Below are 57,671 nucleotides of genomic sequence, written 5' to 3' on the forward strand. Positions count from 1 at the left end.
ACTTCCACCAGCCAGGGGCGCAAGGCCCGCAGCGGTTCCAGATCGAATTCGGATTCAGAGTAGTAGCTGCCCGCCCGGACAGCCGATTCCGGCGTCAGCAAACGATAGGTACCCACGACCTGCTGCGTGCCGGCATCCTGCACCATGAAATGCACGCACCAGGGATCGAAGCGATCCACATCCCGGTCGCCTTTCGCCTGGGGAAAACGCGCCCCCAGGTCCTGAGTGAAAATCCGGAAACGCAGGCGCTGCAGGGCCTCGAGGTCCTCCTGCGTGCGGGCGATACTCAGCGTCAGACCGCCCGCTTCGACCCCGGGCCACTCTATCTGTTCCATGGGCATTGTGTGCGGCAAGGAATGGCGGACCAGCATGAACGTCTCCTGTGATTCATCAGACGGAGACGATTGTGCCCGAGCAATATGTCACCCATAAGACAGGAGGGGATCAGGTCAATTTGACCGCCACCAGCTGACGCACGCCTTCGTCGGCGAGCGCCGCATCGTCGGCTTCGACCATCAGCCGCAGCTTGGGCTCGGTGCCCGAGGCGCGGATCAACACCCGCCCGCGATCACCCAGCGCGTCGCGCACCGCCTGCGTCGCAGCCTGCAGGCCGGCATGAGACTGCCAGTCCAGGCCCGGCGCCAGCGGCACATTGACCATTTTCTGCGCATACATCCGCAAATCGGCCACCAGTGCGGCCAACGGCACCTGCGCATGGCGCACCGCCGCCAGCACCTGCAGCGCCGCCACAATGCCGTCGCCCGTGGTGTGCCTGTCCAGGCACAGCAGATGGCCGGAACTTTCGCCGCCGTACAGCCAGCCGTGCTTGCGCAAGACTTCCAGCACATAGCGGTCGCCGACCTGGGCGCGCTCGAATGGAATGCGCAATTCCTTCAGGCGGCGTTCCAGGCCGAAATTGCTCATCAAGGTGCCGACCACCCCATCGACGGGATGTGTTTTGGCCCGATCCCGGACAATGGCATACAACAGCTCATCACCGTTATACAGACGCCCGTCGGCATCCACCATCTGCAGGCGGTCCGCGTCGCCGTCCAGCGCAATGCCGAAATCCGCCCCCTGGGCTGCCACCGCCGCCGCCAGGGTCTCAGGATGGGTGGCGCCGACGTTTTCATTGATATTGAAGCCATCCGGCTCGCAGCCGATGACGCTGACCTCGGCGCCCAGTTCCCGGAAGACGGGGGGAGCGATGTGATAGGCCGCCCCATGGGCGGCATCGACCACGATTTTCAGGCCCTGCAGGTCCAATTCGTTGGGAAAGGTGCTCTTGCAGAACTCGATGTACCGGCCCGCCGCATCGTCGATCCGCCGCGCCCGGCCCAGCCCCGCCGAATCCGCGCAGCCCACGGGCTGTTCCAGCATGGCTTCGATGGCGGCTTCGGTGGCGTCCGGCAGCTTGGCGCCGGCCGAGGAAAAGAATTTGATGCCGTTATCGTAGTGCGGGTTGTGCGAGGCGCTGATGACGATGCCAGCCGCCAGACGCCAGGCCCGGGTCAGGTAGGCGACTGCCGGCGTGGGAATCGGCCCCGCCAGCAGGACGTCGACACCCGCCGCCGACAGTCCGGCTTCCAGGGCGGATTCCAGCATATAGCCGGAAATCCGCGTGTCCTTGCCGATCACCACGGTCGGACGGCCTGCCGTCACGGCTCCCTGGGCCAGCACGCAGCCGGCCGCATATCCCAGACGCAAGGCGAATTCCGCATTGATGCGTTCGCCCCCGACAATCCCACGGACCCCGTCAGTCCCGAAATATTTGCGTGCACTCATGCACGAGCTCCTTGTTCAACACGCGGCTGTTCGACCGCTGACCAGATCTTCAGGGCATCGACCGTATCGGCCACATCATGGACCCGCAGAATATGCGCCCCCCGTGCCGCCCCCGCCAACGCCGCCGCAATACTGCCGCCCAGGCGCTGCGAAGCGGGCCGCCCGGTGATGGCGCCGATCATGGACTTGCGCGACACACCCAGCAAGCTGGGGTAATCATCACCCATGATTTGCGGCAGATGACGCAGCAAGGCGTAATTGTGCGCCACCGTCTTGCCAAAGCCAAACCCCGGGTCCAGCACGATCCGATCGGCGGCCACCCCGGCGTCACGCAAGCGCTGCGCCCCCGCCGCCAGATAGTCGCGCACCTCCGCCACCACGTCGGCATAGACCGGATCCTGCTGCATGGTGCGAGGTTCCCCGCGCATATGCATCAGGCACAAGGCGCAATCGGCATCCCACACGGCATCCAGGGCGCCAGGCGCGGTAAACCCGCCGATGTCGTTGATCATGTCCGCCCCGGCCTGCAATGCGCGGCGCATCACATCCGGCTTGCAGGTATCGACCGACAGCGGCACGCCGCCGTCGCGCAGGCCCTGGATCACAGGCAGGATGCGTCGCAGTTCTTCGTCTGCGGAAACCGCCTGTGCGCCTGGGCGCGTGGATTCCCCTCCGATGTCCAACAGATCCGCACCCTCCTGGATCAGCCGCAGCCCATGGGCGATCGCCTGATCCGCCTGAAAGTGTGCGTTGCCGTCGGAAAAGGAGTCCGGGGTGACGTTGACGATCCCCATGACCAGCGGGCGTTCCAGAGACAGCTGGAAACGCCCGCATTGAAGAGTGGCAAACATATAGGGTCAGGAAATGGTCTGATCAGACGGGTGTCGTCGCAGGATCATTATCCGGATTGGCGGGCGCCTGCCCAGCCGATGGCGGCGTATGCGGCGTATCGCCGCCATTGCCCGACGAGGAGGTGTGCGGCGGGCGCGGCGGACGTCCTTCCATGATGTCGTTGATCTGCTCGGCATCGATGGTTTCCCATTCGAGCAAAGCCTTGGCCATGGCGTGCATCTTGTCCTGATTGGATTCGATCAGGTTTCGGGCGATGTGATACTGCTCGTCGATGATGCTGCGGATTTCCGCATCGACCTTTTGCATGGTGGCTTCGGACACGTGCGTGGTTTTCGTCACGCTGCGGCCCAGGAAGACTTCACCCTCGTTTTCGGCATAGACGACAGGCCCCAGAGAATCGGTCATGCCATAGCGCGTGACGATGTCGCGGGCGATCGCGGTGGCGCGCTCGAAGTCGTTGGACGCCCCCGTGGTCATCTGATTCATGAAGACTTCTTCGGCGATCCGCCCCCCGAACAGCACGGCGATGGTGTTCAGCAGGCGTTCCTTGTCCATGCTGTAGCGGTCGCCTTCCGGCAGCTGCATGGTCACGCCCAACGCGCGGCCACGGGGAATGATGGTGACCTTATGGACCGGATCGGTCTTGGGCAGCATGCGCGCCACCAGAGCGTGCCCCGATTCGTGATAGGCGGTGTTGCGGCGCTCTTCTTCGGGCATGATCATGGAACGGCGCTCGGCGCCCATGATGATCTTGTCCTTGGCCTTTTCCAGGTCGTTCATGTCGACTGTGCGACCGTTGCGGCGGGCGGCGAACAAGGCGCCTTCGTTGATCAGGTTGGCCAGATCGGCGCCGGAAAATCCGGGGGTGCCGCGCGCCAGCACGTTCGCATCGACGTCCTGGGCGATGGGGACCTTGCGCATGTGGACTTTCAGGATCTGTTCACGCCCGCGGATGTCGGGCAGCGACACCACCACCTGGCGGTCGAAGCGGCCCGGGCGCAGCAGCGCCGGATCCAGCACGTCGGGACGGTTGGTGGCGGCGATGACCAGTACGCCCTGACCGGTTTCGAAGCCGTCCATTTCCACCAGCAGCTGATTCAGCGTCTGTTCGCGCTCGTCGTTGCCGCCCCCAAGGCCGGCGCCACGCTGACGTCCCACGGCATCGATTTCATCGATGAAAATGATGCAGGGAGACTGCTTTTTGGCGTTTTCGAACATGTCGCGCACACGGGCCGCGCCCACGCCCACGAACATTTCGACGAAATCGGAACCCGAAATGCTGAAGAAGGGGACCTTGGCCTCGCCCGCAATGGCCTTGGCCAGCAGGGTTTTACCGGTGCCCGGAGGCCCGACCATCAGCACGCCACGCGGGATACGACCGCCCAGGCGCTGAAATTTGGTGGGATCGCGCAGGAAATCGACCAGTTCCTGCACGTCTTCCTTGGCCTCGTCGCAGCCGGCCACATCCGCGAAGGTGATGTTGTTGTTGTTCTCATCCATCATGCGGGCGCGGGATTTGCCGAAGCTGAACGCCCCGCCCTTGCCGCCGCCCTGCATCTGGCGCATGAAGAAAATCCACACCCCGATCAAGAGCAGCATCGGGAACCAGGAAATGAACAGGCTGGTCAGAAAAGAAGGTTCTTCGCGGGCTTTGCCCGACACCTGCACGCCGTCTTTCACCAGTTCAGGCACCATCCACAGGTCGCCCGGCGAAGTCAGGCTATAGGCGCGACCGGATTCCGGCGTCACGTAGATCGTGTCGCCTTGGATATCGACCTTGTTGATCCGGCCGGCGCGCGCGTCATTCATGAACTGCGTGTAGGTCACGGCGTCGCTGCCGGATACCGGGCGTCCGTCGAACTGCTTGAACACCGTAAAGAGCACGAGCGCGATCACCAGCCAGACCGCGATCTTGGAAAACGAGTTGTTCAAAGCGAATCTCCTGGGTTTGCTGCTGCCCGCCTGCCACCCGCCCGAATGCGCGGTTACAACAAGCTGACAAATTCGTCAATGTCTCATTCTACCTGAATCCACCACCCAGCCTCAGCCAGCCAGCCGGCCTTCCGGGTCTTGGATCAAAGCGGGGTTTTCAGCCCCCGGGCGACCAGGAAGGTTTCCGATGACGCATCCCGGGAAGCCTTGGGTTTACGTTCCACGACCCGCACGAAATGCTGCTTGAAGACCTGCACGATCTGGGAAAATCCGCTGCCGTGGAAAGCCTTGACGATCAGGGCGCCATCCGGTTTCAGGTGACTGCAGGCGAATTCCATCGCCAGTTCGCACACATGTGCAATTCTGGCGGAATCGGCTGATGCCACCCCAGATAGATTGGGGGCCATATCGGAAATCACAAGGTCCACCGCCTGCCCCTGCAAACTATCGTGCAATTGCTGCAGGACGGCATCATCGCGAAAGTCGCCCAGCATGAATTCCACGCCCGCGATCGGTTCCATCGGCAGCAGATCCAAGGCCACGATGCGCCCGTCGATCACTCCGCCGGCCCCCAGCAGCCGTTCCCGCACCAACTGCGACCAGCTGCCCGGCGTGGCGCCCAGATCAACGACGACGTCGCCCCGGCGCAACAGTTTTTCTGCATCCAGAATTTCCGCCAGCTTGAAGGCGGCACGGGCGCGATAGCCCTTTTGTTGCGCCATTTTCACGTACGGGTCGTTAATATGACGCTGTACCCAGGCTTTGGAGAATTTTTTCTTGGCCATTCCCGTACAATTCCAGTATGCCGAAACTTGAACTAAATCCACAGCAGCGCCGCGACTTGCGGGCCGCCGCCCACCCCTTGCACCCGATCGTCCTGATTGGCGACAAGGGCCTGACCGACGCCGTGCTGGGTGAAATCGACCGCAGCCTGGCGGCCCACGAACTGATCAAAGTCCGAGTGGCCGGAGCAGAACGCCCGGACCGCGAAGCCATGCTGGAAGCCATCTGCGACGCCCTGTCATGCGCCGCAGTACACCATCTGGGCAAGACGCTGATTATCTACCGGCCGGATGTGCTTGCGCAACAGGCCGCTGCCGCAGCTGAAAACCTCACCCGCGCCGTCCGCAAGAAATCCGACCCCTATGTGCCGAAAAAACAGGCGGCGCATCCTGGGGCCGGTAAGCCCGTCAGTCACAAAACGCCGCGCAAGGCGGCAGACGGACAAAGCGGATTCGGGGCGGCGGATGCCCGCCATCGGGGTCAGGCGGAAGACGCCGGCCGTCCGACCAGCCGCCGCTCCCGCTCGTCTGACAGCAGCCGTGCATCGGCCCCTGTCCATGGCATTCCGCGCCGTAGCAGCGGCAGCGGCAGCGCCCTGACACTGCGCGCCGGCGCCCGGCGCAGCCGCAACCCGCGCTGATCGCGCGGGGCGGCAGCGGATTACTGATAGCTGACGGAACAGACCTCGTATTCACGCACGCCAGCGGGGGCGCGGACTTCGACCACGTCGCCCTCGCTCTTGCCGATCAAGGCGCGTGCGACAGGACTGGACACGGAAATCATGTTGGCGCGAATGTCGGCTTCCAGGTCGCCCACGATCTGATAGGTCAGGCGTTCGCCCGATTCCAGGTCTTCGATTTCCACCGTGGCGCCGAACACCGCCTGTCCTTCGACATCCAGATCGGCCGGATTGATGATCTGGGCATTGGACAGAGAGCCTTCCAATTCCTGGATACGGCCTTCGATGAAGCCCTGGCGTTCGCGAGCGGCATCGTATTCAGCGTTTTCAGACAAATCGCCTTGCGCGCGCGCCTCGGCGATAGCGTTGATGACATCGGGGCGTTCCACCGTCTTCAGACGATGCAATTCGGCTTGTAAACGCTCTGCCCCGCGAGCAGTCAAAGGGATCGCAGCCATAGTTTCCTGACTCAAAGTAAAAAGACGCCCCATGCGCAGGGGCGCCTGACAACACGAAAAAGTAAAGACGGGGGTGAAACCCGTCGCCGTATCCCGAGATGTGCGAAATGTGCTTTCGACCCGGGATGCTGAATGCGAGCGGCCTAAACGGTGGGCTGACTACAGCCACTGGCGGCGGGATTGGAATCCCTGCACTGAACCAGAAGCGTCTATCTGCACGCTCGTAAAAAACCCCGGCCGGAACCGGGGTGTTGGGAGTATTGTGGGCAATCCCGCTGGAAAATGCAAGCCCCGGCCTGCACGAGCCAAAGCCAGACCAAAATATCCGGATCCAGAAGCTGACCAGGGCAGGCGCTGCACGCTGTCCACCCGTGCAGCACCGCCGGCATCCTGTCAGCGCATAGCGGCTACCGCACTGGCAGTGACGTCGCTCGGCTGTCCTCCGAACTGGACCCGCATATAGTTGACCAGATCCGCGAGCCCGGCATCATCCAGCGCCCCGGCAAAGCCAGGCATCGCCTGCCGCCCCTGATTGTCCGGAAAGTCTTTCTGATCCAGACCGTGCAGCACGACTTGAAGGAGATTGTGGGGGTCCGGATTGCGCACCGTCGAGTTACCCGCCAGCGCCACGGTCACATTTGGCTTGCCCTGCCCGCTGGCGGAATGACACCCCGCGCATAAGGCCTGATAGTGATGGCGGCCTGCCTGGACGATTTGGGCGTCAGCAGGAGCGGCTGGCGTGAGCAACGCCGCAGCAACCGGCATATCGCCAGTCAGGTACCTGACGACAGCCTTGTTATCGCCATCTGCGAGATGGCGTGTGCTGTGATGAAAAGCATCGTACATCCCCCCATAGGCGGATCCTTGGGGTGCAATTCCTTTTGCCAGGAATCGTTGCAGGCCTTCTACGGTCCAGCCTCTGGCCGCCAACGCTGACGGCGTAATGTCGGGCGCGTGAATCGCTTCGGCAGCCCCGCCGCCCAGGCTCTCCCCGAGCTTCATCTGCCCCACCAGCCCGCGTGGCGTATGACATTCAGTGCAATGCCCAAGCACATTGGCCAGATAACGACCCCGCACCCACTCATCAGAATCGCCGGTCGACACAGCAGGCAATTCGTCGGTCAGGAAAAGCAGGTTCCAGCCGCGCATCAGCGCTCTGATATTGAAGGGAAAAGGGACACCGTTCTTTTGGTTTGGCACAGCGGCGGGTTCGACGCTCTGCAGATAGGCGAAAATGGCATCGCTGTCCTTGCGCGTCAGCCCCCGGTACGAGGTATAGGGCATGGCAGGATACAGCGGGTGGTCGGGCGCGATGCCATCGTGCAATACCTTGTAGAAATCAGCCGAGCTCCAATCCCCAATGCCATAGTCTTTATCAGGCGTGATGTTGGTGCCGTATATGGTGCCAAACGGCGTGGGAATCGGTACGCCGCCCGCAAACGGAGCCCCATCAGCACTGGTGTGGCAGGCCGCGCAATCGCCTGCCTGTGCCAGGTATTTGCCGCGCGCCAGCAACTGCACATCCAGCGCCCGGTCTTGCTCGTCGACCGCCGACAAATCGTAAGCGGGCTCCAGTACACCCGATAACACCGCACCGCCGACGACCAGCGCGAGGACGGCAAGCGTTCCGGCCATAGTCGCGGCTCTCATGGCAGATCGCTCTTGATGAGGCCTGGCGTGTTCAAGATGACATCCTTGACCGCCTGGTGATAGCGTACATAACCCGTACACCGGCATATGTGGTCATTCAGCGAGTCGGTGACATAGGTTTCGATCTGATCCTGCGCGATGGGCTCACGCTGCAAGCGCTCGATCAGAACAGTGGCGGCGTTGACAAAGCCAGGCGTGCAATAGCCGCACTGAAAACTATAAAAATCGAGAAATTTTTGCTGTATGGGCGATAGCGCCGTGACCGCGCCATGCTCATCGCGCCGGGCGTGGCCCTCGATAGTCCGCAGCGTACGGCCGTTGAAATAACCCACGCCGGTAATACAGGTGCGTATTTCCTCGCTATGCCCATTGTCCCGATCCAGGATGATGACGCAGGCGCGGCAGACTCCCTGTCCGCAGCCCAAGCGCGTGCCGGTCAAGTGGGCGTATTCGTGCAGGAAATCGATCATCATCAGGGTCTCGGGAACCTGCACCGGCCCGATGGGTTTGCCGTTGATCATCATGGAAACCGTGATCGTCGCGATGCTCATGCCAGCGCCTCCTGGATTTTCTCGGGTGTGACGGGCAAGGAATAGAACCGTTGCCCGGTGGCGTGGGCGATACCGTTCACGAGGGCCGCCACAATCGGTATCATCACCACCTCGGCCATGCCCTTGGGGGGATCGGTATCCGACAGCGGGGGCAGGACCTCAGCGGTCTGCTGCCAAAGCGCGACTTCCTTGGCAAGGGGAAGATGATAGCGATTGAAGTTCCAGGTGCCATTGCCAGGGCCGTCTTCGTACAGCGGCAGGTGTTCGTATAGCGCATGCCCGATGCCCATCGCCAGCCCGCCCTGGATCTGGCCGGACACCAATTGGGGCGACAGCAGCGTGCCGCACTCGATGATGGAATGATGGTTCAATAGTTCGACCTTGCCGCTGGCGCGATGCACCGCCACCTCGGCCAGCGTGCCCATCGCAGAGTAATAGGTCACTGCAGCATTATTGCGCTGGACGGGCGTGTACTGAATGGCATCCCGGCTGATCACCTGATAGTGGCCGTTGGTCGTGCTTTTGGTACCCAGGGCATCATCCTGGCCCGCATCGATACTGACCACACGCTTGTCCGCCACCCTACCATCCTGACCCGGCAGTTTCTGACCGGCAGGGGGCGCATCGGCCAGAGGCTGGCCGCCAAAGCACAAGGCCAAGCCGTCCAACGGCAAGCGCTCTACCTGATTGCCGATTCTGAAATCCGCTTCGGCCCACTGCCAGCGATTGAAGCCATGCACCACGGCCCCCACCACCAGCCCCAGCTGGTGCGCTTTAGCAGCCAACTGCGCCAGGCTGAGCGGCTGCATGCCGGCAGAGGTCAGCATGCCCTTCACCCAACGGGCGTCTTCAAGGCGAACCACATAGGGCGCGGCTTGCCCGCCGCCGATGCCGCTCGTCCAGATCGCCTGCGCCGCCGGCCACAAACCATGCATGAAAACGAGCCGTGCCGCCTCCCGCGTGGTATGCGTGTAATAAAAAGCGGAATTGGACGCGCTGGCGGGAGAAGCCAAAGCCGGTGTCCAGGCCGGATCAGCCGATAATCTGTCCTGCTCCGCCTGGGTCATCAGATAGGGATCGCCAGAGGACACCATCGGCAGATCGGGCCAATCGACAATCGCGACGCCGATATCATTTGCCGGCTGGCCCAGCCAGCGCACACACGCCAGTGCCTGCGATGTGCTCATTCCCGTGCCAATCTCTGCACCCGTATGGCGCAGCAGAATACGGCCATCCGGCAAGACCTCGATTTTTGCAAAGGAAGATTCAGCGCCCGTGCCAAAGTCCTTTTGCACACAGGCAAACCCCACGCCATATAGTTTGCCGGGATGTTTGGCTTCATAAGCGCTTTTACGTTGGGCGCGCTCCGTCCAGAGCGGATGCAATTGCGCTCTTTTCAGGACTTCCTCGGCGCGAACCTCGCCGGCGGGGATGGCCCCCTGGGTATTCTTCATCCCGGTTTTCAGCACGTTCTTCAGCCGAAATTCAATCGGGTCCAGATCAAGCGCCTGCGCCAGTTCATCCACCAGCATCTCGGTCGCCGCCATGGTCTGCAAGGTCCCGTAGCCTCGCGCCGAGCCCGCATCCACCGCCCGCGAGGCGTCCGCCCTGGACATCATGTCGGACTTGGGCAGGTAATAGATAGATTGCGCCGCCGTGGCCCCTACCATGACGACCGACGCGGAGAGATTGCTGCGCCCGCCCCCGTCCGCGACCATATCCACGACGCAGGACTGGATCATGCCGCTCGCGCGGTCTACGCCGATCTGATAATCCATGTCAAAAGCATGACGCTTCAGCGCGGTCTGGAAGTGCTCGTAGCGATCATTGGCGATGCGCACCGGCCTGCCGTCCGAATACAACGCACAGGCCAGCCCGTAGAACGGCATATTGCAGTGATCCTTGGATCCATACCCCACGGTATAACAAGGATGCATCACCAGCGTCTTAGCCCCGAAGCGGCTCTTGGCCAGCATGCCTGCTGCCGTCGCCGCGACTTCGCTGGGCGACTGCGTGGGAACCACCATATGCAAAGTCTGCGTGGCCTCGTCGTACCAACAATTGGCGTTATCGGGCTCGAGCGCGGAGGTATCAACGGACTGCGTCTGGTATTGACGCTTGAGCACCAGCCAATCCTGGGGCGGATGCGCTAATTCGTCGCGGATCTGCTGCGCGTGGTACATCCCTTCTTCGCCGACTGCGCCATGGTTTTTACCATCGGGCCACACCGGCAACCGTTTACGCATCTGGCTGGGGAATACAGGCGCGTCCTTGAGGCTGGAGAACACATCATCTGCATAACCGTCTCGGCCACCCACCCGCACATACCTAAAGGTACCCCAGGGGTCACGCTGCAGCGGCCCCGTGTGCTCGCCGTACTGGACGACATCATCCTGGAATTTGAGCGCATCTTTTGCCAGGCGAAAGCGTGCAAAATCATGAAAAATCAGGATAGCAACCGCATGGCCAAGATAAGCCGGCGTCTTGCCCGACGGCAACAGCATGTCTTCGCCATAAAACTCGGAAAACGCCACACCATCGCGCTGCAAGTCTTCAGACGTCACGATGCGATCCGGCTTCAGATCTGCGCCCAGCCGCGACACATCAAAACCGGTGTAAATCGCATCGGCGCGCGTCGCACGCAATATCAGCGCATGGCTTTGCCGGTCTGGCCAATTAGGCAGATCGCGCGCCCGGATATCGCGCGCAAAGATCTTGCTGCCCGTGACTTTTGCGATGCCATCGACCCGAAACCTGGCTCTCCCGGTAGCGGGATCCCAATGCATAGGCGTCAGCAGCTTCTGCTCGAAGAGCGCCGCATACGCGGGCGACCCGAAGGGTGCAATATAAGTGGTGATGCCTGCAAGCGATGCCACTTTCAGGAAATGACGCCTCGTCACTTTGATACTGGACATGCCTTCTCTTGGGCTCCTGAATGGTCATGATGGGATACCAACCTTATACAGCGTGTCAGTTCAAGGGGCCACCCAGGACAAACGCCAAGTCGGGCCGGCACCGCAACCATGCCGGCCATGCTGAAGCACCGTCGTATCATGTAGACCGACAGTCAAGCCATCCCCCACGAGATCCCCATGACACAACGGCCCATCAAACCAGCGCCCACCGTGATCGTCCTGGCCGCAGGCCAGGGCCGGCGCTTTCGGCAGTCCGGCGGCGGCATGCACAAGCTGGGCGCTCCGCTACACGGCATCCCGGTATTAGAGCGCGTGCTGCAGACGGTGACCGCATCAGGACTGCCCTGTCATGTCGTACGCTCCGAACAGGATGCCAGGGGCAATCCTTCCGGCATGGGCGACTCCATTGCACGCGGCGTGCGCGCCACCGCACAGGCCGAAGGCTGGCTCATCCTGCCTGGCGACTTGCCTTTGATCATGGTCGACAGCCTGCTCCAGGTGGCGCTGAATCTGGCGTCATATCCCGTGGTAGCGCCCATCTGGAACGAACAGCAAGGTCACCCGGTCGGATTCGGCGCAGAATGCTTTGCGGCGCTGGCCGCGCTACACGGCGATACAGGGGCGGCATCCATCGTTCGTGCGCACCGGCACGCCGGCTCCTTGATGACGCTGCCCCTGAACGATCCTGGTATCGCGACAGACATTGATACGCTGGACGATCTGGCACGAGCCGAAGCGCTGCTCGCTGCCTGCCCTTCTTGATCAAGCAACAGTATGGAAAGCACTGATATCCGCGTTCTACGCACCTTACGGGACTGGCGCGCCAAAGGCCATCGGGCATTGTTGGCAACGGTGATCAAGACCTGGGGATCTGCGCCCCGACCAGCAGGCGCCCTCATGGCGCTGCGCGAGGATGGTTGCGTCGTCGGCTCGGTCTCCGGCGGGTGCATCGAGGATGATCTGATCTTTCGTTATACGCGCGCTCACGGCGCACAAGACATCCCCCATGGCCCACCCCAAGTCGTGCGCTATGGCGTGAACGCAGACGAGGCGCATCAGTTTGGATTGCCATGCGGCGGCACGTTGGAACTCCTGCTGGAATTCGATCCTCAGCAGGCCTTGCTGGAAGAGCTGGTCGCCCGGCTAAAACAAGGCGAACTCGTGCGCCGCACAGTCTGCTGTCACGATGGCCGCGTCACGCTTGAGCAAGCCGACAGGCCCCAAGCGCTGCAGTTTGATGGCCAGTCCCTCACGAGCATCTTCGGCCCTGAATACCGCATGCTACTGATCGGCGCCGGAATACTCGCTGAATACCTGTCCACGATGGCGCTATTCAACGAATTTTCCGTGACGATATGCGATCCACGCAGGGAATACATGAACGCCTGGTCATTGGCGGATGTGCAGAAAACAAACGAGATGCCCGACGATGCGGTGGCAGCATTCCAGCCTGATCAACGCAGCTGCATCATCGCGCTCAGCCACGATCCCAAGCTTGATGATTTGGCGCTGCTGGAAGCGATCCACAGCCCCGCGTTCTACGTGGGCGCCATCGGGTCCCGACGCAACAACGAGCGCCGGCGCGCCCGGATGATCGAGTACTTCAACGAGACCGAAGCATCGCTGGAAAAACTACGCGGCCCTGCGGGCATCCACATCCACAGCAAGACCCCCGCCGAAATCGCCGTCAGCATCATGGCGGAAGTGCTTGCTGTCAAAAACGGGGTATGCCTGCCCCGTGAGCCATCCGTCGCTCAATCCAAGCAGCAGCAAGAAACCGCCACAACGCTTATCACGAAACCCTTATGCACATGATCCATCCAATGCACAAAGCCGAGGCTGGCTGAATTCAGGCGCCGGATCAGGCAGCCGTCGCCGGTTTGCGCCCCCGCAGCAGCGCATACAGGATGATGGCGCCAAACGTGGCCGTGCCGATGCCGTCCAGTTTGAACCCGCCCAGTTCGATCGAAAAATTACCGGCCCCCAGAATCAGGGTCACGGCCGCCACGATCAGGTTGCGGTTATCGCTGAAATCCACTTGGTTCACCACCCAGATGCGGGCGCCGGCAATGGTGATCAGGCCGAACACCACCACCGCCATGCCGCCCAGCACCGGCGCGGGAATCGCCTGGATCACAGCGCCGAACTTGGGTGAAAAGCCCAGCAGCAGCGCCACCAATGCCGCCACCACGAACACCAGGGTGGAATAGATCTTGGTGACGGTCATGACGCCGATGTTTTCAGCGTAGGTCGTCACGCCCGTGCCGCCCATGGAACCCGAGATCATGGTCGCCACGCCGTCGCCCAGAAAGGCGCGGCCCAGATAGCGGTCCAGATTCTGCCCCGTCATGGCGCTGACGGCCTTGATGTGACCCAGATTTTCCGCCACCAGGATGATGGCGACCGGCGCGATGACGCTGATGGCGTGGGCTTCGAACACCGGCGCTGTCATTTTCGGCAAGCCCAGCCAGGAAGCGGCCGCGATGGCGGAGAAGTCGATCGGCGTGCCCAGTCCCAGGCCGTTGCTCAGCACCGCGTACAGGACGCAAGCCAGGAACAGGCCCACCAGGATCAGCAGGCGCTGCACCAGGCCGCGCGTATAGACGGCGACGCCGCCCACGCACAGGATCGTCATCAACGCCATAAGCGAATCGAACACCGAACCGCCCATGGCGCCCTTGGCGGCGATCGGCGCCAGATTCAGGCCGATGACGGCGACCACAGCCCCCGTCACCACCGGCGGCATCCAACGATCGATCCAGTCCGCCGCCCCGCCCTGGCGGGCATTGATGAACATGGTCAGCAGACCGATGCCTGCGTAGATCAGGCCGCAGATGATGATCGCCCCCAAGGCGACCCCGATATTCGGGTTCGGCCCGCTGCCGGCATAGCCGGTGACGGCAACCACGCCGCCGATGAAGGCAAAACTGGACCCCAGATAACTGGGCACCCGGCCGCCGACAAACAAGAAGAACACCAGCGTGCCCACGCCGGACATCAATATGGCCATATTCGGGTCGAAACCCATGATGAGCGGCGCCAGAATGGTCGAGCCGAACATGGCGACGACGTGCTGGGCGCCCATCGCCACGGTCTGCAGCAAGGGCATGGTTTCGTCGGGCTGCACCACGGCGCCGTCAGCCGTGCCGGACACGCGGCGCCAACGGGGAAAATAAGAAGTTGTCATGGGTTTGCGGCCCGAAGCCGTCCGGAAGAGGAAGATGGAAGGTTGAAATTTCGTCGCAAGTGTACGGCGCGATCAACTGACCCCGCAAGACTGCGCGACCGATCTGTTCAACTGCCCCCTAAGCAGGACGCACGGCATCCTGCGCCCAGGGTTCTTCCTGCAGGGCAGCTGCCACATAATCGATGAAGGCCTGGACACGGGCAGGCCGATTGCGCCCAGGCGGCGTCACCGCATGCAGTGCCAGGGGTTCGACAGCCCAGGGCGCCAAGACAGCTTCCAGGGCGCCGGACTGCAGATCCGGCCAGACGAGGAATTCCGGCTGCAGCGCCAGGCCCAGCCCCGCACGCAGGGCGGGCATCAGGGCATCGGCGTTGTTCACCTGCAGGCGGGTCGGCATGAACTGGGAAAATCCCCCCAGCCGGGGGTGCCGGAAATGCCAGGTCACCCCATGGCGCGCATAGGAATAATGCAAAGCCTGATGCGCCTGCAGGTCTCGCGGATGGCAGGGCCGTCCATGCGCATCCAGGTATGCGGACGCGCCGACCAGCACGATGCGCACCCCACACAAGCGGCGGGCCAGCAGACTGGAATCCGCCAGCCTGGCGATCCGCAGGGCCAGATCGAAATGCTCGGCCAGCAGGTCCACCTGAGCGTCGTTGAACTGCACATCCAGCTGCACTTCCGGGTGCAGCGCCATGAACCCCGGCAGCAGCGGCGCCAGTCGTGCCAGACCGAAGGACATGGGCGCGGACACCCGGACCCGGCCCCGCAAGGCCTGGGAGTGTTCCGTGACTTCCGCCTCGATCGCCTCGCCTTCTTCCAGAATACGCGTGGCGCGATCCAGGGCGCCGCGACCGCTGTCTGTCAGTGTCAGGCGACGCGACGTGCGATGGATCAGCGTCGTCTTCATGCGGGCTTCCAGCCGGCTGATGGCCTTGGAGACGGTCGCCTGGGACACCTGACAGGCAGCCGCCGCCCGGGCGAAGGACCCGGTTTCAGCGACTTTGGCGAACAAGGCCCAGGCTTGGAGATCAGGTAATCCCTTCACGGCGTTTCCTTTCCACGGGCTCGGATGGATGGTCAACCATTATATCAAAATTGGAAACGATGAAATTCTATTGTTTATCTTCTCAACATGATCCGCCACCCGTAGACTATCAGCATTGTTCAAGCCTCAAGGAGCCCATCATGATTGAACGCCGTCCCTACGCCTCGCTGGGCGCAGCCGACCACGGCTGGCTCAATGCCAGGCATCACTTTTCCTTTGCTGAATACCATGACCCCCAGCGGGTTCACTGGGGCGCGCTGCGCGTCTGGAACGACGACACGATCCAGCCCAACAGCGGCTTTCCCCCGCACCCGCACGCGGACATGGAAATCATCACCTATGTGCGCGAAGGCGCCATCACACACCAGGACAACCTGGGCAACCAGGGCCGCACGCTGGCGGGCGACGTCCAGATCATGAGCGCAGGCACCGGCATCGTCCATTCAGAATACAACCTGGAACCCGGCGCCACCCGGATCTTCCAGATATGGATCTTCCCGGACCAGAAAGGCGGCCAGCCCTGCTGGGGCACGCAGCCCTTCCCCAAGACAGATCGCTCGGGACGTTTCGTCACCTTGGCCAGCGGCCTGGAAGGCGATGACGAAGCGCTGCCCATCCGGGCGCAGGCCCGGGTCTGCGGCGCCACGCTGAAGGCCGGCGACACCGTGGAATACGCATTCAAGGATGCGAGCCGCGTCGGCTACCTGGTCCCGGCCGTCGGCCGGGTCGAGGTCAACGGCGTTGCGCTGGAAACACGCGACGGCGCCGCCATCCGGGACGAGGCCGTCCTGCACATCACCGCCATCGAAGATGCCGAACTGATCCTCGTGGACAGCGCTGCGATGTAAACGCCCGCCTGATTGATTCAAACGCGCATCCCGTTCTTCGGGCGGGATGCTTTTTACCCTGGCTGTTACCTACTTCATACGGAACCACATCATGAACTCTCGCACCATCGACACAACATCCCTGATCGGCCGCATCCTGATCGCCATCCTGTTCTGGGTCGGCGTCTCTGGCAAAATCGCCAACCCCGCAGGCACCATCGGCTATATCGCATCCGCTGGCCTGCCGCTACCGAGCCTGGCCTATGCCGCCACGGTCTTTATCGAACTGATCCTGCCGATCCTGCTGGTGCTGGGATACCGGACGCGCCTGAGCGCGCTGGTCCTGGCGATCTTCTCGGTGGCGGCCGCCTTGTTCTTCCACGCGCAGTTCGGCGACATGAACCAGTCGACCCACTTCTTCAAGAACCTGGCCATTGCCGGCGGCCTGCTGCAACTGACGGCGTTCGGCGCCGGCGCCCTGAGCCTGGATGCGCGCTCGTCCAAGCTGGGCCTTGCCTGAATTATTCCCGACGCTCGCCCATCCTGGGCTTGCGTTTGCGCCGCGCCGCCACGGCGTCATACACAGCATCGGGCACCACGCGCAGCAAACGCCCCACCCAGGCCATGGGCCAGGGGATGACGCGATAACGGTCACGCGCCTCGATGGCGCGCACTGCCTGATCCGCGAAACGGTCCACCGGCATCAGAAAGGGCATACGGTAGGGGTTATGCGCCGTCATGGGGGTGGCGATGAAGCCCGGCGCCAGGGTCACTACCTGCACACCTGAACCGTACAGTTCCACCCGCAGACTTTCGCAGTAAGCCCGCACAGCGGCCTTGGATGCGCTATAGGCGCCGGCCCCCGGCAAGCCGCGCACGCCGGCCACGCTGCCGATGCCGACCAGAACGCCTTGGCGCCGCGCCCGCATGGCTGCGATGAACGGCTCGAACGTCGCCACCATCGCCAGCACATTGGTATCGAAAATAGCCTGAAAAACGGCAAAGTCCTCGGGGGCATCCGTCAGGGTGCCTGCGCTGATGCCGGCGCAGGCAATGACCCGATCCACGGGCCCGCCTGCCATGAAATCCCGCGCAGCGGCCTGCAAGGCGCTGCGGTCCCGGACATCCAGGGCGTACACCTGATGGCCCTGCCCCGGCAAGGCATCCGCCAGCGCCTGCAGGGCATCCTGGCGGCGGCCTACCAGCCCCAGCACAGCGCCCCAGGCGGCATAACGACGCGCCAGCGCTGCACCGATGCCACTGCTGGCGCCGGTAATGAACACCCGTGCAGGCGATGTCGCGCGGACGGGTGTTGAAGAGTCCCCCGACTCAAGGGGGGACCCGAGGTCTGCGGACGTCACGATTTCGTCCGCCATGCCGTATCAGCCGCGAATGGCTGCATGCATGGCTTGCAGGCCGTAGACCTTCAGGCCGCCGCCATGACGCAGGTACTGCAGGCCTTCGACGGCTGCACGCGCCCCAGCGATAGTGGTGAAGAACGTGACGCGGTTGGCCAGCGATTGCGTACGGATGATGCGCGAATCGGCGATGGCGTTACGACGTTCTTCCACCGTATTGATGACCATGGCGATTTCACCGTTCTTGAGCATGTCCACGATGTTGGGACGGCCTTCGGTGACCTTGTTGACGACCTCTACCGCCAAACCCGCGGCCTCGATCACGGCCGCGGTGCCGCGCGTGGCGATCAGCTGGAAGCCCATGCCCGCCAGGCCCCGGGCGACTTCGACGGCGCGGGGCTTGTCCTGGGCCCGCACGCTGATGAAGACCTTGCCGGATTCCGGCAGCCAGGCGCCTGCAGCGATCTGGGATTTGACGAAAGCTTCGCCAAAGGTCTCGCCCACGCCCATGACTTCGCCGGTGGACTTCATTTCCGGCCCCAGGATGGTATCCACCCCCGGGAACTTGATGAAGGGGAAGACGGCTTCCTTGACGCAGTAATACACCGGCGACGGGATGGACGACACGCCTTGCGCCGCCAGTGACCGGCCCGCCATGACGCGGGCGGCGATCTTGGCCAGCTGCGAGCCGGTGGCCTTGGACACATAAGGCACCGTGCGCGAGGCGCGCGGATTGACTTCCAGCACGTAGACATCGCCGTCCTGAATGGCGAACTGCACATTCATCAGGCCCTTGACGTTCAAGGCGCGCGCCATGAGCGCCGTCTGACGCTTGATTTCGTCCACGACGTCCGCCGACAGGGAATACGGCGGCAGGCTGCAGGCCGAATCACCCGAGTGCACGCCCGCCTGCTCGATGTGTTCCATGACGCCGCCGACCACAACCTGTTCGCCATCGGCCAGGCAGTCCACATCGACTTCGGTGGCATTGTTCAGGAAGTGGTCCAGCAGCACCGGAGAATCATTGCTGACCTTGACCGCTTCGCGCATATAGCGTTCCAGATCCTGCGGCTCGTGCACGATTTCCATGGCGCGGCCGCCCAGCACATAGCTGGGTCGCACCACCAGGGGATAGCCGATTTCCCCGGCCAGGGCCAGGGCTTCGCTTTCCGTGCGGGCCGTGCGGTTGGCCGGCTGGCGCAGGCCAAGCTTGGTCAGCAGTTTCTGGAAACGCTCGCGGTCTTCGGCGACGTCGATGGAATCCGGGCTGGTGCCGATGATGGGCACGCCGTTGGCTTCCAGGGCGCGGGCCAGCTTCAGCGGCGTCTGGCCGCCGTACTGCACGATGACGCCCGCCGGATTTTCCTTGTGGACGATTTCCAGCACGTCTTCCAGGGTCAGCGGTTCGAAATACAGGCGATCGGATGTGTCGTAGTCGGTCGACACGGTTTCAGGGTTGCAGTTGACCATGATGGTCTCGAAACCGTCTTCGCGCAGCGCCAGCGCGGCATGCACGCAGCAGTAGTCGAATTCGATGCCCTGGCCGATGCGGTTCGGTCCGCCGCCCAGCACGATGATCTTCTTGCGGTCGGTGGGCGCGGCCTCGTCTTCTTCCTCGTAGGTCGAATACATATAGGCCGTGGTCGTGGCGAATTCCGCCGCGCAGGTATCCACGCGCTTGTAGACCGGACGCACATTCATCTGATGGCGCAGCTTGCGCACTTCGGCTTCGGTCGTATCCAGCAGGAACGCCAGACGGCGGTCGGAAAAGCCGTAGCGCTTCAGCCGCCGCATGGTCTCGTCGTCCAGCTCGGACAGCGTGCGCTGTTCCAGCGCCAGTTCGACATCGACGATTTCCTTGATCTGCGCCAGGAACCAGGGATCGATCTTGGTCAGCTGATGGACTTCATCCAGGCTGAAGCCCTGGGCGAAGGCATCGCCCACATACCAGATGCGTTCCGGTCCCGGTTCGCCCAATTCGATCTGCAGGCGTTCGCGGTCAGTGGTTTTCTGGTTCAAGCCGTCCACACCGACTTCCAGGCCGCGCAACGCCTTCTGGAAGGCTTCCTGGAAAGTGCGGCCGATGGCCATGACCTCGCCCACCGCCTTCATCTGGGTGGTCAGACGGGAATCGGCCTGCGGGAATTTCTCGAAGGCGAAACGCGGGACCTTGACGACCACATAGTCCAGGGTGGGCTCGAAGGATGCAGGCGTCGCGCCGCCGGTGATTTCGTTGCGCAATTCATCCAGCGTGTAGCCCACGGCCAGGCGAGCAGCGATTTTCGCGATGGGAAAACCGGTGGCCTTGGACGCCAGCGCCGACGACCGCGACACGCGCGGGTTCATTTCGATGACGATCATGCGGCCATTGGCCGGATTGACGGCGAACTGCACGTTCGAACCGCCCGTATCCACGCCGATCTCGCGCAATACCGCGATCGAGGCGTTGCGCATGATCTGGTATTCCTTGTCGGTCAGCGTCTGCGCCGGGGCGACCGTGATCGAATCCCCCGTATGCACGCCCATGGGGTCCAGGTTTTCGATGGCGCACACAATGATGCAGTTGTCGGCGCTGTCGCGCACGACTTCCATCTCGAATTCCTTCCAGCCCAGCAAGGATTCCTCGATGAGCAATTCGTGCGTGGGGGATGCTTCCAGGCCGCGCCGGCAGATGGTTTCGAATTCCTCGGCGTTGTAGGCGATGCCCCCGCCCGTGCCGCCCAGCGTGAAGCTGGGACGAATGACGGCGGGAAAGCCCGAGCCGCCCAGTTCGGCGGCAATACGCTTTTGCACGACCCAGGCTTCATCCATGCTGTGGGCGACGCCGGATTTGGCGGATTCCAGACCGATGGAGGTCATGGCATCCTTGAATTTCAGGCGGTCTTCGGCTTTGTCGATGGCGGCCGCATTGGCGCCGATCAATTCGACCCCGTGCTTGGCCAGCACGCCATGGCGGTCGAGATCCAGGGCGCAGTTCAGCGCCGTCTGGCCGCCCATGGTGGGCAGAACGGCATCGGGCTTTTCGATCTCGATGATCTTTTCCAGCGCCTGCCAGGTGATGGGTTCGATGTAGGTGACGTCGGCCGTTTCCGGGTCCGTCATGATGGTGGCGGGGTTGCTGTTGACCAGAATGGTGCGAAAGCCATCGGCCTTCAGGGCCTTGCAGGCCTGTGCGCCGGAATAGTCGAATTCGCAGGCCTGACCGATGATGATCGGACCTGCCCCGATGATGAGAATGCTTTTAATGTCTGAACGCTTGGGCATGAGAGAACGGTATCGGTTATTTGGACGACTGGGCTTTGTGCTGGGCCATCAGATCGATGAACTTGTCGAACAGCACCAGGATGTCGTGGGGGCCGGGGCTGGCTTCCGGGTGACCCTGGAAGCAGAACACCGGCTTGTCGGTGAGCTCGAACCCCTGCAGCGTGCCATCGAACAGCGACACGTGCGTCACACGGGCATTGGCCGGCAGGCTGTCGCCGTCCACGGTGAAGCCATGATTTTGGCTGGTGATGAACACGCGCCCGCTGTCCAGGTCCTGCACCGGATGGTTGGCGCCATGGTGGCCGGTCTTCATCTTGATGGTGCGCCCGCCCAGGGTCAGGCCCAATACCTGCTGGCCCAGACAGATGCCAAACAGCGGAATGCCGCGTTCCAGCACTGCCTGACAGGTATCGACCGCATACTGGCAGGCGGCGGGGTCGCCCGGGCCATTGGACAGAAAGACGCCATCCGGGTTTTGCGCCAGGATGTCGGCGACCGGCGTGGTGGCAGGCACCAGCGTGATGCGGCAGCCCCGGTCCGCCAGCAGGCGCAGGATATTGGTCTTGATGCCGTAGTCATAGGCGATCACATGGTAGTCGGCCTTTTCCTGGCGGCTGAAGCCGCGCCCCAGCTGCCAGGTGCCCTGCACCCAGGCGCCGGACTGCGGCGTCGTGACCTTCAGGGCCAGGTCCTGGCCTTCCATGCCGCCAAAACCGCGAGCCAATTCGACTGCGCGTTCGACATCGTCACCCACCAGGATGCAGGCGCCCTGAGCGCCGCGTTCGCGCAGGATGCGGGTCAGCTTGCGGGTATCGATGCCTGAAATGGCGACGATGCCCTGGGATTTCAGGTATTCGGGCAGGGACTGCGTCGCCCGGAAATTCGAGACGCGGGCCGGGCAGTCGCGCACGACCAGGCCGGCGGCATGCACCCGGCTGGATTCGACGTCTTCGGCATTGACGCCGGTATTGCCGATATGAGGATAGGTCAGGGTGACGATCTGGCCGCTGTAGCTGGGGTCGGTCAGGATTTCCTGATAACCGGTCATGGCCGTGTTGAAGACGATCTCGGCGACTGAGGACCCATCGGCGCCTATAGAAACGCCTCGAAATACGGTACCGTCAGCCAAGGCGAGAATTGCTGGGACGAGTCCTGTGGACCCCTCGGGAAAGATTGACGGCAGCAAAATAATACCCCAGTTGTAAAGTCTACATATAAACCTTCCTATTATACAGTCTCATGCGGTTCGCTCGGCGCCCCCTCCAGGCCGCCGTGTGATGGAAATGGTCTACAGTAAGAGTTTTTCACCATTCCTATCAGAGAGTACCGCCTTCATGAGCCATCAACTCGATGCCCTGCGTGCGCTGACGACCGTCGTGGCCGACACGGGGGACTTTGAAACCATGCGGGCCTACCAGCCCACGGACGCCACCACCAATCCATCGCTGATCCTCAAGGCGGTGCAGCAGGACGCCTATCGGCCGCTGCTGGACCAGGTGCTGCATGACCACCCCGCTGCATCCCTGACAGAACAGGCCGACCGCCTGCTGGTGGCGTTCGGGCGGGAAATCCTGGCCATCGTGCCGGGCCGGGTCTCCACCGAGGTCGACGCCCGCCTGTCCTTCGATACGCAAGCCAGCATCGAGCGCGCACGGCAGATCATCGCCCTGTACGAAGCCGCCGGCATCGCCCGCGAACGCATCCTGATCAAGCTGGCGTCCACCTGGGAAGGCATCCAGGCCGCTCGGGTGCTGGAAACCGAAGGCATCCACTGCAACCTGACGCTGCTGTTTTCTCTGCCACAGGCCATCGCCTGCGCCCAGGCGCAAGTGACGCTGATCTCGCCCTTCGTAGGCCGCATCTACGACTGGTACAAAAAGGCGGCGGGCGTGGATTGGGACGAAGCGCAGAACGCGGGCGCCCAGGATCCCGGCGTGCAGTCGGTGGCCCGCATCTATCGCTATTTCAAGGCCTATGACATCCCGACGCAGATCATGGGGGCCAGCTTCCGCAATATCGGCCAGATCCGGGCCTTGGCGGGATGCGATCTGCTGACGATCAGCCCGGCATTGCTGGGTGAACTGAGCACATCCCACGCCCCCCTGCCTGCCGGCCTGACGGTAGCGGACGCCAAGGCGAATGCGCCGGAATGGCTGGCCAGCAACGAGGTCACGTTCCGCACGCAACTGAACCAGGACGCCATGGCCACCGAAAAACTGGCGGAAGGCATCCGGATATTCACAGTGGATGCGGCCAAGCTGGATGCTTTGCTGGGCCGGGCCGCCTGACACAGCGCCCCACCGCCACAACCTGACTCATGACTGAAAATCGGGGAATTTCCCCGATGTATTTTGACGTATAGCCCGGTATCCTAGAACCAGCTCGCGCTGCCCAATGTCTGGGCCACCCTTGATCGCGCGTCACTCCAGGAGACACGGATGACTTTTATACGCAAATTCTGCACGGCCATCGCCACGACGGCACTGCCGCTGTCCATGGCCATGGCCGCCCCGGCCGTCGTGATGGCGCCAGGCGGCGCCGGCGGCGGCTATGACGCCGCTGCGCGCGTGCCGCTGCAGGTCATGCAAGAAACCGGCATTTTCACCGATGGTTCGCAGGTCACCAACAAGGGCGGCGCGGGCGGCACCATCGGTCTGGCCGAATTCGTGCGCACGACCAAAGGCAACGACAACGGCATCATGTCCCTGGGTTCGATCATCGTCGGCGCCATCATCCTCAACAAATCCCCGGTCACGCTGGACGACGTCACGCCGCTGGTGCGCCTGACCGATGACGCAGGCGCCATCGCCGTGCCGGTGGACTCGCCCCTCAAGACCATCCAGGACGTCACCAAGGCGCTGGCTGCCAATCCGGGCGCGATGCCGATCGGCGGCGGCTCCATCGGCGGGGTCGACCACGTCACCGCAGCGTTGCTGGCCCAGACCATTCCCCTGGACCCGAAGAAACTCAATTACGTGGCCTATGACGGCGGCGCCGAAATGATCACGGCGCTGGCCGGCGGCCAGCTCAAAGTCGCCATCTCCGGCCTGTCCGAACTCGGCCCCTACGCCGAACAAGGCCGCCTGCGCCTGATCGCCGTCACCTCTGAAAAACGCCTGCCCAATCTCGACGTCCCCACCCTGAAAGAACAAGGCGTGGACGTGGTCATCGGCAACTGGCGCGGCATCGTGGGCGCGCCGGGCATGTCCGACAAGGGCAAGCAAATGTGGCTGGACCGCTTCGCCAAGATGCACGCCACGGATGCATGGAAAAAAGCCCTGGCCGACCACAACTGGACCGATGCCTACCTGGCTGGCAATGACTTCTCCGCGTTCCTGGACCAGGAAAAAGTCCGCCAGAAAAAGGTGCTTGAATCCGTCGGCCTGATCAAATAAGCATCATGGCACCCAAGACTTCGCGTCCCTGGTGGCTGGGGCTGGTCATCGTCGCCATCGGCCTGTTGTGGTTTTTCCAGGGGCGCAGTCTGCCGCAGCTGGGCGGCTATGCCGCGATTGGCCCCGGTTTCTTCGTCATCGTGATCGGGGGCTTGCTGGTGCTTCTGGGGGTCATCTTGCTCATCCAGATTGCACGCGGCGAGTCCTTCGAACCTCAGGATTCCGAAGACGCCGAGGCCAACGCCAAAGTGTCCTGGCCCGCGCTGCTCTGGGCCGCCAGCGGCGCCGCCGCCCCCCTGCTCACCATGCAACCGCTGGGCTTCCCCCTGACGGCCATGATCAGCTTCGCCTTGGTCACACGCGCCTTCGGCTCACGCCGCATCCTGATGGACGCGTGTATCGGCCTGGTGCTGGGCCTGCTCTGCTGGTACGGATTTTCTTCGCTAGGCGTCAGCCTCGGCCCTGTATTTCCCTTTCTGGGCGAGTGATTCATGGATTCATTTTCCGCATTGATGTCGGGCTTCAGCGTCGCGCTGGAGCCCATCAATCTGTTCTGGGCCTTTCTGGGTTCGATGCTGGGGACCGCCATGGGCGTGCTGCCCGGTATCGGCCCTGCCCTGACGATCGCCCTGCTGCTGCCGGTCACCGTGCAAATCGCCCCCACGGCTGCCTTCATCATGTTTGCCGGGGTGCTGTACGGCGCCATGTACGGTGGTTCCACTACCTCGATTCTGCTCAATACCCCCGGCGAAAGCGGTTCCATGATGACCGCGCTCGAGGGCAACAAAATGGCCAAGGCCGGGCGTGGCGCGGCGGCGCTAGCCACCGCCGCCATCGGCTCCTTCGTCGCCGGCACGCTGGCGACGCTGGGTATTACTTTTTTCGCGCCTCTGGTGGCTGAACTGGCCTTTGTCTTCACTGCCGCCGACTATTTCGCGCTGATGGTACTGTCCCTGATGTCGGTCTCGGTGGTGCTCGGCAGCTCTCGCGTGCGCGGCCTGATCGCCCTGCTGCTTGGTCTGGCGCTAGGTGTGGTCGGCATCGACGCGCAGACAGGTCAGGCGCGCCTGACCTTCGGTTCGTTCGAGCTGCTGGACGGCATCGAATTGACCGTCGTGCTGGTATCGCTGTTCGCGGTAGGCGAAGTCATGTACGTCGCCAGCCGCTACCGCAGCATGCCGCCGCAGATCAATCCCTTGTCGGGCAAGGCCTGGATGACCAAGGAAGACTGGCAGCGATCCTGGAAGCCCTGGCTGCGCGGTACGCTGTTTGGTTTTCCCATCGGCGCCTTGCCGACCGGTGGCACGGAAGTCCCGACGTTTCTGTCCTACATGACGGAACGCAAATTGTGCAAGAAACCCGATGAATTCGGCCACGGCGCCATCGAAGGCGTGGCCGGCCCCGAAGCCGCCAATAATGCGGCGGCAGCCGGCATTCTGGTGCCGCTGCTGACCCTGGGTCTGCCGACTTCCGCCACAGCTGCCGTGCTGCTGGCAGCCTTCCAAAGCTACGGGCTGCAGCCGGGGCCGTTCCTCTTCACCAACAGTCACGATCTGGTCTGGGCGATCATCGCGTCGCTGTATATCGGCAACGTCATGCTGCTGGTGCTGAACCTGCCGCTGGTGGGCATCTGGGTGCGTCTGCTGCTGATCCCCCGCCCCTATCTGTACGCCGGCATCCTGGTCTTTACCATGGTCGGCGTCTGGGGGCTGTCGACTTCCTGGATGGATCTGCTCATCATGTTCGTGATCGGGGTCACAGGCTATGTGATGCGGGTCTACGATTTTCCGATCGCTCCGCTGCTGATCGGCCTGATTCTGGGCCCGATGGCGGAAACACAGTTGCGGCGCTCTTTAGCCATCAATAACGGGGATCCGTCCGTGTTCATCACGAACCCCCTGTCGCTGACCTTCCTGGTTCTGGCGGTGCTGGTGCTGCTGGCGCCGATCCTGCTGCGCAAGATCAAGGCAGCGGCGGGATGAGGCCAGACGTAGAATAAAACAAGCACCCCGGCTCCACGGGGCGCCCGGTATTCATAGTGAGAAGCTGACATCTTGCGTTTGACACCCAGAAGTTGGCTTTGAGCTACGCGCAGACCCAGCGACTACGCCGTTAAAATCGCAGCTGAGTCTTCCTTAAACTGCACTACCGATCATGGAACTTCGACACCTGCGCTACTTTGTTGTCGTCGCTGAATACGGAAACGTGCGAGTTGCATCGAACCATCTGCATATCTCACAGCCTGCAGTCTCCCGCCAGATTCACGACTTGGAAACGGAGCTTGGCGTGCAGTTGTTTGATCGCACGACGAAAGGACTTCGCCTGACCAGGGCCGGCGAACAATACCTGTCCGAGACACGCCGCGCGCTGGCGATGATCGAGGCGGCGGGCAGATCAGCGCGGATGGTCATGGAGGGGCGATCAGGGCAGCTTAGCATTGGGCTGGTCGAGATTGCGGGGTGGGAAGGACTCGTGCCTTCTACCCTGGGCGAGTTTCGTAAATACTACGGTGACGTCGACCTGCACCTGCACCCCTTCACCACGCCAGAACAATTGCGAGCCATCGAAAACGGAACACTGGATGGCGGCTTCGTTTATGTATTCGACCCTCTGCCCGATGGCTTCGAATCAATACCCCTGCCCCCGCACGGCGTCGTGCTGGCGACGCCGAGGGATTGGCGTGGAGGAAAATCCACTAAGATCTCAATTCACAGTCTGACCACAGAGCCTTTCGTGGCCTTTCATCGGACGGTCTACCCCACCTATTACGACCGGCTGATCAACGCCTGTTCCCAAGCAGGGCTGACAATCCATATTGTCCAAGAGGTCGGCAGCGAAGCGGCAATACTATCCCTGGTATCCGCTGGCATTGGGGTCGCCATCGTCAATTCCTGCAACCGCTGGCGCGCTCCTTCACGTGTGAATTTCGTGGAACTCGAAGGTCTGTCGGTTCCCTTGCCTTTATCTTTTGCGTACTTCCGTTCGAATTCCAATCCCGCTCTCAGCCGCTTCGTGGAAACTCTGAAAAATGGGTTGGATCGAGGCGATTGATCATAAACAGCCTTTACCTCGGCTGACGGCACGGAACCTGGTAGCGTGCCATTTCCGATGCATGCAAGAACGCATATGAGGGCCAGGTACCCGAGGGGGGGGTGGCCGCTCACTGAGCGAGCTTACACAAAGCGCCAGGTGTAGCTGCCGGGATTGCCGGCAACTCGCTCTATGCGTCCGGCCGAACTGCTTGCAAAATGCGCGCTGAAGTACAGCGCCTGGTGTTCCGCGCTCCATTGAAGCACTTTGTGCCGGGAACCAACCGCACCTAGCTTATGTTCACAGAAAGTCGAGTTCCAGTGCGGATGGCTCACCTGGATGGGGTGGTGCATGGTATCGCCCCCAAACAGTGCATACATTCCATCCGACTCTAGAGCGATCACCGAATGGTCGGGACTATGTCCCGGCATGGATACGCAACGCAAACCATCTCCGAGGTCCATCGATCCGGCCTGATCGACAGTGCAGGCAAGCCCTGCATCAAGCACGGGTTGGACGCTGTCGCCATAGATCGTTTGACGCTTTGGATCATGTCGCCAGTGCTCAAGACCCTGCTCGGAAAAGACATAGCGCGCGTTAGGAAACATTGGCTTCCATTCGATGCCGTCGTGATAGGTGTTCCAACCGACATGGTCAATGTGCAGATGCGTCATCAACACCATGTCCACCTTCAGTCTATCTACTCCCGTCGAAGCAAGGTGTTCTGCAAAGTCCGTATGCAGATGGTCGAAGAATGGACTGCCATCGCGGTCCCTGTCATTACCAATCCCCGTGTCAACGACGATCAGTCTATTTGGCATGCGTACGATCCAACTATGAATGGAGAGCGTCAGTTTGTCGGGAAGGTCAACGGTTGAGAGCTCTTCCTGGTGATCCGGAAACAGCTTGGAGGGTGGAAGGTCGATGAGTTGTTCAGTGACTCGAAAAATTTCGGCATTACCGACGAAATAATGTTGCGAGGTAATCATTTGTCTTGATAGGCCATGTGGAGAAGCATGGCCAGTATCCTGCGGGCCCACATGCATTACAAATACTTTTGCATGGGGGACGTGATGCCATACAGGCATCAATCACACGCGCGCACTCCATCACCCCTGACTGCAATACTGCTCAAGCCATTGCACATGATTGAACAGCATCGCCAGTGCCAAGTTAGTCGCAGATCAGGTCTTGTCCGTCGCGCCTGGCCCCGGCTGCCAGACCAGCAGGCGGCGTTCCGCCAGTGACACGGCGCCATCCAGCAGCAGGGCGAAAATCGTCAGGACCACAATGCCGGCAAAGACCGTATTGACATCCAACGTGCCTTCGGCCTGCAGGATCAGATAGCCGACGCCGGCGGCGGACCCCAAATACTCACCCACCACGGCGCCGACAAACGCCAGGCCCACGGAGGTGTGCAGACTGGAAAACACCCAGCTGGTCGCCGAGGGAATGTACACGTGGCGCAGCAATTGACGCTGGGAGGCGCCCAGCATGCGGGCATTGTCCAATAGCGTGGGCGAGACTTCGCGCACGCCCCGATAAACGTTGAAAAAGACGATAAAGAACACCAACGTGACCGCCAGAGCGACCTTGGACCAGATCCCCAGGCCGAACCACATGCCGAAGATCGGCGCCAGAATGACGCGCGGCATGGAATTGGCGGCGGTGACGTAAGGTTCCAGCAAGGCGCTGGCCGTGCGCGACAACCCCAGCCACAGACCAAAGCCCAGGCCGCCGATCGTGCCGATGAAAAATGCCAGCACGGTCTCGGACAAGGTGATCCACAGATGGCGGTAGATGCTGGCGTCGGTGACGAACCAGACCCAGATGGCCTGGGCGACCTCGATGGGCCGGCCAAAGAAAAAAGCGACGTTGCGATTCTGCGAAGCCCAATGCCAGATAAGCAGGATGAGCACCAGCAAGGTGATCTGCAGCAATCGCAGGACAGGTCTGGGCAGTTCGGAATTCATGATGAGAGCAAGCTCCTGTTCAAGCCCTGGGCGGATGCGCCTGCAGGGCCGAGGAAATCGATGGGGTCAGGCCTTTTTCTGCCGTTCGTAGCCCTTCAGGACTTCATCGCGCAGCACCGCCCAGATACCCTGATGCAGCTCGATGAAGCGAGGGTCCATGCGGACTTCAGCGACATCACGGGGGCGAGGAATGTCGATGATGAATTCCCCGATCGGGTGCGTATCAGGCCCTGCGGACAGCACCACGACCCGATCACTCATGGCGATGGCTTCATCCAGATCATGGGTGATGAACAGCACCGCTTTGCGACGCGCCATCCACAGATCCAGGACCTCGTTTTCCATCAACTGGCGCGTCTGGATATCCAGCGCCGAAAAGGGCTCATCCATCAAGATGATGTCCGGGTCACGGATCAGGGTCTGGGCCAGCATGGTGCGTTTGCGCATGCCCCCGGACATCTGGTGAGGATAGCGGTTCTCGAAACCGCCCAGCCCCACGCGGCGCATCCAGTCACGGCCCTGCGCAGTGGCGTCTGCGCCGGACACGCCGGCGAATTCCAGCCCCGCCGTGACGTTGGCCAGCGCACTGCGCCAAGGCATCAGTGCATCGCCCTGGAACATGTAGCCGGCACGGTGATTGATGCCCTGCAGCGGTTCGCCAAAGACGCTGACTGAACCGGACGTCGGATGCAACAGGCCGGCCGCCATGTTCAAGAGAGTGGATTTGCCGCAACCCGTGGGTCCGACGACCGAGACGAACTCGCCAGGCGCCACTGCCAAGGTGGCATCCCGCATGGCCGTATAGGCCGAACCGTCAGGAGACGTGAAAGTACAGGTCACCCGGTCGAGCAGCAAAGCGGGCGGCTGCCCGGCCGGCACGGTCTTGTTCTGCGAATCAGCCATGCGGATATTTCTGGTCGGCCTTGATGGCGAACTGGTTGGTCCAGATGCGGGAGATATCGATCTTGGTGCGATCGAAATTCGGCACGAATTCAGCCAAGGCATTCAAAGCCGTCTGCGGGCCGTCTTCGGGCACCAGACCATCGGGTGACAAGGCTTCCCGGTTGCCTTTCAGGGCCAGCTTGTAGAGTTCAGGATCCCCCAGCAGGTAGGATTCCGGCACCAGCTTGGCAATGTCATCAGGCGTGGCTGCCTGAATCCATTTGTCGGCCCGCACCATGGCATTGGCCAAAGCCTGAGTGGTGTTGGGATTGGCATCGATGAAGGCCTGCGAGGTGTACAGGCAGCCGGACGGCATGTTGCCGCCGAAAATCTGCCGGGCGTCTTTCAGCGTGCGCGTATCGGCTACGACCTGGAGCGCGTCTTCTTTCACCAGGGTGCTGATGACGGGATCCAGGTTGGCGATGGCATCGATCTGCCCGGTGCGCAGCGCCGTCACCGCCCCTGCGCCGGCGCCCACACCGATATAGGCGACGTCGGTCGGCTTGAGCCCATGCTGCGCCAGAAAGAAGCTGGCCATCATATTGGTCGAGGACCCCGGCGCCGTCACGCCGATTTTCTTGCCTTTCAGATCGGCGGGCGATTTGTAATCGGGCATGGTCTTTTTGGAGACCCCCAGCACGATCATCGGCGCTCTGCCCTGCAGAACGAAGCAACGGTAGAACTGACCCTTGGACTGCAGATTGATGGTGTGCTCAAAGGCGCCGGACACGACGTCCGCGCTGCCGCCGACCACCGCCTGCAGCGCCTTGGACCCGCCGGCGAAATCGGCGATCGTGGCGTCCAGGCCTTCTTCCTTGAAGTAGCCCTTCAGGTGCGCGACTGACAGCGGCAGGTAATAGATCAGGGGCTGGCCGCCCACCGCGATGGTCAATGATGATTTTTCCAAGGCGGCCGCCTGCGCACGCGCCAGGCCGGGTATGGCACCCAGCAAACCTGCCGCACCAGCGGTTTTCAGCAATTCACGACGAGAAATCGACATGGTCCTGTCTCCGTTATTTGTATTGACGCTGAGTCAGCATGATAACGCGGATAAGACCGGATACAGAGACGGCGGCACACCGCAATGCAATCTGCAGCCTGAGGCAGGCCGCCGCTTAGCGGCGCTCCATCAAGGCCCAGGCAATCGTGCCGGCATCGACGTATTCCAATTCGCCGCCGCTGGGCACGCCTCGGGCCAGCCGTGTCACCGTCAAGCCTCGGTCGCGCAGCATATCCGACAGGTAATACGCCGTGGTTTCCCCTTCGGCGGTGAAATTGGTCGCCAGGATGACTTCGCGCACCTGTCCGTCGGTGGCGCGCGCCAGCAGGCGGGCGAACTGCACCTGGTCCGGGCCGACGCCTTCCAGCGGCGCCAGCCGCCCCATCAGGACGTAATACAGGCCCTGGTAGCCATGGCTGGCCTCGATCATGTTCTGATCGGCAGGCGTTTCGACCACGCACAGCAGCGAGGCGTCACGATCTGCATTCTGGCAGGTGACGCACAAGGGGGTCTGCGTAAAGGAATTGCAACGTTCGCAATGACACAGGCCGTTCACTGCATCACATAAGGCCCCGCCCAGCTTCAGTGCCCCGTCGGGGTCATTCTGCAGCAGGTGGTAGGCCATGCGCCGCGCCGTACGCACACCCACGCCCGGCAAGCCGCGCAGCGCATCGATCAATGCCTGCAGGGGTTCGGGCTCGGGCAGACCCGCTGCCATCTCAGAACGGCAGTTTCATGCCGGCCGGCAGGGACATGCCCGCCGTGACCGCCGACATCTTTTCCTGGGCGGTGGCTTCGGCCCTGCGCTGGGCATCATTGAAGGCGGCCGCCACCAGATCTTCGATCATGTCGCGATCATCGTCGAACAGCGAGGGATCAATGACCACGCGCTTGACGTCGTACTTGCAGCTCATGGTGACTTTCACCAGGCCGCCGCCCGCCGCGCCTTCCACGATCAATTCGGCCAGAGCGTCCTGGGCCTTTTTCATGTTTTCCTGCATTTGCTGGGCCTGACGCATCAAACCGGCAATCTGACCTTTCATCATGGCGATGTCCTGATTGGGTAAAGAGGGGAAAAGAAAACAGGGACTATACCGCAGGCGGACGAACCGACCCGGGGACGACCCGGGCGGCAAACTGCCCGACCAGCGTCTGCACCAGATCATCGCTGTCCGCCGCCTGTTCGGCAGCCTGCTGACGTTGGGCGCGGGTGGCCTGATCCACTGCAGCGGCCGTATCGTCACCCGTATCGCCGTACTCGATATCCAGACGCAGCACCCGGCCGAAGTATTCCGACAACACCGTACGCAAGCGATCATGGGCGCCGCCTTCGATCAGAGTATGGATCGCCACCCGCAGGCGCACCCGATGCTCGTCGCCGCTCAGCCATTCACTATTCAGGGCCAAGGCCCGAGCCGCGCCTGTGACAGGCAGATCCGCCGCCAATGCGGGCCAATCCGACGCCGCCAGACGGTCGGGATCGGGGATGGAGACGGCGTCAGGCGCGACAGCAGCGCCTGGCAGATCCGCCAGCCGCACGGGCAGGTCTTCGTCCTCTAGCACCAGAGCATCATCTGCCGGCGCCCCGTCGAAATCATCGGGTACATCCGCCGTCCAGTCCTGGCTGGCAGACGCTGCGTCGTCCGCATCCAAAGGGATGTCCGTATCGGCGGCATGCGTGTCGGGCGCTGCCGGTGGCGGGACCGGTGCACCAGCCTGTACCGCCACTGGCGCAGACGGTTCCACTGGCGCGGCATCCGGCGGCGGCGCTGGAGAGTCCGGTGTGATGGCCTCCCAGGCCGGCGGTTCATCGGCCGGGGGCGCAACGACGACGGCCTGCGCGCGGGGAGCCGCCTGGGCATCGGTGCGGACCGGTTCAATCACCGGTTCAGGTGCTGAGACAGGCGGATCCAGGCGCACCGGAGGGACGCGATCCGGCGGCAGCAGCGCCAGCATGCGCAAGCAGGCCATGACAAACCCGGCGTACTCGTCCGGCGCCAGCGCCAGTTCCTGGCGGCTATGGACGGCGACGGCATAGAACAATTGCAGATCGTCCGGCCCCAAGCTGGCCGCCAAGGCCTGGACATCATCGGCCAGGGGGTCGTCCGCCTGGGCATGCCCCAGGCGCTGGGCGATGGCCACCCGCGACAGCAGCACGGCCAGATCCGCCAGCGCGGCCTGGAACGACAGGCCGCGAGAGGCCAATTCATCCGCCACGGCCAGCACGCCCGCTGCATCGACCGCCGCCAAAGCCCGCAGCAACGCCACCAGGTGATGCTGATCCAGCGTCCCCAGCATCTCGCCGACAGCCGCAGCCGTCAGATTGCCCGCCGCATAGGAAATGGCCTGATCCGTCAGGGACAGGGCATCGCGCATGGAACCCGCCGCCGCCTGGGCGATCAGGCGCAGGCCCTGGGCTTCAGCCGGGATGGATTCCTGGACCAGGATATGCTGCAGATGTTCGACGATGGCCGGCACGGTCATCTGCTTGAGATTGAACTGCAGGCAGCGCGACAGCACCGTGACCGGGATCTTTTGCGGATCGGTGGTCGCCAGGATGAACTTGACGTGTTCCGGGGGTTCTTCCAGGGTCTTCAGCATGGCGTTGAAGGCATGCCCCGTCAGCATGTGGACTTCGTCGATCATGTAGACCTTGTAGCGGCCGGACGACGGGGCATACACCGCCTGTTCCAGCAGCTGGGTCATTTCGTCCACGCCCCGGTTCGAGGCCGCATCGAGTTCAATGTAATCGACGTAACGCCCGGCATCGATTTCCGTGCAGGCCTGGCAATGGCCGCAAGGGGTGGCCGTAATGCCATCGGCGCAATTCAGGGATTTCGCCAGGATGCGCGACAAGGTGGTCTTGCCCACCCCCCGGGTACCGGTGAACAGCCAGGCATGATGCAGGCGGCCGGATGACAGGGCATTGCTGAGCGCCCGGACCACGTGGTCCTGACCGATCAAGGTGTCGAAGGAACGGGGGCGCCATTTGCGCGCCAGAACGAGATAGCTCATGAGTCGGCCGCCGCCCGGAAGAGACAAAAGGAAAGGCGAGCCTGACTTCGGCACTGGTTCTGCACGGCTGTGGCTGCTTCGTTCCCGACCTGACCAGGTTCACCGCCGAACCATGCGAAGGGGCCCGCCTTGTGAATTCTAACAGACCTCAGGCGCTTCGCGCCTGCAAGGCTGCCACGGCAGGCAGCGTCTTGCCTTCCAGGAATTCCAGGAAGGCTCCGCCACCGGTGGAAATGTAGCCGATGCGGTCCGCAATGCCATATTTGGCGATGGCCGCCAGCGTATCGCCGCCGCCTGCAATAGAAAAGCCATCCGATTCGGCGATCGCCTGGGACACGACCTGCGTGCCGTGGGCAAAGGCATCGAATTCGAACACGCCGACCGGGCCATTCCAGACGATCGTGCCGGCCTGACGCAGTTGCTGCGCCAGCTGCGCCGCCGTCTGCGGGCCGATATCCAGGATCAGATCGTCGGGCGCCACGTCGGCAGCGGCCTTGACGGTGGCGGGCGCATCCGCAGCGAACGTCTTTGCCACCACCACGTCCACCGGAATCGGCACCTGCACGCCCCGCGCCTGCATGGATTTCATGACGGCAGCGGCCTGATCCGCCTGATCGGGTTCAGCCAGGGACTTGCCGATGGGCAGGCCGGCGGCCAACATGAAGGTATTGGCGATACCGCCGCCCACGATCAGTTGATCGACTTTGTCGGCCAAGGCCTGCAGGATGGACAGTTTGGTAGAGACTTTCGATCCGCCCACAATCGCCACCATCGGGCGGCGCGGCGCTTCCAGGGCACGGCCCAGGGCGTCCAGCTCGGCGGCCAGCAAGGGGCCGGCGCACGCCACCGGGGCGAAACGCGCCATGCCTTCGGTCGTAGCCTCGGCGCGGTGCGCCGTGCCAAAGGCGTCGTTGACGTATACGTCGCACAAGGCCGCCATGCGGCGGGCCAGATCCGGGTCGTTTTTCTTTTCGCCGGGATTGCAGCGACAGTTTTCCAGCAGCACGACTTCGCCCGCCGCCAGATCGACGCCGTCCACCCAGTCGCGCACCAGCCGCACCGGGCGGCCCAGCAATTCAGCCAGACGGTCCGCCACCGGCTGCAAGGTATCGTCTGGGCCGACGACGCCTTCTTTGGGACGCCCCAGGTGAGACGTCACCATGACGGACGCCCCGGCATCCAGCGCCAGGCGGATGGCCGGCGCCGAAGCCCGCACGCGGGTGTCTTCGGTGATTTTCCCCTGATCCAGGGGCACATTCAGATCGGAACGGATGAACACGCGCTTGCCCGCCAGGGCGCCAGCCTGCGCCAGGCCGGAAAGAGTCTGTATCGACATGGAGATGCCTTGTGCAATGCGGGACCCCTTTGCGCGGCCTTCAAGCCCGGTGCAGCAGAAACCCCTGAAACGAATGAAAAGGGCGGGTCGCCCCGCCCTGCCGTTCCATCCGGGTCAGCCTGAACACGCTGTCGGACGGAACACACCTGGAACCACCGGGTTTACTTGGCCGCCATCAGCGCCACGGTGGTATCGAGCATGCGGTTCGAGAACCCCCACTCGTTGTCATACCAGGACGAGACCTTAACCAGCGAGCCGGAGACCTTGGTCAATGCCGCATCCACAGTGCTGGACAGCGGGCTGTGATTGAAGTCGACCGACACCAGCGGTTCGGTGGTGTAGGCCAGAATGCCCTTCAGGGGGCCTTCGGCAGCGGCCTTGAGGATGCCGTTGACTTCGTCCACCGTGGTGGCACGGGCGGACACGAAGGACAGATCGACGATGGACACATTGATCGTCGGGACGCGGATCGAATAGCCATCGAGCTTGCCGTTCAGTTCGGGCAGCACCAGGCCGACCGCAGACGCCGCACCGGTCTTGGTGGGAATCATGCTGTGCGTGGCCGAACGCGCGCGGCGCAGATCGGAGTGATAGACGTCGGTCAGGACCTGGTCATTGGTATAGGCATGCACCGTGGTCATCAGACCGTTGAGCACACCCAGTTGCTGATGCAGGGGGTACACCAGCGGCGCCAGGCAGTTGGTGGTGCACGAGGCGTTGGAGATCACCGTGTCAGATGCCTTCAGCACCTGGTGATTGACGCCGTACACGATGGTCGCGTCCACGTCCTTGCCGCCGGGGGCGGAGATGATGACCTTTTTCGCGCCGCCCTTCAGGTGGGCGGATGCTTTTTCCTTGCTGGTGAAAAAGCCCGTGCATTCCAGCACCACGTCTACGCCCAGTTCACCCCAGGGCAGCTTGGCGGGGTCGCGGTCGGCCAGCACACGGATACGATCGCCATTGATCACCATGAAATCGCCATCGACCTCGACCGTGCCGGGGAAACGGCCATGCGCCGTGTCATAGCGGGTCAGGTGGGCATTGGTGTCGGGGTTGCCCAGGTCATTGACGGCGACGATCTGGATATCGTGTTTTTTCCCGTCTTCGTAGTGGGCACGCAGAATATTGCGGCCAATACGACCGTAACCATTGATTGCAACACGGATGGTCATGAAGGATCTCCTTTACAAAAGCTGCTCGACCGTGGCCGCCACATGATCGGCCGTGAGGTTGAAATGTTTGAACAACACACCGGCCGGAGCCGATTCCCCAAAAGTGTCGATGCCGACAACAGACCCGGTCGTACCGACGTATTTGTACCAAGTGGCCGTCCCGCCCGCCTCGACGGCGACGCGCGGCAGGCCGGCGGGCAACACAGCGCCGCGCCAATCCGCATCCTGCGCATCGAACACCTGCGTGCAGGGCATGGACACCACCCGGGTGGCGATGCCGCGGGCGGCCAGGCTGTCCTGGGCCTGCAAGGCCAGTTCGACCTCGGACCCGGTGGCGATGATGACGGCGCAAGCGCCCACCATGTCACGCAACACATAACCGCCGCGCGCAATCGCATCCGTGGTGGCCGCATCGCGAGCGACAAAGGGCAGATTCTGGCGCGACAACAGCAGCGCCGACGGCCCGCCGTCATGCACGGCCATGCCGATGCTGGCCGGACGCGCCAGCGCAGCCTGCCAGGCCACGGCGGTTTCCGTCGTATCGCAAGGCCGCCAGACATGCAGATTGGGGATCAGGCGCAGACTGCCGGCATGTTCGACGGACTGGTGCGTAGGACCGTCTTCGCCCAGACCGATGGAGTCGTGCGTGAACACGTGCACCACGCGCTGTTTCATCAGTGCAGCCATGCGCAAGGCATTGCGCGAATAGTCGGAGAACGTCAGGAAGGTGCCGCCAAACGGCAGGTAGCCGCCGTGCAGCGCCATGCCGTTCATGACGGCCGCCATGCCGAATTCGCGCACACCATAATTGATGTGACGCCCGCCCTGCAGGCCGTTGGCGCTGGGGCGCACCGGTGTGACGCCCTTCCAGTCGGTGAAGTTCGACCCGGTCAGGTCGGCCGAGCCGCCCAACAGTTCAGGCAGGATGTCGGCAAAAGCGGCAATGGCCTGCTGCGATGCCTTGCGCGAAGCGATGGATTCAGCCTTGTCCTGTGTGGATTGCACATAGGCGCGCGCGCGTTCGGTGAAATCGACCGGCAATTCACCGGCCATGCGGCGGCACAATTGCGCGGCCAGTTCCGGGTAGGTCTCGGCATAGTGATCGAAGCGCACCTGCCAATCGGATTGCTGCTGGGCGCCGCGTTCACGGCCATTCCAGTAAGCGTAGACTTCGCGCGGAATATCAAAAGGCGGGTGATTCCAGCCCATGGCTTTGCGGGCGGCGGCGATTTCATCGGCGCCCAACGGCGCGCCGTGGACTTTTTCGCTGCCGGCCTTGGTGGGCGCGCCGCGCCCGATCACCGTGCGGCAGCAGATCAGGGTAGGACCGCGCCCGGCGGCGGCATGGGCGCGCGCCTGGACGATGGCCGCATCCAGAGCATTCATGTCATGGCCATCGACGCCGCGCAGCACGTTCCAGCCGTAGGCCTCGAAACGGGCCGGGGTGTCGTCGGCGAACCAGTTCTGTACCTGGCCGTCGATGGAAATGCCGTTGTCGTCGTAGAACACGATCAGGCGCGACAGGCCCAGCGTGCCCGCCAGCGAGCAGGCTTCGTGCGAGATGCCTTCCATCAGGCACCCGTCGCCCGCAAACACATAGGTGTCGTGGTCGATGATGTCGTGGCCGGGGCGATTGAATTCCTGCGCCAGCAGCGCCTGGGCCAAGGCCATGCCGACCCCGTTGGCCAAGCCCTGGCCCAGCGGCCCGGTCGTGGTTTCCACCCCCGGCGTGATGCCGACTTCGGGGTGACCCGGCGTGCGCGAATGCAGCTGGCGGAAATTGCGCAATTCGTCGATGGGCAGGTCGTAGCCGCTGAGATGCAGCAGCGCATAGAGCAGCATCGAGCCATGCCCATTGGACAGCACAAAGCGGTCGCGATCGATCCAGGCCGGATCGGACGGGTTGTGGCGCAGGTGGCGCGTCCACAGCACATGGGCGATATCGGCCATGCCCATGGGGGCCCCGGGGTGTCCGGAATTGGCTTGTTGGACGGCGTCCATGGCCAGCACGCGGATCGCGTTGGCCATGGCAGGGTCGGGGGCGGGCAAAGCGCTCATAGGGTCTTGGGGGCGAACCAGGCAGCCACTGCTGCACGCTTCGCCTTTTTCAGGATGACAAAGCTATGAATTTTACCACCCTGCCCACTCCGGTTTATAGTCCGTGCATTCACGCAGCAGGGATATGCCTCGCTTATGCCGACCGCCCGTTTCTTCTGTCCGACACCGCTGCAGGCCGATTGCCGGATGACTTTGCCCGAATCCCTGGCGCACCACGCCCTGCGGGTGCTGCGTCTGCCCGCAGGGACTGCCGTCACACTGTTCGACGGACAAGGCGGCCAATACCCCGCCGTGCTGCAAATCCAGGGACGCACGGCGTTGGCCGACGTCGGCCGCCACGAAGCCGTCGAATCCGAGCTACGCGGCCATCTGACCCTGATACAGGGCATCGCCTCGGGCGACAAAATGGACTGGGTGGTGGAAAAGGCGGTGGAACTGGGCGTCAGCACCCTGATCCCCATCGCTGCCGAGCGCAGCGTTCTGCGCCTGAGCGGCCCGCGCCTGGAAAAGCGCCTGGCGCACTGGCGGGCGATCGTGCAGGCGGCCAGCGAACAAAGCGGGCGTAACCGCCTGATGCAGGTGCTGGACCCGGCGCCTTTACGGGATTACCTAGAAAAACTGACCGGCCTCAGCCTGTTCTGCCATCCCGACGGCGAAGCAGATTTTGCGCAGGCCCTGCACCACACGAGCGACCGCCTGAATGTGCTGGTGGGCCCGGAAGGCGGCTGGACTCCCGATGAACTGGACCTGGCCAGCCGCCACGGACTGCAAGGCGTGCGCTTCGGACCACGGATATTGCGCACGGAAACGGCCGGGCTGGCCATGGCGGCAGCAGCAACCGCCTTGCTGGGCTGGTAAAAGCCGCCCAGCACCCAGTTCAGTTGTCTTCGCGCCCAGAATACGGGGTCGGATCCACACCGGGTTCGGGGGCCGGATGCGCCCCGGCATGCTGGATGGCATAGGCGAACAGGCGTTCGTTGTTCTGGCCGTATTCCACCACGTCGTTGCACACGGCGCCGATGGCCTGGGCATCATCGGCCAAGGCCGGGTCGCCGGAGTGCAGATGACGGAACCACAGGAACAAGCCGGTCTTCTGGTCACCCAGCGTATCGCACAGGCAATCGTACAAAGCATCCAGATTGCCGCCGAAGAACTCGGGATAATCGATGGCCTTGACCACCGCCCGCAACACAGCGGAACGGCTACGCGCCCGGTCGCAGTCCACCACAAAAGCCGCCAGGCCAGCCTCGGCGGCGGCCGTCAGCGCATCCTGTTCGGACACGGCCTGGGCGTCTACGACACCCTGGGCGAACATTTTGCTTATCTGGGCCAGACTCATGCGGGCCACTCCTTGAAAAAAGCGATGATTTCATCAGCACGATTCATGCTGTCTGCCCTGCCCAATGCGATCAGGTCCTTGGTATAGCCTGCTTCGAACAATAAATAGGATGCCAGCGCCCCGCCTGCCGCCTCGGGTTTGCGCGGCGACACCCCCAACACCCTGAACAAGGTCTGCACGGCGCGCGGCAATTCGTGCAGGTGTTCCAGCGCCATTTCGTCCAGAGAGCGACTGGGAGCGATCATCAGGGTATGGATGGGCCGCAATGACTCGCTTTTTAATCCATTTGCAGGGATTCGCGCAAGCAGCCCATTGATTCGCTCCATGCGCTCCATGTCGACCGAAATGCCGTCCAGGAAAATATTGGACAAGGTATGGCCGGCAATCTGCGCCAGACTGGGGTATGCGGGGCTGAGTTCGCGGATGCCAGGCTGTGTTTCGTCCTGGTAGTTGGTGCTGATGACGAAGACCCGTTCGGCGCCCAGGTGAATGGCCGGGCTGATGGGCGCCAGCTGGCGCATCGAACCATCGCCACACCACAGGGTCCGGTCGCCCACCAGGATCGCCCGCGCAGGAAACACGAAAGGAATGGCGCTGGACGCCAGCAGATGATCCACCCCGATGGAACAGGACACAGCCCGGCGCAGGGTGCGCGTCCAGGGCAGGATGCTGCCTTCGCCCGCCTGATAGAACGTCAGGTGTTCGCCAGTCGTATACGCGGCGGCGGTGATGGCCAGGGCTTTCAGGTGCCCGCGATCCAGATTGGTCCGCAGCCGGGGAAAGCTGAGCGTCCTGCTCAGCAGGCCTGACAGCGGCTCGTTGTCCAGCAGGGAATGCGGCGCGTAGCGGGACAGCTGCGGGCGAATCCATCCCAGGGTGAGCATGCCCAGCCACTGCAGGCCGGTGCGCACCAGGCGGGGGGCGTCTGAATAATAAACGTCGCGCGTATGCAAGGACTGCCACAGCGCGCACAGATGATCGATGGCTCGGTGCGGCTGATGAGCGCGACACGCCAGGGCGGCGGCATTGATGGCCCCGGCCGAGGTGCCGCAGACGATGTCGAAAGGATTACGGAACCCAGGGGCGCCATCCGGATCCAGCACCTGCAGGATGCCGGCCAGCACACCTGCCTGGTAGGCGGCGCGGGCGCCGCCCCCAGTCAGGACCAGACCGATCTGAGGCCGATCAGGATCGCCGTGGCTTATTGGCATCGACCACCGTCAAGGCCGCCATATTGACGATCCGGCGCACCGTCGAGCTGGATGTCAGGATGTGGACCGGCGCATTGGCGCCCAGCAGGAACGGCCCGACCGCCACATTGCCGCCAGCGGCGGTCTTGAGCAGGTTGTAGGCGATATTGCCGGCATCCACGCTGGGGCAGATCAGCAGATTGGCTTCACCCTTCAAGGTGGTCGACGGCAGGATGCGCTGCCGCAAGGCCGGATCCAGCGCGCAATCGCCGTGCATTTCACCGTCGATTTCCAGGCCAGGGTCGCGTTCGCGCACCAGATCCAGCGCCGCACGCATCTTTTCGCCGGAAGACGAACTGCCCGTCCCGAAGTTCGAACGCGACAGCAAGGCGACTTTGGGTTCGATGTTCAGGCGGCGCATTTCTTCGGCGGCCATCAGGGTGATGTCCGCAATCTGCGTGGCATCCGGATTGTCGTTGACGTGCGTATCGGCCAGCGCGATGGTGCGCTCATCCAACAGCAGGATGTTCATGGCCGCATAGGTCTGCGCTCCCGGCTGCAAGCCCAGGACTTCGTCGATGAAGCGTAGATGATTGGCATACGATCCGACCGTGCCGCAGATCATGCCGTCGGCGTCGCCCACACGCACCATCATGGCGCCGATCAGGGTCAGGCGGCGGCGCATTTCCACCCGCGCCATTTCCTTGGTGATGCCGCGCCGGCACATCATTTCCCAGTACATGGTCCAGTAATGATGGAAGCGTTCATCGTGTTCGGGATTGGTAACCTCGACGTCCTCGCCCAGACGGATGCGCAGGCCGTATTTTTCGATACGGGCCGCCAACACCGCCGGCCGGCCGATCAAGATCGGTTTGGCCAGGCGTTCGTCGACCACGATCTGCACGGCGCGCAGCACGCGTTCGTCTTCGCCCTCGGCAAAAACGATGCGGGATTTTCCGCCCTCGCGCACCATGGCGCGCGCCGCCGAGAACAAGGGCTTCATGAAGGCGCCGGAATGGTAGACGAACTGTTCCAGCTGGCCGGCGTAGCTGTCCAGATCGGCCAGCGGGCGCGTCGCCACGCCATCGTCCATGGCCGCCTTGGCGACGGCGGGGGAAATGCGTACGATCAGGCGCGGATCAAAGGGCTTGGGAATGAAGTAATTGGCGCCGAAAGACACGTCGTACAGGCCATAGGCGGCCGCCACGACGTCGTTTTGCTCTTCGCGGGCCAGCTTGCAGATCGCCATGACGGCGGCTTTTTCCATGCCGCGCGTGATGGTGGTCGCCCCCACGTCCAGCGCACCCCGGAAAATATACGGGAAGCACAAGACATTATTGACCTGGTTGGGGAAATCGGACCGGCCGGTGGCGATCACGACATCGTCGCGCACCGCCAGGGCGTCGGCCGGCAGGATTTCCGGATTGGGATTGGCCAGCGCCAGCACCAGCGGGCGGGCCGCCATTTTCTTGACCATCTCGGGCTTGAGCACGCCGCCCGCCGACAAGCCCAGGAACACATCGGCGTCGCCGATGATGTCGCCCAGCGTGCGGGCGTCGGTCTTTTGCGCAAAACGGGCCTTTTTGGGATCCATCAAGACCGTGCGGCCTTCGTAGACCACGCCCTCGATGTCGGACACCCAGATGTGTTCCAGCGGCAGGCCCATGTCCATCATGAGTTCCAGGCAGCCCAGAGCAGCCGCCCCGGCGCCGGACACCACGACCTTGACCTTGGCGATGTCCTTGCCGACGACTTCCAGGCCGTTGATGAATGCCGCCGTCACGCAGATGGCCGTGCCGTGCTGGTCATCATGGAAGACCGGAATCTTCATGCGTTCGCGCAGTTTGCGCTCGACCTCGAAACATTCAGGCGCCTTGATGTCTTCCAGGTTGATGCCGCCGAATGTGGGTTCCAGCCCGGCGATGATATCCACCAGCTTGTCGGGGTCCTGTTCGTTGATCTCGATGTCGAAAACATCCAGGCCGGAGAATTTTTTGAACAGCACGGCCTTGCCTTCCATGACGGGCTTGGAGGCCAGCGCCCCGATATTGCCCAGGCCCAGCACCGCCGTCCCGTTGGTGATCACCCCCACCAGGTTGCCGCGCGCGGTGTAGCGAAAAGCATTATGGGCATCGTCGACGATGGCCTCGCAGGCCGCCGCTACCCCGGGGGAATAGGCCAGCGCCAGATCCCGCTGGTTGGACAGCTGCTTGGTGGGTGTCACCGAGATTTTGCCGGGACGGCCATGTTCGTGATATTCGAGCGCCGCCGCGCGCAGGGATTCGTCCATCGTGGTGCCTTGTCTAGTGTTATATGAGGGGTGATGCCATTCTAGCTGCTTGCATCGATCAGGGGTATGGCCCGCAGTGCATGCCGTTCATGTGTCGACGCCATGCAGATCCTGGCCCTGCGCCGGAAACAGCCCGTCGGGGTCGAACAAGGCCCGCACGGCCCGGTCCGTCTCCCGCTGCGCCGCACCGGGTCCCGGGCGATTGCCATAGCGGGATTCATAGGGCCGTTCGGCTGGCGCGCCCAGCCGCTCGTCAAATACCAGCCATTCGACCCAGCCCAATTCCCCGCCGTGTCCCAACAGCAGATGGGCCAGATTGACCGTCCGCCCTGCAAGCGGACTGAGCGCATCAAGCCGGTAGCGGGCATCCCAGTACGAATCCTCGGCGCCCTGCAGGTTGGCGCTCAATTCAAACAGACGCGGGATCATGCCCTGCACACGCAGATTGTCCAAGGGCTTGCGATTGTCCACGCCGAACGCCCCCAGATTGGCCTGAGTGCCATCGGCCAGCAGCAGCAAGGCATGCGTCAGGCCGCTATCCGCCGTCTGGCCGCAGGCCCAATCGCAACTGCGCCGATCCGCCAGCCAGGCGGCCACAGTCAGGTGCGCCGGCTGATCGCGAAACTGGGGCAGGCCGGCGGATTCCAGATCGCCCACCAGGCAGCCCGGCTGCACGAACCAGCGCGGATCCTCCGGCCCCAGGCGTTCGCAGCGGGCCATGGCCGAGCCTGGTTCCAGCCATAGGACCGGCGCATCATCCAGGGAACTGGCGCAAGGCACGCCATCAAGCGCCATCGTGATGCCGTATTCGCGGCACAGGGCGCGCGCCTGATAGACATCCTGCATATGACCGGGCACCAGCCGGGCGCTGCCGGCAGATGTGGAAAAGTCATATACCTGCCCCTGAGCGACCCGACGCAGGCGGGACAGAAAGGCGTCCCACGGGGATTGCTCGGCACGGCGGCCAACCAGAAAGGCGCGGCGCGACGGTGACTGCATAGAAGGCTCCTGGCCAAGGCTACAATTGGTCTTTTAGACAATGCGGTAGAGATACGTCATGGTCCGACTGGCCGACAGAACCCAACGCACAGTGCCATTTTACGCTGTGGAAGTCCTGAAACAGGCGCAGGCGCTGGCCGCCCAAGGCCGCGACATCGTCAGCCTGGGCATCGGCGAGCCCGATTTCACCGCCCCGCCCCGTGTCCTGGAAACCCTGAACCGGGCAGCCGATGCCGGGCTCAGCGGCTACACGGCCCCGGTCGGCATCCCGGCCCTGCGCGAGGCCATCTCCCACTATTACGACACGCATTTCGGCGCCCGGGTCGACCCATCCCGCATCCTGATCACCGCAGGGGCGTCCGGCGCGCTGCTGCTGGCCACGCTGGCCCTGATCAATCCCGGCGACGAGGTCCTGATGCCCGACCCGTCCTACCCCGCCAACCAGAACTTCATCACGGCGGCCGGCGGGACCGCGCGGCTGATCCCCACCAGCGCCGAACACCGCTTCCAGCTGCGAGCCGAAGACATAGATGCTCATTGGGGGCCGGCCACCCGGGGCGTGCTGATCGCCTCGCCCAGCAACCCGACGGGCACGTCCATGCCCCGCGAGGCCCTGCGGGCGCTGATCGCTGCCGTACGCGCCCGCGGGGGGTTTGTCATCATGGACGAAATCTACCTGGGCCTGTACTACGACGGCGTCCCGCAAAGCGCCCTGACGCTGGACGATGACCTGGTGGTCATCAACAGCTTTTCAAAATACTTTCACATGACGGGGTGGCGTCTGGGGTGGCTGATGGCCCCGGCCGCCCTGATGCCGGCCATCGAACGGCTGGCCGCCAGTCTGGCGATCTGCGCCCCGGCGCTGGCCCAGCACGCCGCGCTTAGCTGCTTCGAACCCGAGGTCATGCAGATCTACGAACGCCGGCGTTTGTCCTTCAAGGAACGGCGCGACTATCTGCTGCCGGAATTCGCACGGCTCGGCCTGGATGTCCCCGCCGCGCCGGATGGGGCTTTTTATATTTTTGCCGACATCCATGCCTTTGGCCTGGATAGCGCCGAATTCTGCCGCCGCCTGCTGAACGAAGCCGGGGTTGCGTCCGTCCCCGGGCTGGATTTCGGCCAGGCCCATGCCGCCCGGACGGTACGCTTTTCCTATGCGACCGGGCTGGATCGCTTGCGCGAAGCGATTACGCGGATGGAAGTGTTTTTAGACGCCTTGCGATCCCCTGCCGCTTCGGCGGCGCAGACACACCGCGCATAAGGGATTGGGGCCGTCATCAGCCCTGCGACGCGTGTCAGTTCTTGCCCAGCGGTATACCGGATGCCAAGGCAATGCGGCGGCGTTCGGCCAGGACCTTGGCCCCATAGCCGCCATCGCTGGGGCCGGACGCCCCGACATAACAAGACAGGCCGCCCTCGACCGAGCCGCGCCGGCGGATGCAATCCGCCAGGATCTGGGCCCCGATGCGGATGTTGACCACCGGATTGAAAATCGCCGATGGTCCGCCATGCACCCGCAGCTTGTCGCGGTGCACGCTGCTCATGACCTGCATCAGGCCTTGCGCCCCGACCGAGCTTTCCACAAAGGGGTTGTAGCGGGACTCAATAGCGATGACGGCCAGCAGCAATTGGGGATCTACCCGGCGTTCTTTCCCGACCGCAAAGGCCGTGCGCACCAAGGCCCCCGACACGCTGGAAGCGATCCGGTATTTACGTGACAGATAGCTGCGCAGCCCCTGGGCCTGGGCGGTGGTCACGCCAGGGATGGCTTGGTCGCGCATGCTGGCGGACAAGGCCTGCATGAAATCCGCTGGGCCTGAAGGCGCTGCCGCCGCCGGCGCCTGATCGCCGGAGGCCGGCGGCTGATCCGGCGCCGCCGTGTCGTCCGCCGTATCCGCCGGCGCCGTGCCATTCGATCCCTGCACCTGATCCGTCGGCGGCGTCCAGGCATAATCGGCATCGCCGCCGCCATAGACCGTACCATCCGCCTGGAACATGGCCAGGACCACCTGATGCAGTTGCTGGGACTGCTGGCGCATCGAAGGCAGGACCAGGCTCAAGCCCAGCGTCGTCAATACGGCCAGCCCCAGGTAAATGGCGCTGACATGGATGAATTCATTGACGGGAGAGAGCACGGCGCGCATGCCGTGCTGCAGGCGCTCAGCCAGCAACCTTGCGACCATGGGCGCCTCCGGCAGCCGTTCGGGCGGGGGGAATGGTAATCTTTGGCACGTCGACACTGTAACCTGATTGAGCACACTCTGTGAAATACCGCGACCTTCGGGACTTCATCGCCCAACTCGAGCGCCAGGGCCAGCTCAAACGCATCCGCCACCCGGTCTCCACCACGCTGGAAATGACGGAAATCAGCGACCGCGTGCTGCGCGCCGGCGGCCCCGCCCTGCTGTTCGAACAGGCGCAGCATGCGGGCCGGACCAGCCCCATTCCCGTGTTGACGAACCTGTTCGGCACCCCGCAGCGCGTGGCCTGGGGCATGGGCGCCGAAGACGTCTCGGCCTTGCGCGACACGGGCGAACTGCTGGCCTCGCTGCGTGAACCGACGCCGCCCCACGGCATGCGCGACGCCCTGTCGAAAGTCGCGATGCTGAAAGCGGCGCTGTGGGACATGAACCCGCGCCAGGTGCGTTCCGCTCCCTGCCAGGAAGTCGTCATCGAAGCTGATCAGGTCGACTTGCACGACCTGCCGCTGCAAAGCTGCTGGCCGGGCGACGTGGCGCCGCTATTGACCTGGGGGCTGGTCATTACGCGCGGCCCGAATGCACGGCGTCAGAACCTGGGCATCTACCGCCAGCAACTGATCGGCCGCAACAAACTGATCATGCGCTGGCTGTCGCATCGCGGCGGCGCACTGGATTTCCGCGATCACTGCCTGGCCCACCCCGGCCAGCCTTTTCCCATCGCCGTGGCGCTGGGCACTGATCCGGCCACCCTGCTGGCCGCCGTCACCCCGATTCCCGACAGCCTGTCCGAATATCAGTTCGCCGGCCTGCTGCGAGGTTCCCGCACCGAACTGGCCGCCGCCCTGGGCAGCGGCCTGCAAGTGCCCGCCCAGGCGGAAATCGTCCTGGAAGGCCATATCCTGCCCTCCTCCGACCCCAGAGCCATCGCTCCCACGGTCCCCGACGGGGTATCCCCGCCAGCCGGCGCCGACTATGAAATGGCGCTGGAAGGCCCGTATGGGGATCACACGGGCTACTACAACGAACAGGACTGGTTCCCGGTCTTGACGGTCGAGCGCATCACCCACCGGCGCCAGCCGATCTATCACAGCACCTACACCGGCAAGCCGCCTGACGAACCGGCGGTGCTGGGCGTGGCGCTGAACGAAGTGTTCGTGCCGCTGCTCAAGCGCCAGTTTCCCGAAATCACCGATTTCTACCTGCCCCCGGAAGGCTGCAGCTACCGGCTGGCGGTGGTCTCGATCCGCAAGCAGTACCCGGGCCACGCCAAACGTATCCTGTTCGGCCTATGGAGCGTGCTGCGCCAGTTCATGTACACCAAGTTCATCATCGTGGTGGACGAGGACATCGATGTACGCAACTGGTCCGAGGTCATCTGGGCCATGACGACCCGCATGGACCCGGTGCGCGACACCCTGCTGGTGGAAAACACACCCATCGATTATCTGGATTTCGCCTCGCCGGTGTCGGGTCTGGGCGGCAAGATGGGGCTGGACGCCACCAACAAATGGCCGGGCGAGACCCAGCGCGAATGGGGACGACCGATCACCATGTCCGCCGACGTCAAGCAGCGGGTGGACGCCATGTGGGATCAGCTCGGCCTGGCCTGACAGGGATCAGGCGTTCTCGTCCTGAGAGCCGTTGCGCTTGCCCAGCCAGACCAGCCCGGCGATCAGCGCGGTTTTCAGGATGATCCTGCGCCGGCCGGTCTTGCCCAGAGCGGACCCCAGCAAAGACCCCATCATCGGATAGCGCCGCAACAGCCGCCAGCCGACACTTAACCAGCCCAGGCCGGAAGCCTGCAGATGGTCGCTGGCCTGCGCCGCCAGCGCGCGGGGCTGTACGGCGCCCGCCAGGCGGCAGGCGCTCTGGCGCAAGGCCAGACGCTCGTAGCCCGCCTGCAGGCGTAGCAGTTCAATACGCAAGCGACGGTCTCGGGCGCTGGAGGTACGCACTACAGGCTGATTCATGGCATCCCCCGGGAATCCGGATCGTCAGCGGCGCGATCCGCCGGCTCACCCGGCGACGCCGGCCGCGCCAGCCCCAAGGATCGGGCATCCTGACGCAACACATCCGCCGTCACGGCAAAGGGAGCCGGGTCGTGCCGCAGCCGGCGCAGCACAGCCACCACCAAGCCCGCCCCCGCCACTGCATAGGCCAAGGCCAGCAGCCCCAGCGCCAGGAAGCGATATTCAGTCGGCCAGAAATACAGGGCCACGGCCAAGGTGGCGACCAGCAGCGCCAGCCCCAGGCAGAGGGCGGCCGCCAACAGCAGCGCCAACTGGCCCAACAAGCGGTCACGCGCCTCTTGGGCTTCCAGGCTGAGCAATTCCAGGCGGGTGCTGATCAGCGCGGCGCCATTTGCTGCCAGATCTGCCAATGCGCGGCTGAACGCCCCCATGAGCATCAGCGCCGCGACAACAAAGCGCCCAGCAGTAAACCGGCGACACCCGCCATCCCCACGGCCTTCCAGGGATTGGCCTGGACATATTCATCGGTATCCTGTACGACTTTGCGGCCCTGTTCGAGCAGATCGGCCTGCGTCTCGGACAAGACGGCACGGCCTTGATCCAGCGCCTGCAAGGCCTTGGTGCGCAGATCGACGGCCTTGTCGCCCGTGGTCTCAGCGGCCTCGCGCAGCAGTTTTTCCGCCTGATCCAGGCTGGATTTCAGATCCTCGATCAGTGCGTCGCCGGCAGACTGGGTGGCAATGCGCTTGCGTGTAGCCATGAGAAACTCCTTGAATCGGGCTGAAGAATTTCTATCCTACCCGATCAAGCGGCATCCATGTGTCAAGAACTGTGTGGGCCTGCGCCAGATCAACGTGCGCAAACACGCGGCCTATTCGGTCTTTTGCCGCGTACCGAAAATACGGTCGCCCGCATCCCCAAGGCCTGGAATGATGTAGCCATCCTCGTTCAGATGACTATCGATGGAAGCCGTATAGATGTGTACATCCGGATGAGCGCGTTCGACGGCGGCGATGCCCTCGGGCGCTGCCACCAGCACCAGCGCACGCACATTGCGGCTGCCGGCCTGCTTCAGCATATCGATGGCAGCCACCATCGAACCGCCCGTCGCCAGCATGGGGTCGACGATCAGCGCCAAGCGTTGGTCCAGCTGGCCGACCAGTTTTTCCAAATAGGGCTGCGCCTGCAGGGTTTCCTCGTTGCGGGCAATGCCCACGGCGCTGACCTTGGCCCCTGGGATCAGGCTGAGCACGCCGTCCAGCATGCCGATGCCGGCGCGCAGAATGGGCACGACCGTCACTTTTTTCCCGGCCAGTTTTTCCACGTCCAGTTCACCCGCCCAGCCGGTGATGCGAGCCGGTTCCAGGGGCAGATCCTTGGTGGCCTCGTAGGTCAGCAAAGCGCCGATTTCCTGCGCCATTTCACGGAAATTCTTGGTGCTGAGATCGGCGCGGCGCATCAGGCCCAGTTTGTGGCGGATCAGAGGATGGTGGATTTGATGGATGGGCATGGCGGCTCAGTCGGCAAAGAGGTGTCGGCCTGCAGTGTACCCCCACTGCAAACCGCCACGCACCGTCGCGCATTCAATCCGGAATCACCGCCGTAACCTCGATCTCGACCTTGGCCCGGTCCTCGATCAGAGCGGCGACCTGCACCGCCGTCATGGCGGCATTGAAACTGCCGATCAGCTCGCGAAAGGCCTTGCCGATTTCGGGATAGGCGGCCACATATTCCTGTTTGTCCGTCACGTACCAGGTCATGCGCACGATGTGTTCGGGTTTGGCGCCGCCCTCGGCCAGCACCTCGACGATATTCTGCAGCGCCTGGCGCACCTGACCGGCCACATCATCCGTATGAAACACCCCGTGGGCATCCCAGCCTATCATGCCGGCCACGAAAATCTGGCGACCGCGCACGGACACGCCATTGGCATATCCCTTGGGCCGGGGCCAATCCGGGGGAAGTAGAACTTGCATGAGAACTCCTTGATTCAAGAAACCATGAGAAGGGACGGATCAGGCGGGCTCGTGCAGCTTGAAGCGCTGCAGCTTGCCGGTCTGAGTGCGCGGCAAAGCGTCCACGAAATCCAGAGCGCGCGGATATTTGTAGGGGGCGATGCTGGCCTTGACGAAATCCTGCAGGGTTTTCTTCATGTCTTCCCCCGCCGTCTGCCCGGGCCGCAACACGACGAATGCCTTGACCAGTTGGCCGCGGTCGTGATCGGGCACGCCGATGACCGCGCACTCGGCCACCGCCGGGTGCTGCATCAGCGCGTCTTCGACGTCAGGCGCGGCGATGTTGTAGCCCGACGAGATGATCATGTCGTCGGTGCGCGCCTGATAGCAGAAATAGCCGTCGGCATCCATCACATAGGCGTCGCCCGTCAGATTCCAGCCGTTCTGCACATACTTGCGCTGCCGCTCGTCATTCAGATAGCGGCAGCCCGTCGGCCCCCGCACCGCCAGACGTCCGATGGCGCCGGGCGGCACTTCCTGGCCTGACTCATCCACGATTTTGGCTTGATAGCCGGGTACCGGCGTGCCGGTCGCACCGGGGCGCGCATGGGCCTCGTCATGGGAAATGAAGATGTGCAGCATTTCGGTGGAGCCGATGCCATCGATCAGCTCGATGCCGGTGGCTTCTTTCCAGGCAGCCCGGGTCGACGCCGGCAGGGCTTCGCCCGCCGATACGCATTTGCGCAAGGCCGAGCGGCGCAATTCCGTGCCGCGCACCGCCAGGGTCCGATACGAGGTCGGCGCCGTGAACAACACCGTCGCGCCGAACGTCTGGATGGCTTCCAGCAATTGCGGCGGGCTGGCCTTTTCCAGCAGGACGGTCGATGCGCCGACAGACAGGGGAAACAGCAGCAGCCCGCCCAACCCGAAGGTGAATGCCAACGGCGGGCTGCCCATGAAGACATCGTCTGCAACGGGGTGCAGCACATGCCGGGGCCAGCACAGGCAGATCGCCATGACGTCCCGGTGGTAGTGCATGGTCGCCTTGGGCACACCGGTCGTGCCCGACGTAAACCCCAGGATGCAGGTGTCGTCCGCCGCCGTCGCTACATTGTCGAAATCGGGGGAGGCGCGCTGCATCAGGGCTTCCAGACCGTCAGGCCCGGTATGGTTGAAGTGCCGGATCTGCCGCAGAACCGGCTGCTCCTGGGCCGCCAACGCCATTTCCTCGAATAGGGCGGCATCGCACAAGGCATGCGAGACCTGCCCGATGTCGATGATGGCTTTCAGTTCCTTGGCCCGCAGCAGCGGCATGGTGGCCACGGCGATGCCGCCCGCCTTGATGACGGCAAACCAGCAGGCCGCCAGCATGGGATTGTTGGGCGCCCGCAGCAGCACACGGTTGCCCGGCGCCAGCCCCATGTCATGCACCAGCACATTGGCGATCCGGTTGGCCTTGTCCTGCAGGTCGGCATAGGTCCAACTGAGACCGGGCGCGCGGATGCACAGGCGGTCCCCCCGGCCTTCGCGCACGTGCCGGTCCAGCAACTCAGTGGCGCAGTTCAGCTGCTCGGGGAACTGCAGTTCGGGAAGATCGAAAAGAAATTCAGGTTGTTGATCCACGGGCGGCAGATGGTCGCGCGCGAAGGTATCCTGGTGGGCACTGCTCATGGTCTTGTCTCCTGATGACGGCTTATCTCTTGTGCTTGCCGGGGCCTTGGAGCCCTCTTGCGGCGTTTCCAGGCGGGCGTCTTATCCAGGCGGCGTCTGCACGGTTTTCAACAGTTCGCGGGCGATGATCAGCTGCTGCACCTCGGTGGCCCCTTCGTAGATTCGCAAGGCACGGATCTCCCGGTACAGGCGTTCGACCGGCTGATCACTGACCACACCCAGGCCGCCGAACAGCTGCACGGCGGCGTCGATGACCTGCTGGGCGTTTTCCGTGGCCGTCATCTTGGCCATGGCGGCTTCGCGCGTCACCGTGCGCCCCTGATCGCGCAACCAGGCGGCGCGGTAAGTCAGCAGCGCCGCGCTGTCGATGGCGGTGGCCATCTGCGCCAGTTTGGCCTGGCTGAGCTGAAAGTCGGCCAGCACGCCCTGAAACATGCGCCGCGTGACAGCCCGGTTCAGCGCTTCGTCCAGCGCCCGACGGGCAAAGCCCAGGGCCGCCGCCGCCACGGACGTGCGGAACACATCCAGGGTGCGCATCGCCAGCTTGAAGCCCTGGCCCGCCGCGCCCAGGCGCTGACTGGCCGGGATGCGGCAATCGGTGAAGCGCAGCCGGGCCAGCGGATGCGGGGCGATGATCTCGATGCGTTCGGCGATCTCAAAACCCGGCGTCCCGGCATCCACGATAAAGGCGGAAATCCCCCGGGCGCCGGGGGCTTCGCCGGTACGAGCGAAGAGCACATAGAAATCCGCAATGCCGCCGTTGGAAATCCAGGTCTTTTCCCCGTTCAGCACATAATGATCGCCCTCTGCCCGCGCCGTGCAGGACAGGGCGGCCACATCCGAACCGGCATCCGGCTCGGACAAGGCAAAGGCGGCGATCGCTGCTCCCTGCACCACGCGCGGCAGGTAGCGCCGACGCTGCTCGGGCGTGCCTTCCAGGGAAATCGCCCCCGAACCCAGCCCCTGCATGGCAAAGGCAAAGTCCGCCAGACCGGAATGACGCGCCAAGGTTTCACGGATCAGGCAGATGGCCCGGGTATCGATGGCATCGCCTGCGCCGCCGTCCGCCGTGCCGGCCACGGCATGCCGCAGCCAGCCGGCGGCGCCCAAGGCCTGCACCAGATCGCGGCAAGCCTGATCCACCGCGCGGCTGTGCACGGGTGCGATGTGCTGCGCCGCCCAGGCATCCAGCGCCAGCGCCAGATCACGATGGCGCGGCTCGAAAAAAGGCCAATCCAGATAGGCGTTGTCGGCCATGATCAATCCCCCTGGAATCGAGGTTTCTGCTTGTCCACGAAGGCGTGGTAGGCGCGGGAAAAATCCTGCGTCAGCATGCAGATCGCCTGGGCCTGGGCTTCGGCCTCGATCGCCTGCTCGATGGTCATGGCCCATTCCTGATGCAGCATGGTCTTGGTGATGCCGTTGGCGAAACTGGGACCTTGCGCCAGCTGCGCTGCCAGCGCCTGGGCATCCGCCAACAGGGCATCGGGCTCGCACAGGCGATTGAAAAAGCCCCAGCGCTCGCCCTCCTCGCCGCCCAGGCTGCGGCCCGTATACAGCAATTCGCTGGCCCGCCCCTGTCCCACGATGCGCGGCAGCATGGCGCACGCCCCCATGTCGCAGCCCGCCAGGCCGACCCGATTGAACAGGAAGGCGGTCTTGCTGCGGACCGTGCCCAGGCGCAGATCGGACGCCATCGTCAGGATGGCCCCGGCGCCCGCGCAGACCCCGTCCACCGCCGCCACGATAGGCTGCGGACACGTCCGCATGGCCTTGACGAGGTCGCCGGTCATGCGGGTGAACATCAACAATTCCGGCGCTTTCAGGCGGACCAGCGGCCCGATGATTTCATGGACGTCGCCGCCGGAACAGAAATTGTCCCCCGCCCCGACCAGCACGACCGTGCGTACATCATCGGCCCACTGCAGTTGATGGAACAGGTCCCGCAATTCGGCATAGCTGTCGAAGGTCAGCGGGTTCTTGCGTTCCGGGCGGTTCAAGGTAATGGTGGCGACGCCGTCTTGCACATCCCACAGAAAATGACGCGCCTGGTAGGATGCCAGCGGCCGGCGGTTGCCGGCCAGCAGGCCAGGGTCGATCGTGGATTCAGTCATGAGCTTTCCTTCGCGCCGGTCGGGCGGTCTTTTTGGCCGTGGCGGCAGCCGCCTCCAGTTCGGGCTGTCGCCGGGCCAGATGCACACGCAGCTGACCCAACAAGGCGTACAGGGTTTCCTTGCTCTCGAGCGGCAAGCCCCGGAACATTTCCGTCAGCCATTTTTCATGCTCCACCGCCATGACGGCGAATTGCTCGCGCCCCTGCGGGGTCAGGCTGACGAAAAAAGAACGACGGTCCTCGGGGTCTTCCACGCGCTGCACCAAACCGTCTTTGACCAGTTCGTCGGTCAGGCCGGTGACATTGCCGCCCGTCACCATCAGATAGCCCGACAGCACTTTCATGCGCAGGCCTTCCGGATGGCGGTCGAGCTGGGCCATATAGTCGAAACGCCGCAGACTGGTCGCGATGCGCGTGCGCAGCAATTTGCGGATCTGCTGTTCGATCTGGTTGGAGCAGGCCAGCAGCCGCAGCCAGATCCGGGTATCCAGATGATCGTCGGCCTGTACGCGGGCCTCCAGACCGATATGCTCGTCGCCCAGGGACTGCATCATCTGCTGATGCTGTTTAGCCAGAGTATTCACGGATCATGCTCCTTTACATCACTTCGCCGCCGCTGACCGAGATCGTCTGCCCGGTCACGGCTGCCGCCCCTGCGCTGCACAGCCAGGCCACGGCATCCGCCACCTCGGCGGGATCGACCAGCCGCCCCTGGGGATTGGATTTGACGAGTGCGGCGCGGGCGTCGGATTCACTACGGCCCGTGCGCGCCACAATGCGGGCGATGCTGTCGCGCACGATATCGGTATCGGTATAGCCGGGGCACACTGCATTGACCGTCACGCCGGTGGCAGCCAGTTCGCGCGCCAGCGACCGGGTCAGGCCGATGACGCCATGCTTGGCCGCGCAATAGGCCGACACATAGGCATAGCCTGTCTGCCCCGCCGTGCTGGCCACATTGACGACGCGGCCCCAGCCGGCCTGCAGCATATCGGGCAGCACCGCCTGGGCGCACAACATCGTGCCCGTCAGATTGACGTCCAGCATGCGCTGCCACAAGGCCATGTCCATCTTCAGAAATGCGGCGCTTTCCGCCTGACCGGCGTTATTCACCAGCAAATGGATCGGGCCAAACCGGGCCCTGGCCTGAGCCAGCGCCTGTTCCAGTTGCGTGCTGTCGGACACATCCGCCGTCACGGCGCAGATGCCATCCGGGTCCTGCGCCGCCAACGCCTGGCCCGACGCGGCGCTGCGGCTCAGGACGGTGACCCGGCAACCTTGCGCCCGCAAGCGCTGCGTGATGGCGGCCCCGATGCCCCGCGCCCCGCCGGTCACCAGCGCATGCTGATCGTTCATGTTCATAGCGAGGCCTTGCCGGCAGCGTGGCGCAAGGCCTGTTCCTGGGCGGCATGTTCGCGCTGGAACAGGCTTTCCATCTGGCGTTTGCCCTGGAAGTACTGGCGCGGCCAAGCCAGATCGGTGTAGCCGATCTTGGCTGCCTCGGTCAGCGTCCAGGCCGGATTGGCCAGATGCGGGCGGGCGATGGCGCACAGATCGGCGCGGCCCGCCGCCAGGATGCTGTTGACGTGATCGGCTTCGCTGATGGCGCCCACCGCAATCGTCGCCACCCCGGCTTCCTGGCGGATGCGGTCGGCCAAGGGAGTCTGGTACATGCGGCCGAACACCGGTTGCTCCTGTTTGCTGACCTGACCGGAAGAACAGTCGATCAGATCCGCGCCGGCATCCTTGAAAGCTTTGGCGATATCCACTGCATCTTGCGCCGTGGTGCCGCCGTCCACCCAATCCGTGGCGGAAATGCGTACCGACATGGGTTTGTCCTGTGGCCAGATGGCCCGCATCACCGTGAAGATTTCCAGGGGATAGCGCAGCCGCTTGGCCAGCGTCCCGCCGTACTCGTCGGCCCGATGGTTGGTCAGCGGCGAAATAAAGGCCGACAGCAGATAACCGTGGGCGCAGTGCAGTTCCAGCCAATCGGCGCCGATCTCGATGGCGGCGCGGGTCGACGCCAGGAACTGATCCCGGACGGTATCCATGTCCTGGCGCGTCATTTCGCGGGCGATCTGGCTGACGCCTTCCAGATACTGCTGCGGCGACGCCGACAGAATGGGCCAATTGCCTGCGGGCAAGGGCAGATCGGTGCCTTCCCAGGCCCGGCGTGTCGAGGCCTTGGGTCCCGCATGCCCGATCTGCAGGCCGAAGCAGGCGTCGGTATTGGCGTGTATCCAGTCGGCAATGCGCTTGAACGCCGCCGTATGATCGGGCCGGTACAGCCCCGGGCAGCCCGGCGTAATACGGCCTTCGGCGCTGACGCAGGCCATCTCGGCAAACACCAGCCCCGCGCCGCCCAGGGCGCGTGCGCCCAAGTGCACCAGATGAAAGTCGCCCACTAGGCCGTCTTCGGCGGAATATTGCGCCATGGGCGAGACCACCACGCGATTCTTCAGGCGCAGACCGCGCACGGCATACGGCGTGAACATGGGCGGCGGCGGGGTCTGGTCATCGGACACCGCCACGCCATCGCGCCGCGCAAACCAGCGCTCGTAGCCTTCCAGCCAGCGCTGATCGCGCAGCCGCAGATTTTCATGACTGATGCGCTGGCTGCGCGTCAGCATGGAATACATGAATTGTTCCGGTTCCAGCTGGTCGCAGTAGCGCTGGCCGCAGACCTCGAACCATTCCATGGCATTCCAGGCGGCATTCTGCAGCCGCAGG

53 protein-coding genes and 1 other RNA gene (2 of these 54 cut by a window edge) are annotated in these 57,671 nt (G+C 63.3%); 13 read left to right on the forward strand and 41 right to left on the reverse strand.

Features of this window, described 5'->3' with window-relative positions:
* From VDP79_RS07945 to VDP79_RS07965, 5 genes are all read right to left on the reverse strand, one after another.
* Positions 1–371, reverse strand: partial view of a GNAT family N-acetyltransferase gene (locus VDP79_RS07945; protein ID WP_416233074.1) — the 5' end (the start) only. 415 nt of this gene lie to the left of the window's left edge; the window shows 371 of its 786 coding nt (coding positions 1–371); its start codon is at positions 369–371; the stop codon falls past the left edge of the window.
* Between the two features lie 73 nt (positions 372–444).
* Positions 445–1,785 carry a phosphoglucosamine mutase gene (gene glmM / locus VDP79_RS07950; RefSeq protein ID WP_323017677.1) on the reverse strand — a complete coding sequence of 447 codons (1,341 nt, stop codon included), beginning with the start codon at positions 1,783–1,785 and terminating at the stop codon, positions 445–447.
* Entirely contained in the window at positions 1,782–2,636 is an 855-nt protein-coding gene (gene folP / locus VDP79_RS07955; protein ID WP_323017678.1) for a dihydropteroate synthase, read from the reverse strand. The genes glmM and folP overlap by 4 nt, the downstream gene beginning before the upstream one ends.
* 22 nt (positions 2,637–2,658) lie before the next feature.
* On the reverse strand, positions 2,659–4,569 hold the full coding sequence (gene ftsH / locus VDP79_RS07960) for an ATP-dependent zinc metalloprotease FtsH (protein ID WP_323017679.1): 1,911 nt from the start codon (positions 4,567–4,569) through the stop codon (positions 2,659–2,661).
* Positions 4,570–4,712: 143 nt separating this feature from the next.
* Positions 4,713–5,354, reverse strand: coding sequence for an RlmE family RNA methyltransferase (locus VDP79_RS07965; RefSeq protein ID WP_323017680.1), 642 nt, complete (start codon positions 5,352–5,354; stop codon positions 4,713–4,715).
* 17 nt (positions 5,355–5,371) lie between these two features.
* Between VDP79_RS07965 and VDP79_RS07970 the strand changes: the two genes are divergently transcribed.
* Positions 5,372–5,992, forward strand: coding sequence for a YhbY family RNA-binding protein (locus VDP79_RS07970; protein ID WP_323017681.1), 621 nt, complete (start codon positions 5,372–5,374; stop codon positions 5,990–5,992).
* A gap of 20 nt (positions 5,993–6,012) precedes the next feature.
* Here VDP79_RS07970 and greA read toward each other — a convergent pair whose 3' ends face one another.
* From greA to VDP79_RS07990, 4 genes are all read right to left on the reverse strand, one after another.
* On the reverse strand, positions 6,013–6,489 hold the full coding sequence (greA, locus tag VDP79_RS07975; RefSeq protein ID WP_323017682.1) for a transcription elongation factor GreA: 477 nt from the start codon (positions 6,487–6,489) through the stop codon (positions 6,013–6,015).
* Between the two features lie 393 nt (positions 6,490–6,882).
* Entirely contained in the window at positions 6,883–8,124 is a 1,242-nt protein-coding gene (locus tag VDP79_RS07980) for a cytochrome c (RefSeq protein WP_416233080.1), read from the reverse strand.
* An 11-nt stretch (positions 8,125–8,135) separates the two neighbouring features.
* Positions 8,136–8,690: a (2Fe-2S)-binding protein gene (locus VDP79_RS07985; RefSeq protein ID WP_323017683.1), complete on the reverse strand. Its 555-nt coding sequence runs from the start codon at positions 8,688–8,690 to the stop codon at positions 8,136–8,138.
* Positions 8,687–11,605: a xanthine dehydrogenase family protein molybdopterin-binding subunit gene (locus tag VDP79_RS07990; protein ID WP_323017684.1), complete on the reverse strand. Its 2,919-nt coding sequence runs from the start codon at positions 11,603–11,605 to the stop codon at positions 8,687–8,689. The genes VDP79_RS07985 and VDP79_RS07990 overlap by 4 nt, the downstream gene beginning before the upstream one ends.
* Before the next feature lie 177 nt (positions 11,606–11,782).
* On the opposite strand from VDP79_RS07990, the gene VDP79_RS07995 reads away from it, so the two are divergent.
* Positions 11,783–12,367, forward strand: a complete 585-nt coding sequence (locus tag VDP79_RS07995; RefSeq protein ID WP_323017685.1) for a nucleotidyltransferase family protein — start codon at positions 11,783–11,785, stop codon at positions 12,365–12,367.
* Between the two features lie 12 nt (positions 12,368–12,379).
* On the forward strand, positions 12,380–13,420 hold the full coding sequence (locus VDP79_RS08000; protein WP_323017686.1) for an XdhC family protein: 1,041 nt from the start codon (positions 12,380–12,382) through the stop codon (positions 13,418–13,420).
* A 46-nt stretch (positions 13,421–13,466) separates the two neighbouring features.
* On the opposite strand, the gene VDP79_RS08005 is transcribed toward VDP79_RS08000, so the two are convergent.
* Entirely contained in the window at positions 13,467–14,792 is a 1,326-nt protein-coding gene (locus VDP79_RS08005) for a solute carrier family 23 protein (RefSeq protein ID WP_323017687.1), read from the reverse strand.
* 118 nt (positions 14,793–14,910) lie between these two features.
* Positions 14,911–15,840 (reverse strand): LysR family transcriptional regulator, encoded by a 930-nt coding sequence (locus tag VDP79_RS08010; protein ID WP_323017688.1) that lies wholly within the window; start codon positions 15,838–15,840, stop codon positions 14,911–14,913.
* Between the two features lie 140 nt (positions 15,841–15,980).
* Between VDP79_RS08010 and VDP79_RS08015 the strand changes: the two genes are divergently transcribed.
* The gene (locus VDP79_RS08015) at positions 15,981–16,688 is read left to right on the forward strand and encodes a pirin family protein (protein ID WP_323017689.1); all 708 of its coding nucleotides are present in this window, start codon (positions 15,981–15,983) and stop codon (positions 16,686–16,688) included.
* 91 nt (positions 16,689–16,779) lie between these two features.
* Positions 16,780–17,187, forward strand: coding sequence for a DoxX family protein (locus tag VDP79_RS08020; protein WP_323017690.1), 408 nt, complete (start codon positions 16,780–16,782; stop codon positions 17,185–17,187).
* Between the two features lies 1 nt (position 17,188).
* On the opposite strand, the gene VDP79_RS08025 is transcribed toward VDP79_RS08020, so the two are convergent.
* Genes VDP79_RS08025 through carA form a run of 3 tightly spaced genes read right to left on the reverse strand, consistent with a single transcriptional unit; the run spans position 17,189 to position 22,475 of the window.
* Positions 17,189–18,043, reverse strand: a complete 855-nt coding sequence (locus tag VDP79_RS08025) for an SDR family oxidoreductase (protein ID WP_323017691.1) — start codon at positions 18,041–18,043, stop codon at positions 17,189–17,191.
* 6 nt (positions 18,044–18,049) lie between these two features.
* Positions 18,050–21,289 carry a carbamoyl-phosphate synthase large subunit gene (gene carB, locus VDP79_RS08030; protein ID WP_323017692.1) on the reverse strand — a complete coding sequence of 1,080 codons (3,240 nt, stop codon included), beginning with the start codon at positions 21,287–21,289 and terminating at the stop codon, positions 18,050–18,052.
* 16 nt (positions 21,290–21,305) lie between these two features.
* Positions 21,306–22,475, reverse strand: a complete 1,170-nt coding sequence (carA, locus tag VDP79_RS08035; protein ID WP_416233075.1) for a glutamine-hydrolyzing carbamoyl-phosphate synthase small subunit — start codon at positions 22,473–22,475, stop codon at positions 21,306–21,308.
* A 148-nt stretch (positions 22,476–22,623) separates the two neighbouring features.
* Between carA and tal the strand changes: the two genes are divergently transcribed.
* The 5 genes from tal (at position 22,624) to VDP79_RS08060 (ending at position 27,735) form a co-directional block, all read left to right on the forward strand.
* Entirely contained in the window at positions 22,624–23,577 is a 954-nt protein-coding gene (gene tal, locus VDP79_RS08040; protein WP_323017694.1) for a transaldolase, read from the forward strand.
* Positions 23,578–23,727: 150 nt separating this feature from the next.
* Positions 23,728–24,684: a tripartite tricarboxylate transporter substrate binding protein gene (locus VDP79_RS08045; protein ID WP_323017695.1), complete on the forward strand. Its 957-nt coding sequence runs from the start codon at positions 23,728–23,730 to the stop codon at positions 24,682–24,684.
* Positions 24,685–24,689: 5 nt separating this feature from the next.
* Positions 24,690–25,172: a tripartite tricarboxylate transporter TctB family protein gene (locus VDP79_RS08050; RefSeq protein WP_323017696.1), complete on the forward strand. Its 483-nt coding sequence runs from the start codon at positions 24,690–24,692 to the stop codon at positions 25,170–25,172.
* A gap of 3 nt (positions 25,173–25,175) precedes the next feature.
* Positions 25,176–26,666 carry a tripartite tricarboxylate transporter permease gene (locus tag VDP79_RS08055; RefSeq protein WP_323017697.1) on the forward strand — a complete coding sequence of 497 codons (1,491 nt, stop codon included), beginning with the start codon at positions 25,176–25,178 and terminating at the stop codon, positions 26,664–26,666.
* Between the two features lie 172 nt (positions 26,667–26,838).
* A complete protein-coding gene (locus tag VDP79_RS08060) occupies positions 26,839–27,735 on the forward strand; it encodes a LysR family transcriptional regulator (RefSeq protein ID WP_323017698.1) in 897 nt (298 codons plus the stop codon).
* A gap of 122 nt (positions 27,736–27,857) precedes the next feature.
* Here the strand turns inward: VDP79_RS08060 and VDP79_RS08065 are convergent, their stop codons facing one another.
* The 11 genes from VDP79_RS08065 to tkt form a co-directional block, all read right to left on the reverse strand.
* Positions 27,858–28,703: an MBL fold metallo-hydrolase gene (locus VDP79_RS08065; protein ID WP_323017699.1), complete on the reverse strand. Its 846-nt coding sequence runs from the start codon at positions 28,701–28,703 to the stop codon at positions 27,858–27,860.
* Between the two features lie 195 nt (positions 28,704–28,898).
* Positions 28,899–29,687 (reverse strand): ABC transporter permease, encoded by a 789-nt coding sequence (locus VDP79_RS08070; RefSeq protein ID WP_323017700.1) that lies wholly within the window; start codon positions 29,685–29,687, stop codon positions 28,899–28,901.
* 66 nt (positions 29,688–29,753) lie between these two features.
* Positions 29,754–30,590: an ABC transporter ATP-binding protein gene (locus tag VDP79_RS08075; RefSeq protein WP_323017701.1), complete on the reverse strand. Its 837-nt coding sequence runs from the start codon at positions 30,588–30,590 to the stop codon at positions 29,754–29,756.
* A complete protein-coding gene (locus tag VDP79_RS08080) occupies positions 30,583–31,629 on the reverse strand; it encodes an ABC transporter substrate-binding protein (protein ID WP_323017702.1) in 1,047 nt (348 codons plus the stop codon). Before VDP79_RS08080 ends, VDP79_RS08075 begins: the two co-directional genes overlap by 8 nt.
* 115 nt (positions 31,630–31,744) lie before the next feature.
* Positions 31,745–32,347 (reverse strand): recombination mediator RecR, encoded by a 603-nt coding sequence (gene recR, locus VDP79_RS08085; RefSeq protein ID WP_323017703.1) that lies wholly within the window; start codon positions 32,345–32,347, stop codon positions 31,745–31,747.
* A 1-nt stretch (position 32,348) separates the two neighbouring features.
* The gene (locus VDP79_RS08090) at positions 32,349–32,675 is read right to left on the reverse strand and encodes a YbaB/EbfC family nucleoid-associated protein (RefSeq protein ID WP_323017704.1); all 327 of its coding nucleotides are present in this window, start codon (positions 32,673–32,675) and stop codon (positions 32,349–32,351) included.
* 43 nt (positions 32,676–32,718) lie between these two features.
* A complete protein-coding gene (gene dnaX / locus VDP79_RS08095) occupies positions 32,719–34,644 on the reverse strand; it encodes a DNA polymerase III subunit gamma/tau (RefSeq protein WP_323017705.1) in 1,926 nt (641 codons plus the stop codon).
* A gap of 31 nt (positions 34,645–34,675) precedes the next feature.
* Positions 34,676–34,773: signal recognition particle sRNA small type (ffs, locus tag VDP79_RS08100), an RNA gene on the reverse strand.
* 19 nt (positions 34,774–34,792) lie between these two features.
* Entirely contained in the window at positions 34,793–35,980 is a 1,188-nt protein-coding gene (locus tag VDP79_RS08105) for a phosphoglycerate kinase (RefSeq protein ID WP_323017706.1), read from the reverse strand.
* A gap of 161 nt (positions 35,981–36,141) precedes the next feature.
* Positions 36,142–37,152 carry a type I glyceraldehyde-3-phosphate dehydrogenase gene (gene gap / locus VDP79_RS08110; protein ID WP_323017707.1) on the reverse strand — a complete coding sequence of 337 codons (1,011 nt, stop codon included), beginning with the start codon at positions 37,150–37,152 and terminating at the stop codon, positions 36,142–36,144.
* 12 nt (positions 37,153–37,164) lie between these two features.
* Positions 37,165–39,210 carry a transketolase gene (tkt, locus tag VDP79_RS08115; RefSeq protein ID WP_323017708.1) on the reverse strand — a complete coding sequence of 682 codons (2,046 nt, stop codon included), beginning with the start codon at positions 39,208–39,210 and terminating at the stop codon, positions 37,165–37,167.
* A 135-nt stretch (positions 39,211–39,345) separates the two neighbouring features.
* On the opposite strand from tkt, the gene VDP79_RS08120 reads away from it, so the two are divergent.
* Positions 39,346–40,068, forward strand: a complete 723-nt coding sequence (locus VDP79_RS08120) for a 16S rRNA (uracil(1498)-N(3))-methyltransferase (RefSeq protein WP_323017709.1) — start codon at positions 39,346–39,348, stop codon at positions 40,066–40,068.
* Between the two features lie 19 nt (positions 40,069–40,087).
* Here the strand turns inward: VDP79_RS08120 and VDP79_RS08125 are convergent, their stop codons facing one another.
* The 4 genes from VDP79_RS08125 to VDP79_RS08140 form a co-directional block, all read right to left on the reverse strand.
* Positions 40,088–40,549 (reverse strand): barstar family protein, encoded by a 462-nt coding sequence (locus tag VDP79_RS08125; RefSeq protein ID WP_416233076.1) that lies wholly within the window; start codon positions 40,547–40,549, stop codon positions 40,088–40,090.
* Positions 40,546–41,760, reverse strand: coding sequence for a patatin-like phospholipase family protein (locus VDP79_RS08130; RefSeq protein WP_323017710.1), 1,215 nt, complete (start codon positions 41,758–41,760; stop codon positions 40,546–40,548). Before VDP79_RS08130 ends, VDP79_RS08125 begins: the two co-directional genes overlap by 4 nt.
* The gene (locus VDP79_RS08135; RefSeq protein WP_323017711.1) at positions 41,735–44,029 is read right to left on the reverse strand and encodes an NADP-dependent malic enzyme; all 2,295 of its coding nucleotides are present in this window, start codon (positions 44,027–44,029) and stop codon (positions 41,735–41,737) included. Before VDP79_RS08135 ends, VDP79_RS08130 begins: the two co-directional genes overlap by 26 nt.
* Positions 44,030–44,116: 87 nt before the next feature.
* Positions 44,117–45,028, reverse strand: a complete 912-nt coding sequence (locus tag VDP79_RS08140; protein WP_323017712.1) for a hypothetical protein — start codon at positions 45,026–45,028, stop codon at positions 44,117–44,119.
* Between the two features lie 58 nt (positions 45,029–45,086).
* Between VDP79_RS08140 and VDP79_RS08145 the strand changes: the two genes are divergently transcribed.
* Positions 45,087–46,289, forward strand: coding sequence for a pyridoxal phosphate-dependent aminotransferase (locus VDP79_RS08145; RefSeq protein WP_323017713.1), 1,203 nt, complete (start codon positions 45,087–45,089; stop codon positions 46,287–46,289).
* 34 nt (positions 46,290–46,323) lie between these two features.
* On the opposite strand, the gene VDP79_RS08150 is transcribed toward VDP79_RS08145, so the two are convergent.
* Positions 46,324–47,211, reverse strand: a complete 888-nt coding sequence (locus tag VDP79_RS08150) for a transglycosylase SLT domain-containing protein (RefSeq protein ID WP_323017714.1) — start codon at positions 47,209–47,211, stop codon at positions 46,324–46,326.
* 80 nt (positions 47,212–47,291) lie between these two features.
* Here VDP79_RS08150 and ubiD point away from each other — a divergent pair, with 80 nt between their 5' ends.
* Entirely contained in the window at positions 47,292–48,839 is a 1,548-nt protein-coding gene (ubiD, locus tag VDP79_RS08155; RefSeq protein WP_323017715.1) for a 4-hydroxy-3-polyprenylbenzoate decarboxylase, read from the forward strand.
* Between the two features lie 6 nt (positions 48,840–48,845).
* Here the strand turns inward: ubiD and VDP79_RS08160 are convergent, their stop codons facing one another.
* The 11 genes from VDP79_RS08160 to VDP79_RS08210 form a co-directional block, all read right to left on the reverse strand.
* Positions 48,846–49,199: a hypothetical protein gene (locus VDP79_RS08160; protein WP_323017716.1), complete on the reverse strand. Its 354-nt coding sequence runs from the start codon at positions 49,197–49,199 to the stop codon at positions 48,846–48,848.
* The gene (locus VDP79_RS08165; protein ID WP_323017717.1) at positions 49,196–49,630 is read right to left on the reverse strand and encodes a phage holin family protein; all 435 of its coding nucleotides are present in this window, start codon (positions 49,628–49,630) and stop codon (positions 49,196–49,198) included. Before VDP79_RS08165 ends, VDP79_RS08160 begins: the two co-directional genes overlap by 4 nt.
* Before the next feature lie 5 nt (positions 49,631–49,635).
* Positions 49,636–49,959, reverse strand: a complete 324-nt coding sequence (locus VDP79_RS08170) for a DUF883 family protein (RefSeq protein ID WP_323017718.1) — start codon at positions 49,957–49,959, stop codon at positions 49,636–49,638.
* 111 nt (positions 49,960–50,070) lie between these two features.
* Positions 50,071–50,709 carry a uracil phosphoribosyltransferase gene (gene upp / locus VDP79_RS08175; RefSeq protein ID WP_323017719.1) on the reverse strand — a complete coding sequence of 213 codons (639 nt, stop codon included), beginning with the start codon at positions 50,707–50,709 and terminating at the stop codon, positions 50,071–50,073.
* A 73-nt stretch (positions 50,710–50,782) separates the two neighbouring features.
* The gene (locus VDP79_RS08180) at positions 50,783–51,175 is read right to left on the reverse strand and encodes a RidA family protein (protein WP_323017720.1); all 393 of its coding nucleotides are present in this window, start codon (positions 51,173–51,175) and stop codon (positions 50,783–50,785) included.
* Positions 51,176–51,214: 39 nt separating this feature from the next.
* Positions 51,215–52,825: a benzoate-CoA ligase family protein gene (locus VDP79_RS08185; protein WP_323017721.1), complete on the reverse strand. Its 1,611-nt coding sequence runs from the start codon at positions 52,823–52,825 to the stop codon at positions 51,215–51,217.
* Positions 52,826–52,906: 81 nt separating this feature from the next.
* Complete coding sequence (locus VDP79_RS08190) at positions 52,907–54,082, reverse strand: acyl-CoA dehydrogenase family protein (RefSeq protein ID WP_323017722.1); 1,176 nt, start codon at positions 54,080–54,082, stop codon at positions 52,907–52,909.
* A gap of 2 nt (positions 54,083–54,084) precedes the next feature.
* The gene (locus VDP79_RS08195; protein ID WP_323017723.1) at positions 54,085–54,939 is read right to left on the reverse strand and encodes an enoyl-CoA hydratase family protein; all 855 of its coding nucleotides are present in this window, start codon (positions 54,937–54,939) and stop codon (positions 54,085–54,087) included.
* Positions 54,932–55,489, reverse strand: coding sequence for a MarR family winged helix-turn-helix transcriptional regulator (locus tag VDP79_RS08200; RefSeq protein ID WP_416233081.1), 558 nt, complete (start codon positions 55,487–55,489; stop codon positions 54,932–54,934). Before VDP79_RS08200 ends, VDP79_RS08195 begins: the two co-directional genes overlap by 8 nt.
* A 46-nt stretch (positions 55,490–55,535) precedes the next feature.
* The gene (locus VDP79_RS08205) at positions 55,536–56,300 is read right to left on the reverse strand and encodes an SDR family NAD(P)-dependent oxidoreductase (RefSeq protein WP_323017724.1); all 765 of its coding nucleotides are present in this window, start codon (positions 56,298–56,300) and stop codon (positions 55,536–55,538) included.
* A protein-coding gene (locus VDP79_RS08210; protein ID WP_323017773.1) for a bifunctional salicylyl-CoA 5-hydroxylase/oxidoreductase crosses the window boundary here: on the reverse strand, positions 56,297–57,671 show its 3' portion. The gene runs 983 nt beyond the window's last position; only the last 1,375 of its 2,358 coding nucleotides appear in the window; the start codon falls outside the window, past its right edge; its stop codon occupies positions 56,297–56,299. Before VDP79_RS08210 ends, VDP79_RS08205 begins: the two co-directional genes overlap by 4 nt.

This window comes from Castellaniella sp. (genome assembly GCF_034675905.1).
Classification (GTDB): Bacteria; Pseudomonadota; Gammaproteobacteria; order Burkholderiales; family Burkholderiaceae_B; genus Castellaniella.

Coding starts and splice junctions, on each gene's coding strand:
- VDP79_RS08105 (WP_323017706.1), bottom strand. CDS start 35,980: ATGTCGATACAGACTCTTTCCGGCCTGGCGCAGGCTGGCGCCCTGGCG.
- VDP79_RS08150 (WP_323017714.1), bottom strand. CDS start 47,211: ATGGTCGCAAGGTTGCTGGCTGAGCGCCTGCAGCACGGCATGCGCGCC.
- carB (WP_323017692.1), bottom strand. CDS start 21,289: ATGCCCAAGCGTTCAGACATTAAAAGCATTCTCATCATCGGGGCAGGT.
- upp (WP_323017719.1), bottom strand. CDS start 50,709: ATGCCCATCCATCAAATCCACCATCCTCTGATCCGCCACAAACTGGGC.
- VDP79_RS08170 (WP_323017718.1), bottom strand. CDS start 49,959: ATGGCTACACGCAAGCGCATTGCCACCCAGTCTGCCGGCGACGCACTG.
- greA (WP_323017682.1), bottom strand. CDS start 6,489: ATGGCTGCGATCCCTTTGACTGCTCGCGGGGCAGAGCGTTTACAAGCC.
- VDP79_RS08195 (WP_323017723.1), bottom strand. CDS start 54,939: ATGACTGAATCCACGATCGACCCTGGCCTGCTGGCCGGCAACCGCCGG.
- VDP79_RS08120 (WP_323017709.1), top strand. CDS start 39,346: ATGCCGACCGCCCGTTTCTTCTGTCCGACACCGCTGCAGGCCGATTGC.
- VDP79_RS08080 (WP_323017702.1), bottom strand. CDS start 31,629: ATGTCGATTTCTCGTCGTGAATTGCTGAAAACCGCTGGTGCGGCAGGT.
- VDP79_RS08165 (WP_323017717.1), bottom strand. CDS start 49,630: ATGGGGGCGTTCAGCCGCGCATTGGCAGATCTGGCAGCAAATGGCGCC.
- VDP79_RS08000 (WP_323017686.1), top strand. CDS start 12,380: ATGGAAAGCACTGATATCCGCGTTCTACGCACCTTACGGGACTGGCGC.
- VDP79_RS07995 (WP_323017685.1), top strand. CDS start 11,783: ATGACACAACGGCCCATCAAACCAGCGCCCACCGTGATCGTCCTGGCC.
- VDP79_RS08055 (WP_323017697.1), top strand. CDS start 25,176: ATGGATTCATTTTCCGCATTGATGTCGGGCTTCAGCGTCGCGCTGGAG.
- VDP79_RS08015 (WP_323017689.1), top strand. CDS start 15,981: ATGATTGAACGCCGTCCCTACGCCTCGCTGGGCGCAGCCGACCACGGC.
- folP (WP_323017678.1), bottom strand. CDS start 2,636: ATGTTTGCCACTCTTCAATGCGGGCGTTTCCAGCTGTCTCTGGAACGC.
- VDP79_RS08185 (WP_323017721.1), bottom strand. CDS start 52,825: ATGAGCAGTGCCCACCAGGATACCTTCGCGCGCGACCATCTGCCGCCC.
- VDP79_RS08070 (WP_323017700.1), bottom strand. CDS start 29,687: ATGAATTCCGAACTGCCCAGACCTGTCCTGCGATTGCTGCAGATCACC.
- recR (WP_323017703.1), bottom strand. CDS start 32,347: ATGGCAGCGGGTCTGCCCGAGCCCGAACCCCTGCAGGCATTGATCGAT.
- VDP79_RS08135 (WP_323017711.1), bottom strand. CDS start 44,029: ATGGACGAATCCCTGCGCGCGGCGGCGCTCGAATATCACGAACATGGC.
- glmM (WP_323017677.1), bottom strand. CDS start 1,785: ATGAGTGCACGCAAATATTTCGGGACTGACGGGGTCCGTGGGATTGTC.
- VDP79_RS08125 (WP_416233076.1), bottom strand. CDS start 40,549: ATGAGTCTGGCCCAGATAAGCAAAATGTTCGCCCAGGGTGTCGTAGAC.
- VDP79_RS07970 (WP_323017681.1), top strand. CDS start 5,372: ATGCCGAAACTTGAACTAAATCCACAGCAGCGCCGCGACTTGCGGGCC.
- VDP79_RS07985 (WP_323017683.1), bottom strand. CDS start 8,690: ATGAGCATCGCGACGATCACGGTTTCCATGATGATCAACGGCAAACCC.
- VDP79_RS08045 (WP_323017695.1), top strand. CDS start 23,728: ATGACTTTTATACGCAAATTCTGCACGGCCATCGCCACGACGGCACTG.
- VDP79_RS08160 (WP_323017716.1), bottom strand. CDS start 49,199: ATGAATCAGCCTGTAGTGCGTACCTCCAGCGCCCGAGACCGTCGCTTG.
- VDP79_RS08020 (WP_323017690.1), top strand. CDS start 16,780: ATGAACTCTCGCACCATCGACACAACATCCCTGATCGGCCGCATCCTG.
- VDP79_RS07965 (WP_323017680.1), bottom strand. CDS start 5,354: ATGGCCAAGAAAAAATTCTCCAAAGCCTGGGTACAGCGTCATATTAAC.
- dnaX (WP_323017705.1), bottom strand. CDS start 34,644: ATGAGCTATCTCGTTCTGGCGCGCAAATGGCGCCCCCGTTCCTTCGAC.
- VDP79_RS08050 (WP_323017696.1), top strand. CDS start 24,690: ATGGCACCCAAGACTTCGCGTCCCTGGTGGCTGGGGCTGGTCATCGTC.
- VDP79_RS08025 (WP_323017691.1), bottom strand. CDS start 18,043: ATGGCGGACGAAATCGTGACGTCCGCAGACCTCGGGTCCCCCCTTGAG.
- gap (WP_323017707.1), bottom strand. CDS start 37,152: ATGACCATCCGTGTTGCAATCAATGGTTACGGTCGTATTGGCCGCAAT.
- VDP79_RS08060 (WP_323017698.1), top strand. CDS start 26,839: ATGGAACTTCGACACCTGCGCTACTTTGTTGTCGTCGCTGAATACGGA.
- VDP79_RS08180 (WP_323017720.1), bottom strand. CDS start 51,175: ATGCAAGTTCTACTTCCCCCGGATTGGCCCCGGCCCAAGGGATATGCC.
- VDP79_RS07980 (WP_416233080.1), bottom strand. CDS start 8,124: ATGGCCGGAACGCTTGCCGTCCTCGCGCTGGTCGTCGGCGGTGCGGTG.
- tkt (WP_323017708.1), bottom strand. CDS start 39,210: ATGAGCGCTTTGCCCGCCCCCGACCCTGCCATGGCCAACGCGATCCGC.
- VDP79_RS08005 (WP_323017687.1), bottom strand. CDS start 14,792: ATGACAACTTCTTATTTTCCCCGTTGGCGCCGCGTGTCCGGCACGGCT.
- VDP79_RS08205 (WP_323017724.1), bottom strand. CDS start 56,300: ATGAACATGAACGATCAGCATGCGCTGGTGACCGGCGGGGCGCGGGGC.
- VDP79_RS08140 (WP_323017712.1), bottom strand. CDS start 45,028: ATGCAGTCACCGTCGCGCCGCGCCTTTCTGGTTGGCCGCCGTGCCGAG.
- VDP79_RS08075 (WP_323017701.1), bottom strand. CDS start 30,590: ATGGCTGATTCGCAGAACAAGACCGTGCCGGCCGGGCAGCCGCCCGCT.
- VDP79_RS08065 (WP_323017699.1), bottom strand. CDS start 28,703: ATGATTACCTCGCAACATTATTTCGTCGGTAATGCCGAAATTTTTCGA.
- VDP79_RS08090 (WP_323017704.1), bottom strand. CDS start 32,675: ATGATGAAAGGTCAGATTGCCGGTTTGATGCGTCAGGCCCAGCAAATG.
- VDP79_RS08200 (WP_416233081.1), bottom strand. CDS start 55,489: ATGCAGTCCCTGGGCGACGAGCATATCGGTCTGGAGGCCCGCGTACAG.
- VDP79_RS08130 (WP_323017710.1), bottom strand. CDS start 41,760: ATGCCAATAAGCCACGGCGATCCTGATCGGCCTCAGATCGGTCTGGTC.
- VDP79_RS08190 (WP_323017722.1), bottom strand. CDS start 54,082: ATGGCCGACAACGCCTATCTGGATTGGCCTTTTTTCGAGCCGCGCCAT.
- VDP79_RS08145 (WP_323017713.1), top strand. CDS start 45,087: ATGGTCCGACTGGCCGACAGAACCCAACGCACAGTGCCATTTTACGCT.
- VDP79_RS07990 (WP_323017684.1), bottom strand. CDS start 11,605: ATGTCCAGTATCAAAGTGACGAGGCGTCATTTCCTGAAAGTGGCATCG.
- tal (WP_323017694.1), top strand. CDS start 22,624: ATGAGCCATCAACTCGATGCCCTGCGTGCGCTGACGACCGTCGTGGCC.